This window comes from Achromobacter sp. SD115, from assembly GCF_017355315.1.
Classification (GTDB): Bacteria; Pseudomonadota; Gammaproteobacteria; order Burkholderiales; family Burkholderiaceae_B; genus Achromobacter; species Achromobacter xylosoxidans_B.
Genome location: NZ_JADIJM010000012.1, coordinates 1 through 55,062, shown reverse-complemented (window position 1 = coordinate 55,062; position 55,062 = coordinate 1). Strand labels below are relative to the sequence as shown.

At 66.8% G+C, this 55,062-nt stretch carries 51 protein-coding genes, 1 tRNA gene and 1 pseudogene (1 of these 53 only partly in view); 32 read left to right on the top strand and 21 right to left on the bottom strand.

Translation table 11 applies throughout. From position 1 onward, the window contains the following. The 8 genes from IPU70_RS17850 to IPU70_RS17815 all read left to right on the top strand — a co-directional run. Positions 1 to 275 carry the 3' portion of an ABC transporter permease gene (locus IPU70_RS17850; protein ID WP_207469084.1) on the top strand. Its footprint begins 211 nt before the window's first position, so the window shows 275 of its 486 coding nt (coding positions 212-486); its start codon lies off the left edge, out of view; the stop codon is at positions 273 to 275. Next, a complete protein-coding gene (locus tag IPU70_RS17845; protein ID WP_207469082.1) occupies positions 272 to 1,168 on the top strand; it encodes an ATP-binding cassette domain-containing protein in 897 nt (298 codons plus the stop codon). Before IPU70_RS17850 ends, IPU70_RS17845 begins: the two co-directional genes overlap by 4 nt. 64 nt (positions 1,169 to 1,232) lie before the next feature. Continuing rightward, the gene (locus tag IPU70_RS17840) at positions 1,233 to 1,448 is read left to right on the top strand and encodes a molybdopterin-binding protein (RefSeq protein WP_006227327.1); all 216 of its coding nucleotides are present in this window, start codon (positions 1,233 to 1,235) and stop codon (positions 1,446 to 1,448) included. Between the two features lie 123 nt (positions 1,449 to 1,571). Beyond that, the gene (locus tag IPU70_RS17835; protein ID WP_207469081.1) at positions 1,572 to 2,999 is read left to right on the top strand and encodes a DUF3300 domain-containing protein; all 1,428 of its coding nucleotides are present in this window, start codon (positions 1,572 to 1,574) and stop codon (positions 2,997 to 2,999) included. A gap of 23 nt (positions 3,000 to 3,022) precedes the next feature. Beyond that, positions 3,023 to 3,871 carry a DUF2950 family protein gene (locus IPU70_RS17830; protein ID WP_242702563.1) on the top strand — a complete coding sequence of 283 codons (849 nt, stop codon included), beginning with the start codon at positions 3,023 to 3,025 and terminating at the stop codon, positions 3,869 to 3,871. 173 nt (positions 3,872 to 4,044) lie between these two features. Continuing rightward, complete coding sequence (locus IPU70_RS17825; RefSeq protein ID WP_207469079.1) at positions 4,045 to 5,025, top strand: YncE family protein; 981 nt, start codon at positions 4,045 to 4,047, stop codon at positions 5,023 to 5,025. Between the two features lie 88 nt (positions 5,026 to 5,113). Further along, a complete protein-coding gene (locus IPU70_RS17820; RefSeq protein ID WP_207469222.1) occupies positions 5,114 to 5,872 on the top strand; it encodes a polysaccharide deacetylase family protein in 759 nt (252 codons plus the stop codon). A 2-nt stretch (positions 5,873 to 5,874) separates the two neighbouring features. Then, positions 5,875 to 6,882 (top strand): sterol desaturase family protein, encoded by a 1,008-nt coding sequence (locus IPU70_RS17815; protein WP_207469078.1) that lies wholly within the window; start codon positions 5,875 to 5,877, stop codon positions 6,880 to 6,882. 97 nt (positions 6,883 to 6,979) lie between these two features. On the opposite strand, the gene IPU70_RS17810 is transcribed toward IPU70_RS17815, so the two are convergent. Further along, positions 6,980 to 7,483, bottom strand: a complete 504-nt coding sequence (locus IPU70_RS17810; RefSeq protein WP_207469077.1) for an acyl-CoA thioesterase — start codon at positions 7,481 to 7,483, stop codon at positions 6,980 to 6,982. 50 nt (positions 7,484 to 7,533) lie between these two features. Beyond that, positions 7,534 to 9,006 (bottom strand): DUF1254 domain-containing protein, encoded by a 1,473-nt coding sequence (locus tag IPU70_RS17805; protein WP_207469076.1) that lies wholly within the window; start codon positions 9,004 to 9,006, stop codon positions 7,534 to 7,536. A gap of 307 nt (positions 9,007 to 9,313) precedes the next feature. On the opposite strand from IPU70_RS17805, the gene fdnG reads away from it, so the two are divergent. The 7 genes from fdnG to IPU70_RS17770 all read left to right on the top strand — a co-directional run bounded on the left by fdnG (position 9,314) and on the right by IPU70_RS17770 (position 18,573). After that, entirely contained in the window at positions 9,314 to 12,382 is a 3,069-nt protein-coding gene (fdnG, locus tag IPU70_RS17800) for a formate dehydrogenase-N subunit alpha (RefSeq protein WP_207469074.1), read from the top strand. 10 nt (positions 12,383 to 12,392) lie between these two features. After that, positions 12,393 to 13,292: a formate dehydrogenase subunit beta gene (fdxH, locus tag IPU70_RS17795; RefSeq protein WP_013391078.1), complete on the top strand. Its 900-nt coding sequence runs from the start codon at positions 12,393 to 12,395 to the stop codon at positions 13,290 to 13,292. Next, complete coding sequence (locus IPU70_RS17790) at positions 13,285 to 13,917, top strand: formate dehydrogenase subunit gamma (protein WP_207469073.1); 633 nt, start codon at positions 13,285 to 13,287, stop codon at positions 13,915 to 13,917. Before fdxH ends, IPU70_RS17790 begins: the two co-directional genes overlap by 8 nt. Before the next feature lie 235 nt (positions 13,918 to 14,152). Further along, positions 14,153 to 15,085 (top strand): formate dehydrogenase accessory protein FdhE, encoded by a 933-nt coding sequence (gene fdhE, locus IPU70_RS17785; RefSeq protein ID WP_207469072.1) that lies wholly within the window; start codon positions 14,153 to 14,155, stop codon positions 15,083 to 15,085. A 1-nt stretch (position 15,086) separates the two neighbouring features. Beyond that, on the top strand, positions 15,087 to 16,523 hold the full coding sequence (gene selA / locus IPU70_RS17780) for an L-seryl-tRNA(Sec) selenium transferase (protein ID WP_207469071.1): 1,437 nt from the start codon (positions 15,087 to 15,089) through the stop codon (positions 16,521 to 16,523). Beyond that, positions 16,520 to 18,454 (top strand): selenocysteine-specific translation elongation factor, encoded by a 1,935-nt coding sequence (gene selB / locus IPU70_RS17775; protein WP_207469070.1) that lies wholly within the window; start codon positions 16,520 to 16,522, stop codon positions 18,452 to 18,454. The genes selA and selB overlap by 4 nt, the downstream gene beginning before the upstream one ends. A gap of 23 nt (positions 18,455 to 18,477) precedes the next feature. Further along, positions 18,478 to 18,573 (top strand) — tRNA-Sec (locus IPU70_RS17770). A gap of 22 nt (positions 18,574 to 18,595) precedes the next feature. Here the strand turns inward: IPU70_RS17770 and IPU70_RS17765 are convergent. Together IPU70_RS17765 and IPU70_RS17760 are read right to left on the bottom strand one after the other, a co-directional pair. After that, positions 18,596 to 19,135 (bottom strand): TlpA disulfide reductase family protein, encoded by a 540-nt coding sequence (locus IPU70_RS17765; protein ID WP_207469069.1) that lies wholly within the window; start codon positions 19,133 to 19,135, stop codon positions 18,596 to 18,598. Positions 19,136 to 19,154: 19 nt separating this feature from the next. After that, positions 19,155 to 20,255: a transglutaminase-like domain-containing protein gene (locus tag IPU70_RS17760; RefSeq protein WP_207469068.1), complete on the bottom strand. Its 1,101-nt coding sequence runs from the start codon at positions 20,253 to 20,255 to the stop codon at positions 19,155 to 19,157. Between the two features lie 139 nt (positions 20,256 to 20,394). Here IPU70_RS17760 and selD point away from each other — a divergent pair, with 139 nt between their 5' ends. Further along, positions 20,395 to 21,459, top strand: coding sequence for a selenide, water dikinase SelD (selD, locus tag IPU70_RS17755; protein ID WP_207469067.1), 1,065 nt, complete (start codon positions 20,395 to 20,397; stop codon positions 21,457 to 21,459). An 18-nt stretch (positions 21,460 to 21,477) separates the two neighbouring features. On the opposite strand, the gene IPU70_RS17750 is transcribed toward selD, so the two are convergent. Together IPU70_RS17750 and IPU70_RS17745 are read right to left on the bottom strand one after the other, a co-directional pair. Continuing rightward, entirely contained in the window at positions 21,478 to 23,538 is a 2,061-nt protein-coding gene (locus tag IPU70_RS17750) for an LTA synthase family protein (protein WP_242702562.1), read from the bottom strand. 112 nt (positions 23,539 to 23,650) lie between these two features. Further along, entirely contained in the window at positions 23,651 to 24,568 is a 918-nt protein-coding gene (locus tag IPU70_RS17745) for a LysR substrate-binding domain-containing protein (RefSeq protein WP_207469064.1), read from the bottom strand. Between the two features lie 35 nt (positions 24,569 to 24,603). On the opposite strand from IPU70_RS17745, the gene IPU70_RS32815 reads away from it, so the two are divergent. From IPU70_RS32815 to IPU70_RS17730, 3 genes are read left to right on the top strand one after another with little or no spacing between them, the layout of a single operon-like run. After that, on the top strand, positions 24,604 to 24,951 hold the full coding sequence (locus IPU70_RS32815) for a DUF2917 domain-containing protein (RefSeq protein ID WP_242702561.1): 348 nt from the start codon (positions 24,604 to 24,606) through the stop codon (positions 24,949 to 24,951). A gap of 16 nt (positions 24,952 to 24,967) precedes the next feature. Beyond that, positions 24,968 to 25,621, top strand: coding sequence for a 2-hydroxychromene-2-carboxylate isomerase (locus IPU70_RS17735; RefSeq protein ID WP_207469063.1), 654 nt, complete (start codon positions 24,968 to 24,970; stop codon positions 25,619 to 25,621). A gap of 42 nt (positions 25,622 to 25,663) precedes the next feature. Next, complete coding sequence (locus IPU70_RS17730; RefSeq protein WP_207469062.1) at positions 25,664 to 25,831, top strand: hypothetical protein; 168 nt, start codon at positions 25,664 to 25,666, stop codon at positions 25,829 to 25,831. 34 nt (positions 25,832 to 25,865) lie between these two features. Here IPU70_RS17730 and IPU70_RS17725 read toward each other — a convergent pair whose 3' ends face one another. Both IPU70_RS17725 and adh read right to left on the bottom strand, forming a co-directional pair. Continuing rightward, on the bottom strand, positions 25,866 to 26,243 hold the full coding sequence (locus IPU70_RS17725) for a DUF779 domain-containing protein (RefSeq protein ID WP_042795603.1): 378 nt from the start codon (positions 26,241 to 26,243) through the stop codon (positions 25,866 to 25,868). Between the two features lie 57 nt (positions 26,244 to 26,300). Continuing rightward, a complete protein-coding gene (gene adh / locus IPU70_RS17720) occupies positions 26,301 to 27,830 on the bottom strand; it encodes an aldehyde dehydrogenase (RefSeq protein WP_207469061.1) in 1,530 nt (509 codons plus the stop codon). A gap of 305 nt (positions 27,831 to 28,135) precedes the next feature. Here adh and IPU70_RS17715 point away from each other — a divergent pair, with 305 nt between their 5' ends. Then, positions 28,136 to 30,013 (top strand): sigma-54-dependent Fis family transcriptional regulator, encoded by a 1,878-nt coding sequence (locus IPU70_RS17715; RefSeq protein ID WP_207469060.1) that lies wholly within the window; start codon positions 28,136 to 28,138, stop codon positions 30,011 to 30,013. A 10-nt stretch (positions 30,014 to 30,023) separates the two neighbouring features. On the opposite strand, the gene trpC is transcribed toward IPU70_RS17715, so the two are convergent. The 6 genes from trpC to rpe all read right to left on the bottom strand — a co-directional run bounded on the left by trpC (position 30,024) and on the right by rpe (position 35,711). Further along, a complete protein-coding gene (gene trpC / locus IPU70_RS17710) occupies positions 30,024 to 30,812 on the bottom strand; it encodes an indole-3-glycerol phosphate synthase TrpC (protein WP_207469059.1) in 789 nt (262 codons plus the stop codon). Further along, complete coding sequence (gene trpD, locus IPU70_RS17705; RefSeq protein WP_013391095.1) at positions 30,809 to 31,840, bottom strand: anthranilate phosphoribosyltransferase; 1,032 nt, start codon at positions 31,838 to 31,840, stop codon at positions 30,809 to 30,811. The genes trpC and trpD overlap by 4 nt, the downstream gene beginning before the upstream one ends. Before the next feature lie 12 nt (positions 31,841 to 31,852). Continuing rightward, entirely contained in the window at positions 31,853 to 32,419 is a 567-nt protein-coding gene (locus IPU70_RS17700; RefSeq protein WP_207469057.1) for an aminodeoxychorismate/anthranilate synthase component II, read from the bottom strand. Positions 32,420 to 32,478: 59 nt separating this feature from the next. Next, on the bottom strand, positions 32,479 to 33,999 hold the full coding sequence (trpE, locus tag IPU70_RS17695) for an anthranilate synthase component I (RefSeq protein ID WP_207469056.1): 1,521 nt from the start codon (positions 33,997 to 33,999) through the stop codon (positions 32,479 to 32,481). A gap of 260 nt (positions 34,000 to 34,259) precedes the next feature. Further along, positions 34,260 to 34,967: a phosphoglycolate phosphatase gene (locus IPU70_RS17690; RefSeq protein ID WP_207469055.1), complete on the bottom strand. Its 708-nt coding sequence runs from the start codon at positions 34,965 to 34,967 to the stop codon at positions 34,260 to 34,262. A 15-nt stretch (positions 34,968 to 34,982) separates the two neighbouring features. After that, entirely contained in the window at positions 34,983 to 35,711 is a 729-nt protein-coding gene (rpe, locus tag IPU70_RS17685; protein WP_207469054.1) for a ribulose-phosphate 3-epimerase, read from the bottom strand. 129 nt (positions 35,712 to 35,840) lie between these two features. Between rpe and apaG the strand changes: the two genes are divergently transcribed. The 5 genes from apaG to IPU70_RS17660 all read left to right on the top strand — a co-directional run bounded on the left by apaG (position 35,841) and on the right by IPU70_RS17660 (position 40,680). Continuing rightward, positions 35,841 to 36,215, top strand: a complete 375-nt coding sequence (gene apaG, locus IPU70_RS17680) for a Co2+/Mg2+ efflux protein ApaG (protein WP_207469053.1) — start codon at positions 35,841 to 35,843, stop codon at positions 36,213 to 36,215. Between the two features lie 38 nt (positions 36,216 to 36,253). After that, positions 36,254 to 37,555: a murein transglycosylase A gene (locus IPU70_RS17675; protein WP_207469052.1), complete on the top strand. Its 1,302-nt coding sequence runs from the start codon at positions 36,254 to 36,256 to the stop codon at positions 37,553 to 37,555. Next, the gene (locus tag IPU70_RS17670; RefSeq protein ID WP_207469051.1) at positions 37,552 to 38,721 is read left to right on the top strand and encodes a UbiH/UbiF family hydroxylase; all 1,170 of its coding nucleotides are present in this window, start codon (positions 37,552 to 37,554) and stop codon (positions 38,719 to 38,721) included. The genes IPU70_RS17675 and IPU70_RS17670 overlap by 4 nt, the downstream gene beginning before the upstream one ends. 143 nt (positions 38,722 to 38,864) lie before the next feature. Next, on the top strand, positions 38,865 to 39,662 hold the full coding sequence (locus IPU70_RS17665; RefSeq protein WP_207469050.1) for a DsbC family protein: 798 nt from the start codon (positions 38,865 to 38,867) through the stop codon (positions 39,660 to 39,662). Positions 39,663 to 39,723: 61 nt separating this feature from the next. Continuing rightward, a complete protein-coding gene (locus tag IPU70_RS17660) occupies positions 39,724 to 40,680 on the top strand; it encodes a D-2-hydroxyacid dehydrogenase family protein (RefSeq protein ID WP_207469049.1) in 957 nt (318 codons plus the stop codon). A 63-nt stretch (positions 40,681 to 40,743) separates the two neighbouring features. On the opposite strand, the gene ttcA is transcribed toward IPU70_RS17660, so the two are convergent. Further along, positions 40,744 to 41,712 (bottom strand): tRNA 2-thiocytidine(32) synthetase TtcA, encoded by a 969-nt coding sequence (ttcA, locus tag IPU70_RS17655; protein WP_207469048.1) that lies wholly within the window; start codon positions 41,710 to 41,712, stop codon positions 40,744 to 40,746. Positions 41,713 to 41,714: 2 nt separating this feature from the next. Next, positions 41,715 to 42,074, bottom strand: a complete 360-nt coding sequence (folB, locus tag IPU70_RS17650; RefSeq protein ID WP_013391106.1) for a dihydroneopterin aldolase — start codon at positions 42,072 to 42,074, stop codon at positions 41,715 to 41,717. A gap of 124 nt (positions 42,075 to 42,198) precedes the next feature. On the opposite strand from folB, the gene IPU70_RS17645 reads away from it, so the two are divergent. Then, positions 42,199 to 43,101 carry an NAD(P)/FAD-dependent oxidoreductase gene (locus tag IPU70_RS17645; RefSeq protein WP_207469046.1) on the top strand — a complete coding sequence of 301 codons (903 nt, stop codon included), beginning with the start codon at positions 42,199 to 42,201 and terminating at the stop codon, positions 43,099 to 43,101. A gap of 10 nt (positions 43,102 to 43,111) precedes the next feature. On the opposite strand, the gene pcaD is transcribed toward IPU70_RS17645, so the two are convergent. Beyond that, positions 43,112 to 43,909 (bottom strand): 3-oxoadipate enol-lactonase, encoded by a 798-nt coding sequence (gene pcaD, locus IPU70_RS17640; protein WP_207469045.1) that lies wholly within the window; start codon positions 43,907 to 43,909, stop codon positions 43,112 to 43,114. A gap of 101 nt (positions 43,910 to 44,010) precedes the next feature. Here pcaD and IPU70_RS17635 point away from each other — a divergent pair, with 101 nt between their 5' ends. Next, positions 44,011 to 44,940: a LysR family transcriptional regulator gene (locus tag IPU70_RS17635; protein ID WP_207469044.1), complete on the top strand. Its 930-nt coding sequence runs from the start codon at positions 44,011 to 44,013 to the stop codon at positions 44,938 to 44,940. Positions 44,941 to 44,960: 20 nt separating this feature from the next. Here the strand turns inward: IPU70_RS17635 and IPU70_RS17630 are convergent, their stop codons facing one another. Next, positions 44,961 to 45,902 carry a DMT family transporter gene (locus IPU70_RS17630; RefSeq protein WP_207469043.1) on the bottom strand — a complete coding sequence of 314 codons (942 nt, stop codon included), beginning with the start codon at positions 45,900 to 45,902 and terminating at the stop codon, positions 44,961 to 44,963. A 74-nt stretch (positions 45,903 to 45,976) separates the two neighbouring features. Between IPU70_RS17630 and IPU70_RS17625 the strand changes: the two genes are divergently transcribed. Beyond that, positions 45,977 to 46,699, top strand: coding sequence for a TetR/AcrR family transcriptional regulator (locus IPU70_RS17625; RefSeq protein ID WP_242702560.1), 723 nt, complete (start codon positions 45,977 to 45,979; stop codon positions 46,697 to 46,699). A gap of 98 nt (positions 46,700 to 46,797) precedes the next feature. Here the strand turns inward: IPU70_RS17625 and IPU70_RS17620 are convergent, their stop codons facing one another. Both IPU70_RS17620 and IPU70_RS17615 read right to left on the bottom strand, forming a co-directional pair. After that, positions 46,798 to 47,559 carry an aspartate/glutamate racemase family protein gene (locus IPU70_RS17620; RefSeq protein WP_207469042.1) on the bottom strand — a complete coding sequence of 254 codons (762 nt, stop codon included), beginning with the start codon at positions 47,557 to 47,559 and terminating at the stop codon, positions 46,798 to 46,800. A gap of 84 nt (positions 47,560 to 47,643) precedes the next feature. Beyond that, a complete protein-coding gene (locus IPU70_RS17615; RefSeq protein WP_207469041.1) occupies positions 47,644 to 48,603 on the bottom strand; it encodes a tripartite tricarboxylate transporter substrate binding protein in 960 nt (319 codons plus the stop codon). Positions 48,604 to 48,722: 119 nt separating this feature from the next. On the opposite strand from IPU70_RS17615, the gene IPU70_RS17610 reads away from it, so the two are divergent. Further along, a complete protein-coding gene (locus IPU70_RS17610; RefSeq protein WP_207469040.1) occupies positions 48,723 to 49,604 on the top strand; it encodes a LysR substrate-binding domain-containing protein in 882 nt (293 codons plus the stop codon). 461 nt (positions 49,605 to 50,065) lie between these two features. Here the strand turns inward: IPU70_RS17610 and IPU70_RS17605 are convergent, their stop codons facing one another. After that, on the bottom strand, positions 50,066 to 51,844 hold the full coding sequence (locus tag IPU70_RS17605; RefSeq protein WP_371818979.1) for a M61 family metallopeptidase: 1,779 nt from the start codon (positions 51,842 to 51,844) through the stop codon (positions 50,066 to 50,068). A 31-nt stretch (positions 51,845 to 51,875) separates the two neighbouring features. On the opposite strand from IPU70_RS17605, the gene IPU70_RS17600 reads away from it, so the two are divergent. The 3 genes and pseudogenes from IPU70_RS17600 to IPU70_RS17590 form a co-directional block, all read left to right on the top strand. Beyond that, a complete protein-coding gene (locus IPU70_RS17600; protein WP_207469038.1) occupies positions 51,876 to 52,652 on the top strand; it encodes an enoyl-CoA hydratase in 777 nt (258 codons plus the stop codon). A gap of 256 nt (positions 52,653 to 52,908) precedes the next feature. Then, on the top strand, positions 52,909 to 54,459 hold the full coding sequence (locus IPU70_RS17595; RefSeq protein WP_207469036.1) for a DUF1254 domain-containing protein: 1,551 nt from the start codon (positions 52,909 to 52,911) through the stop codon (positions 54,457 to 54,459). 435 nt (positions 54,460 to 54,894) lie between these two features. Beyond that, positions 54,895 to 55,062: pseudogene (locus IPU70_RS17590) on the top strand (ATP synthase subunit I); the annotation flags it as partial.

The window sequence follows — 55,062 nt, the reverse complement described above, 5'->3', positions numbered from 1 at the left end:
GCTGGTCTCTTTATCGGCATGTGCTGCTGCCGGGCGCGTTGCCGTTCATCCTGACGGGCCTGCGGCAGGGGCTGGGACTTTTATGGCTGACCTTGATAGCGCTGGAACTCTACGCGACGCCGGCGGGCCCGGGCAGGCTGCCGCTGTTGGACAGCGTTCCTCCGGGCGCGGCGACGCTGTTGCTGGGGATCGCGCTGTACGCGGGCCTCAGCCTGGGCTCGGGGGCGCTGGTAAGCGCGCTCGAGCGCTGGCTGCTGCGCTGGAGGCCGCGATGATGTTCATCAATCCCAATGAGTTTGAACTGTTGCAGCACCTGGACGTGCGCGAGCGGACGGAGCCGGACGAAGCGTCCGAGCCTGCACCGCAAGCTGCGCTGCGCGTGACCTTGCGCAAGCTCGCCAAGCGCTATGGCGACCGCATTGCACTGCAGGCGCTGGACCTGGAGATTGCGGCCGGCGAGTTCGTGGCGGTGGTCGGGCGCGCCGGCAGCGGCAAAAGCACCTTGCTGCAGTTGCTGGCCGGCCAGCTTGCGCCCAGCGGCGAGCAGGGCGGAGAGCCGGGCCGCTCGCCGCTGCTGTTCGACAACTTTCCCAACTGGGCGCCCGACAGCCGTGTGCGCCTCCTGCTGCCGGACGCGCGCCTGCTGCCCTGGAAGACCGTGCTGCACAACGTGGCTCTGGGCCTGCCCGGCACCGCGCAGGCGGCAGATGCGTTGCGGCAGGTGGGTCTGGACGGCCACGGCGGCGACTGGCCCGCGCAGCTGTCCGAGGCCCAGCGTCAGCGCGTGGCGCTGGCCCGGGCCTTGGCGCGCCGCCCCGGCCTGCTGTTGCTGGACGAGCCTTTCGAGGGGCTGGACGCGCTGAGCCGCATCGAGGCGCAGCGGCTGCTGGCTGACCTCTGGCGCCAGCAGGGCTTTACCGCCGTGCTGGCGACCCACGACGTGGCCGAGGCCGTGGCGCTGGCGGATCGCATCCTGGTGCTGGACGAAGGCGGCTTGGTGCTGGACGAGCGTGTCGGCCTCGCGCATCCACGCGGGCGCGGTTCGGCCGCGTTCGCCGCGCTGGAGGCCCGCGTGCTGCGCGCCGCGCTGCGCCAGCAAGACACGCCAGACGCCGATCGGCCGCTGGCGCCCGTCATCCAGATCCGGCATCTGCGGCTCGCGGTCTGAGGCCGCACCCCGTGATTCACGCAGGGGCGGCATGGCGCCGCCCCATACACCAGGAGCAACACCCATGAGCATTCAATCCATCAACGCCCGCAACCAGTTCCGCGGCAAGATCAAGGAAATCATTCTGGGCCCGGTGGTGTCCGAGGTGGACGTGGATACGCCGGCCGGCATCGTGACCTCGGTCATCACCACCCGGTCGGTCAAGGAACTGGACTTGCAGGTCGGCACCGAGGTGCTGGCCTTCGTCAAGGCGACCGAGGTTTCCGTCGCCAAACTGTGAACCGGAACAGATCCGCGCCGGCGCTTCCCCTGCGTCGGCGTTAGGCATATATTGTCAGCGCGATATCCGGCAGTTTCCTCCTGGCTTGTGGCAGCATGCTTTGCGATTCACGGAGAACGGAAAATGCGTCGACTGCAACAATGGTTCATCGGCTGGTTATGCCTGGGGCTGGTTGCCTGCTTCCCCGCCACGGCGCAGACCAAGCTGGACAACGCGCAACTGGATCAGCTGATGGCGCCCGTGGCGCTGTATCCGGATTCGCTGCTCTCGCAAATCCTCATGGGGGCGACCTACCCCGACGATGTCGCGGCGGCCGCCAAGTGGTCGGCCGCGCACACCTCGGAATCCGGCGACCAGGCCGTCAAGGCTGTCGAAGGCGAGGCCTGGGATCCCAGCGTCAAATCCCTGGTGGCGTTCCCTTCGGTCATGGACATGATGGGCCGCCAGCCGGACTGGGTGAAGTCCGTGGGCGACGCCTTCCTGGCGCAACCCGACGCTGTCATGGACTCGGTCCAGCGGCTGCGGGTCCAGGCGCAGAAGGCCGGCAACCTGAAGAGCACGCCGCAGCAGAAGGTCACCTCCAACACCACCAACGACAAGACGGTGGTGGTGATCGAGCCGGCCGATCCGCAGGTGGTGTATGTGCCCAGCTACAACCCGACCGTGGTCTACGGCGCCTGGGCCTATCCTTCCTATCCGCCTTACTACTATCCGCCGCCTCCGGGCTCGGTGTTCGCCACCTCGCTGGTGGCCGGCATAGGCTTCGGCCTGGGCGTGGCCGCGGTCAACTCCATGTGGGGCGGGTTCGACTGGGGACATAACGACGTCGATATCGACGTCAACCGCTACAACAACATCAACGTCAATCAGCGCATCGACCGGAACAACATCAACAACAACAGGACCAACTGGCAGCACAATCCCGCCAACCGCGGCAATACCCCGTATGCGGACCAGGCCAGCCGGCAGCGTTTCGACAGCCAGCGCCAGGCCGGCGTGCAGAGCCGGGCGCAGGGCCAGGGCGGCCGTACGCCGGGCGCGGCGCCGGCCGCCAGTTCCCGCGATGCCGCCCGTGACCGCGCGGCGCAGTCGTTCGAGGGTCGCACCGGGCAATCCATTGCCGGCCATTCCGGACCGTCCGCGGGACGTGGCCAAGGCGCCGCCGGCAGGGGCGATGTCGCAGCCGGCCGTGGGCAAGGACAAGGGCAAGGCCAGCGAGCCGCGCAAGGCGGACAGGGCGGGCAGGGCGCCCGCGACCGGACCCAGGGCGGCGGACAAGCGCAGCACAACCGGCCTTCCTCCAGCGTGTCGACGCAGGACCGCCAGGCCGCGTCCCAGCGCCAGCGGGCGGACGAAGCGGCCGCGCGCGACAGGGGCCGTGCTTCCAATAGCGCCAATGCGCTGAGCGGCGCCGGCAACGGCGATCAGATGCGGCAGCAGCACAGCCGCAGCGAGATGAACCGCGGCGGCGGAGGCGGCGCGCGCGGGGGCGGCCACGCCGGCGGCGGACGCGGCGGTGGCGGCGGCGGACATTTCGGCGGCCGGAGATAAGCATCATGGACAAGGGAACTCTCATGACCATTGCTCGTTTGCGCGCGCTGGGCGCCGCGTCGCTGCTGGCGCTGGGCCTCGCGGCCCCCGCCGCCGCGCAAAGCCTGTATCCGAGCCCGCAGGCCGCCGCCGACGCCTTCGTCGACGCCATGGCCACCAGCGACCTGGACGGTCTGGCCAAGGTGCTGGGGCCGAATCACCGGAAGATCGTGCCGGGTGGCGTGGCGCAGGACGACATCTACCGTTTCCTGGCGGCCTGGTCGCGCAAGCACGAAATCGTGGCCGACGGCGGCCGTTCCTGGCTGGCGGTCGGGGATTCGGGCTGGACTCTGCCCGTACCCATCGTGCGTGCCGGGCAGGGCTGGCGTTTCGACCCGGCGGCCGGCACGGCGGAAATCCGCCGCCGCGCCATCGGTCGCAACGAACTGACCGCCATCGCGACGCTGCGGGAGTTGCAGGCGGCCCAGGGCCGTTACAAGGACAGCGTGGGCCAAGGGCGCTATGCGAGCCGCCTGGTCAGCCGTCCGGGACAACGCGACGGCCTGTACTGGCCCGAAGTACCCGGCGCACCGCAGCAGGCCTACGGCTTGGACGCGCTCAGCATGGGGCCGGAAGTGCCGCTGGACGACGCCTATTACGGCTACCGGTACAAGGTGATGCCGGGCGCCGACGGCGGTTCGTACCGCATCGTCGCCTGGCCGGCCCGCTACGGGCAGACCGGCATAGACACCTTTGTCATCGGTCCCGACGGGCGCGTGCTCGAGTCCGACCTGGGACCCTCGTCCGCGGCGCGCGCCGCCGCCTTGCGGGAACGCGATATCAGTGCCGGAACCTGGACCGACGCCGACGCGCAACCCGTTGGCACCAAATGATTTTTCCGGCTTTCGGGGAGTAATCCGCGCACGCCTGTTGCTGGGTCGCAACAGGCGTGTCCGTTTGTCCGCATCGCGTGGCGCGACGCCCTTTTGTCAGCGCGCTGTGCCTAAAATGGCGAGCACCGGGACCCTGCCCGATACCCCTTTGCCGGACCTAGAAATTGAATCCCATGCATTTTGTCCGCTACGCCCTGTTCGGCGTAGGGATGGCGCTGAGCGCCGCGGCGGCCTCGGCCCCGATTTTCGTCCTGAACTCCCTGGACGCCAACGTCAGCATCGTTGATCCGGTCACCTACAAGGAATTGCGGCGCGTGCCCACGGGCAAGGAGCCGCATCACCTGTACCTGACCCCCGACGAAAAGTCGCTCATGGTGGCCAACGCCACCAGCGATTCGATCACGCTGATGGATCCCAAGACCGGCGAAGTGCAGCGCACGCTGACCGGCATCGTCGATCCCTACCAGCTGCAGTTTTCGCCGGACATGAAGTGGTTCGTGACCGCCGCCAACCGCCTGGACCACATCGACATCTATTCCTGGCATCCGCTGGAAAAGGGCTTCGACCTCAAGCTGGTCAAGCGCATCCAGGCTGGCAAGACGCCCAGCCACATCATGATCGACAAGAACAGCACCACGGCCTACGTGACGCTGCAGGACAGCGATCAGCTCATCGCCATTGACCTGGCCACGCAGACGCCGAAGTGGACGGTGTCGGTGGGCAAGACGCCGGCCGACGTGTTCCTGACGCCTGATCAGAAGACCCTGCTGGTGGCGCTGACCGGCGACTCCTACGTCGAGGCCTACGACGTCAGCAACGGCCCGGCCAAGCTGGTGACGCGCATCAAGACCGCCGCGGGCGCCCACGCTTTCCGCGCGCAGGGCGACCACCGCCACCTGTTCGTCAGCAACCGCACAGCCAATTCCATCAGCCGCATCGACCTGCAGACGCTGGCCGTCACCGATACCTTCCCGGTGCCGGGCGGCCCGGACTGCATGGACGTGCTGGCCGACGGCAAGACCCTGCTGGTCACCTCGCGCTGGGCCCGCAAGCTCACCGTGGTGGACCTTGAGCAGAAGAAGGTGGTCAATCAGGTGCCAGTGGGCAAGTCCCCCCACGGCGTCTGGACCTTGAACCATGCTCCGACGAGGTAAGAGCCCCCACGCCGCGCCCGCTTGCGCGGGCTTGCTGCCCCCCAAGGGGCAGCGCTTGCCGGCAAAACGACATGTGGCCGTGGCCGTGATGCTCGCGCTGGCCTTTCCCGCCCTGGGAACGGCCGCGCCCGCCACCTGCGACAAGCCGGTCTACCTGACTTTCGATACCGGCCACATGGGCGTGGCTCCGCTGATCGCCGACGTGCTGGCCCGCCACAACGTCAAGGTCACCTTCTTCCTGGCCAACGAGCGCACCCTGACCGACGGCTCCAGCCTGGATGACGTGTGGGCGCCGTGGTGGAAGGCGCGCGCGGCCGAAGGCCATGTCTTCGGCTCGCACACCTACGATCACGTCTATTGGCAGGCCGACCTGCCCGGCGGCAAGTTCCGCGTCAAGCCCAGCGCCGGTCCGGACGCGGGCAAGCGTGCCGAATGGACACCCGAGCAGTATTGCGCCGAGATCAAGCGCTCCGTCACCCGTTTCCACCAGATGACGGGCAAGAATATGCTGCCGATCTACCGCGCGCCCGGCGGCAAGACCTCGCCCGCGCTGTTGAAGGCGGCCAAGGCCTGCGGCTTCGAGCACGTGGGCTGGGCGCCCGCCGGCTTCCTGGGCGATGAACTGCCCAGCGATAAGTACCCCAACGCCCGTCTGCTGGATCAGGCGCTGCGCACCATCAAGCCCGGCGACATCCTGCTGGCCCATCTGGGCATCTGGTCGCGCCAGGACCCCTGGGCGCCGGCCGTGCTGGAGCCGCTGATTGTCGGTTTGCAGCGCAAGGGCTATTGTTTTGCTACTTTGGACACGCACCCGTCCTACCGCGACTGGATCGCTACTCATCATTGATCATGGAAACGCTTAGTCAATTCTTCGGAGAGTGCCAGCAATGGCTCTTCGAAACGGCGATTCAGCCCGCGCTGTTCCACTTGGGCATGAGCAACTTCATCGAAGACGGCTACGACGCCACCATGTGGCTGCTGGTCGGCCTGCTGCAGATCGCGGTGCTGGTGCTGATTTTCGGCCCCTTGCAGCGCCTGCGCCCCGTGGAGGCCGTGACCGACCGCCGCCAGATCGGCATCGACGTGCTGTACACGCTGATCCACCGCCTGGGCGCCTTCCGCCTGTTGCTGTTCTTCACCGTGGACCCGCTGTGGGACAGCGTGTTCGGCCAGTTGCACGTCTGGGGTTTCGCGGCCTTCCAGCTGGACCAGTACTGGCCCGGCGTCACGGACAAGGCCTGGGTCAGCCTGATCATCTACCTGCTGCTGTTCGACGCGGTGGATTACTTCTACCATCGCGCCCAGCATCGTTTCGGCTGGCTCTGGGCGCTGCATGCGGTGCATCACAGCCAGCGGCAGATGACGATCTGGAGCGACGACCGCAACCATCTGCTGGACGACATGCTGCGCGACGTGCTGGTGGTGTTCGTGTCGCAGCTGGTGGGCGTGCCGCCCGCGCAGTTCGTCATGGTGGTGGCCATCACCCAGCTGGCGCAGAGCTTCTCGCACGCCAACCTGCGCATGCATTTCGGCGCCATCGGCGAGCGCCTGCTGGTCAGCCCGCGCTTTCACCGCCATCACCACTCCATCGCCTATGACGCCTCCTCGCCGGGGCCGGTGGGCGGCTACAACTTCGGCGCGCTGTTCCCCATCTGGGACGTGCTGTTCCGCACCGCCCGCTTCGGCGTGGGCTACGGTCCCACGGGCATCCACGACCAGCAGGCGGAACTGGGCGGGCGCGATTACGGCCGCAGCTTCTGGTCGCAGCAGTGGCTGGGCTTGAAGCGCATGGTCGGCCGCGACCGCGAGCCTGCCGCCGCGCCACCGGCGCCGCCGGCTTCCGCGGAACGCGCCTGAGAACTGCCCCACGCGCTTTCCCGGTTGGAAACGCGCAAATAAAAACGAGCCCGGTAGGGCTCGTTTTTATTTTGGAGAATCGGTCTGGAAGCCCGTTTCAGGGCTGACCGTCGTGCGTGGTTTCCCGTTTGATCTCGCCGTGCCGGCGTTCCATTTCCTGGCGCAGTTCACGGCGCAGGCGGGCGGCTTCCATGCGTTGCTTTTCTTCCAGGTTGCGCGGTTCCAGGGCCGGCACCGCGGTCGGCGCGCCCTGCTCATCCACCGCCACCATCGTGAAGTAACAGCTGTTGGTGTGGCGCACCAGTTTCTTGCGGATGTCCTCGGTGACGACCTTGATGCCGATTTCCATCGAGGTGCGGCCGGTGTAGTTCACGGCTGCCAGGAAGGTCACCAGTTCGCCGACGTGGATGGGTTCGCGGAACACCACCTGGTCCACGGACAGGGTCACCACATATTGGCCGGCGTACCGGCTGGCACAGGCGTAGGCCACCTGGTCCAGGTACTTGAGGATGGTTCCGCCGTGCACATTTCCCGAGAAATTCGCCATGTCCGGCGTCATCAGGATGGTCATCGACAGTTGGTGGCTAAAGGCTTCGTCCATGGCGGTCGTTCAATCTTGAATAAAACACCTATGGTAGCGGCAGGCGACTGTCATGGCTGGGTCTTTTCAGTGTTTTCCGCAGGCGCTTCCACCGTTTCTTCGGGCGGCACGTCACGCAGCAGGGCGGGCGGCGTCCACAATCCATCCAGCAGCGCCGGCTCGGGCGCATAAACGCGCAGCAGCAGGCTTGCCGGCCCGGCGGCGGGCAGGGGCAGCCAATTGGACTGCTCCTCGGACGCGGGGGGCGCGTGGCTGATGCGCAGGTCCAGCGAACCGTCGGCGTTGTAGCGCAGGGGATCGCGGTCGCCCAGCGCGTAGCGGCTCAGCGGATTGGCAAACGGCATGCCTTGCGCGTCGTAGGCCGCCAGCGACCAGAGCGCCGCGGCGGGCGGCAACTGGCCGCTCTCGAAATGCAGCGTGTAGCCGTGCGCGCCATCCAGCGGCGCGCCCTGGCTGTCGGCGGCCAGCAGCAGCACGCTCAGGTCTTCGGGCAGGCCCGCGCCCGGCTGCGCTTGCGCCGTCAGGGCGCGCCGCAGATAGGAATTGCCGTAGACGCCGAGGCTGGCGGTTTCCTGGTGCCAGCCGTTCACGCTGCGCACCGTGCCGCCGGCAGCGGCCGTCATCCGCTCGCGCGCCGTTCGCAGGCCGCGGCGCATGCCCTGTTTGGCGGGGTGGCCGAGTTGAGCGAAGTCGAACGGCCGGCCGGCGCTGAGACCCGCGCCGCGCAGCTTGGCCAGCACTGGCTGGTCGGTGGGATGCGGCGGATTCTTGCGCAGCAGCTCGGCCGCGTACTCGAAGTAGGCGTCGGTCGGCATGGATTCAACCTGCTCGCGCACGGGGATCCGCAAATTCAGGGAAGGATCGGATTTCACCCGCTGCGCCTGTGCGGGCAAATTCCATTGCGCCAGCGGCGTCAGCACGAAGCCGTCCTGCAAGCCGTGGACCGCGGGGTAGTCCGCTGGTCCGCCCGTCTGGATCAGGTTCTTGGCCCAGACATAGGCGGTAGGCGCGTCGATGCGCGCCATGCCAGAGGGCAGCACGCCGTTCCAGCCCGGCGGCACGATCACGGTATTGCCTTTGGCCGTGCCGGTGCTGCGCTTGCCCAGCGTGGCGAACACGTCGGTCCACATGTCCAGCAGCGTCAGCGTGTAGAGCCGGCCCTGGGTATCCGGCACTGATAGCACCACCGGCCCGGCCGTCAGGTCCAGCCAGGCGGCGCTGCGCAGCATGTCGGGATTGGCCCAGGGCGTGGCGGCGCCGGGCTGCGGCAGCGCGCGCCCGTGCAGGAAGGTATTGGCCGGGGCGCCTTCGGCGCCGCGCGTCGGATGGGTGAACTGGCGGCGGGTCAGGTCCATCGTGACCAGCGGATAGAAGTAGAGATAGCCTTCCATCGCCGCCTGGTGGGCCGCTTCGGTGGCGGCGGCGGCCGGGGTCGGGGCGGAGGGCGCCGCCAGGACGGGCGCGGCCGGCGCCAGCGCGGCGACGGCGGCGAAAGACAGGGCCAGGGCAACAAGGCGGCGCATCGGCGCTCCTACGGACATGCGGGGGAAAAGAGGGAGAGCGGGCCGGCGCGGCGTCCCCGCAGCGGGAAGCTTGCCGGCCAGTCCAGGCAGCCGGGAATGGTAGCAGCCGCGGGATCATCCAAAATCTGCGAAAAAACCCGATTTGGCGTCCAAATCTCAGACATAAGGACGGGCCAGTCTTAGGACTGATCTCATGGCGCGGCCGTCGCGCAAAGCCTATACTCGGGAAAATGTCCTTGGAAGTCGTAGGGCCTTTTCGTTTCGGCGGCCTTAAGGCTTTCTTCATTCACCAGGAGAGGAGTGTTTCATGGTCAACATGAATCGCCGCCAGTTCTTCAAGGTGACCGGTGCGACGCTGGCAGGCTCCAGCCTGGCTTTGCTGGGGGCTGCCCCCGGCACGGCCATGGCAGAAGTCCGCCAGTACAAGCTTGCGCGCATGACTGAAACGCGCAACACCTGTCCCTACTGTTCGGTCGCCTGTGGACTGCTGATGTACGGCTTGGGCGACGGCTCCAAGAACGCCCGTGCCAGCATCATGCACATCGAAGGCGACCCGGACCACCCCGTCAACCGCGGCACGCTCTGTCCGAAGGGCGCTGCCCTGATCGACTTCATCCACAGCCCCAACCGCCTGAAGTACCCGGAATACCGGGCGCCAGGCTCGGACAAGTGGGTACGGATGTCGTGGGACGACGCCCTGACCCGCATCACCAAGCTCATGAAGGCCGACCGCGACGCGAACTTCGTCGAGAAGACCGCGGACGGCAAAACCGTCAACCGGTGGCTGACCACCGGCATGCTGGCGGCCTCGGCAAGCAGCAACGAGGTTGGCTACATCACGCACAAGACTGTGCGCAGCATGGGGATACTGGCGTTCGATAACCAAGCCCGTGTCTGACATGGCCCGACGGTGGCAGGTCTTGCCCCGACGTTTGGCCGTGGAGCGATGACGAACCATTGGGTCGACATCAAGAACGCGGACGTAGTACTGATCATGGGCGGCAATGCCGCCGAGGCCCACCCTTGCGGGTTCAAATGGGTCACGGAAGCCAAAGCCCATAACAAGGCGAAGCTGATCGTCGTGGATCCGCGCTTCACGCGCTCGGCATCCGTGGCGGACTTCTACGCGCCCATACGCACCGGCACCGACATCATTTTCCTGGGTGGCGTCATCAAGTATCTGCTGGATAAGGACAAGATCCAGCACGAGTACGTGCGCAACTACACGGACTTTTCCTTCATCGTGCGCGAAGACTTCGCGTTCGACGCAGGCCTGTATTCCGGCTACGACGCCGAGAAGCGCACCTACAACAAGGCCAGCTGGGACTACGAGCGCGGCGACGACGGCTACGTCAAGACCGATCCGACGCTGGCGCACCCGCGCAGCGTCTACCAGCTGCTGAAGAAGCACTACTCGCGCTACACCGAGGAAATGGTCGAGCGCGTCTGCGGCACGCCCAAGGACAAGTTCCTGAAGGTGTGCGAGATGCTGGCTTCCACCGCCACCACCAACCGCGCCGCGACCATCCTCTACGCGCTGGGCTGGACGCAGCATTCCATCGGTTCGCAGATCATCCGCACCGGCGCGATGGTGCAGCTGCTGCTGGGCAACATCGGCATCGCCGGCGGCGGCATGAACGCGCTGCGCGGACACTCGAACATCCAGGGCCTGACCGACCTGGGCCTGATGTCGAACCTGCTGCCCGGCTACATGACCCTGCCCAACGAGCCCGAACAGGACTACGGCAAGTACATCGAGTCGCGCACGCAGAAGCCCTTGCGGCCCAACCAGCTGAGCTATTGGCAGAACTACAGCAAGTTCCACGTCAGCCTGATGAAGGCCTGGTGGGGCAAGTCCGCCACGGCCGAAAACAACTGGGCCTTCGATTACCTGCCCAAGCTGGACAAGCTCTACGACATGCTGCAGGTCTACGAGCTCATGTTCCAGGGCAAGATGAACGGCTACCTCGCCCAGGGCTTCAACCCCCTGGCCGCCGCGCCCAACAAGGCCAAGCTGAACGCCGGCTTCGCCAAGCTGAAGTTCCTGGTCATCATGGACCCGCTGGTCACCGAGACCTCCGAGTTCTGGCGCAACGCGGGCGAAGCCAACGATGTGGACCCGTCCAAGATCCAGACCGAGGTCTTCCGCCTGCCGACCACCTGTTTCGCCGAGGAAGACGGCACGCTGGTGAACTCCGGCCGCTGGCTGCAATGGCACTGGAAGGGCGCCGAGCCCCCGGGCGAGGCCAAGAGCGACATCGAGATCATGGCGCTGCTGTTCACGCGCCTGCGCAAGATGTACCAGGACGAAGGCGGCAAGTACCCCGACCCCATCGTCAACCTGTCCTGGCCGTACTCCAATCCGCAGAATCCCACTGCGGAAGAGCTGGCCAAGGAATACACGGGCAAGGCGCTGGTGGAGCTGACGGATCCCAAGGACCCGTCCAAGGTGACGCGCAAGGCTGGCGAGCAACTGGCCGGCTTCGCGGAACTGCGCGACGATGGCTCAACCATCAGCGGCTGTTGGATCTTCGCCGGCGCCTGGGGCCCCGGCGGCAACCTGATGGCGCGGCGCGACAACAGCGATCCGACCGGCATAGGCCAGACCCTGAACTGGGCCTGGGCCTGGCCGGCCAATCGCCGCGTCCTGTACAACCGCGCGTCCTGTGACCTGACGGGCAAGCCGTTCGATCCGCGACGCAGCCTGGTTTCATGGAACGGCAAGTTCTGGACCGGCGCCGACATCCCCGACTTCAAGGGCGACGAGAATCCCGACGGCGGCATGGGCCCGTTCATCATGAACCCCGAGGGCGTGGCGCGCTTCTTCGCGCGGGCGGGCATGGCCGAAGGGCCGTTCCCCGAGCACTACGAACCCTTCGAGACGCCGCTGGGCTACAACCCGCTGTATCCGAAGGCCAAGGGGGTCACCAGCAATCCCGCCGCGCGGGTCTTCAAGGACGACCTGGCCGCGATGGGCACGGTGGACAAGTTTCCCTACGTGGCCACGACCTACCGCCTGACGGAGCACTTCCACTACTGGACCAAGCACGTCCGCATCAACGCGATCCTCCAGCCGGAGCAGTTCGTGGAGATCGGCGAGGCGCTGGCCAAGGAATTGGGCATCGCCAACGGTTCGCGCGTGAAGGTGTCGTCCAACCGCGGCTACATCAAGGCGGTGGCACTGGTCACCAAGCGCCTGCGCGCGCTGACCGTCGAGGGCAAGACGGTGCATCACGTGGGCATCCCCATCCACTGGGGCTTCGTGGGCCTGGCCAAACCCGGCTTCCTCACCAACACCCTGACGCCGTTCGTGGGCGACGGGAATTCCCAGACACCGGAATTCAAGTCGTTCCTGGTGCAGGTCGAGAAGGCCTAAGGAGACCGACATGTCCATGCAATCCCTAGACATCAAGCGGCGCTCCGCCACCACCACGCCGCCGCCCGGCATCCGCGAACCCATCACGGGCTCGGTGGCCAAGCTGATCGACGTCTCCAAGTGCATCGGCTGCAAAGCCTGCCAAAGCGCCTGTATGGAATGGAACGATCTGCGCGACGAGATCGGCACCAACGTCGGCGTCTATGACAATCCGGCCGATCTGACCGAACATTCCTGGACGGTCATGCGCTTCTCCGAATACGAGAATCCGCAAGGCGACCTGGAATGGCTGATCCGCAAGGACGGCTGCATGCACTGCGAGGACCCGGGCTGCCTGAAGGCCTGTCCCTCGCCGGGCGCCATCATCCAGTACACCAACGGCATCGTGGATTTCCACGAAGAGAACTGCATCGGCTGCGGCTACTGCATCACCGGCTGTCCTTTCAACGTGCCGCGCATCTCCAAGAAGGACCACAAGGCGTACAAGTGCACCCTGTGTTCCGACCGGGTGGCCGTCGGCCAGGAACCGGCGTGCGTCAAGGCCTGTCCCACCGGCGCCATCGTCTTCGGCACCAAGGAAGACATGACGCAGCACGCCGAGGAACGGATCGTCGACCTCAAGTCGCGCGGCTTCGACAAGGCTGGCCTGTACGACCCTCAGGGCGTGGGCGGCACCCACGTCATGTATGTGCTGCATCACGCCGACCAGCCGGGGCTGTATCACGGGCTGCCCAAGGACCCGCAGATCAGCCCCATGGTTTCGCTATGGAAGGGGCTGTCCAAACCCGTGGGCGTGGCCGTGATGGCCCTGACCGCGCTGGCGGGCTTCTTCCACTACGCCCGCGTTGGCCGCAACGAGGTGTCCGAGGAAGACGAACGCCGTGCCGAAGAGGAGGTGCGCCATGAGTGAAGACCGCCACTACCGCCGGATCAAGCGCTATACGCCGGGCGAACGCACCAACCACTGGATCATCGCCTTCACGTTCATCCTGTTGGCGCTGTCCGGGCTTGCGCTGTTCCACCCGTCCATGTACTGGCTGACCAACCTGTTCGGAGGTGGCCCCTGGACGCGCATCCTGCATCCCTTCATCGGGGTGGTGATGTTTGCCTGCTTCGTCGTGTTCGCCGGCCACATGTGGCGGCACAACCTCATGACGAAGGCGGATCGTCAGTGGATGCGGCAACTGAACGACGTGGTCGAGAACCGCGAGGAAAAGCTGCCCGAAGTCGGCAAGTACAACGCCGGCCAGAAGCTGCTGTTCTATGTGCTGATCCTGTGCATGCTGGGCCTGTTCGTCAGCGGCATCGTGATCTGGCGCGAGTACTTCGCGTTTTATTTCCCGATCTGGGTCATCCGCGCCGCCTCGGTGCTGCATGCCGTCAGCGCGCTGGTGCTGATTTGCGCCATCATCGTGCACATCTACGCGGCCATCTGGGTCAAGGGCTCCTTGACCGCGATGCTGCGCGGGTATGTGACGGCGGGTTGGGCCTGGAAGCATCACCGCGCCTGGTTCCGGGAGCAAATCCGAAAATAAAAGGGAAGAAGGGCCCCCACGGCGCGCGCACTGCGTGCGCTTCCTGCCCCCCGAGGGGGCGCTTTTCCCTTGGCGCGGCCCGGCGGGAAAAGGGGCCCCCACGGTGCGCGCACAGCGTGCGTGCCGCTTGCTCTGCGGCAAATGGGGCCTTCTCCCGGCCCTCACGTACCCGCCCGACGGCTGCTATCCTTCTCCTTGAAGGCTGGCAGCCGTGTTTTTTTATCTGGAGACGCAAGTGCAGCGAATTCTTCCGCGCGGCGAGATCGAAGCGCTAGACCACAACCGCATCCCCCGTGTCAGCCTGCCGGAACGCGGGTCGGTGTTCGCTACACGCGCAGCCCGGCTGCGGCAGTTGGCGGCGGACAGCCCGGTGGCCGACTACCTGCTGCTGATGGCGCATCTGGTCGACGCCCAGCACCGCGCCTTGCAGGATTGCGCGGTGCCCGAAGCGTCCGAAGAACGCATTTCGCTGGCGCAGGCGCATGGCATGCCGCCTCTGCAGGCGGTGGGCTGGCCGCGCGATCCCCTGTGGCGCGGCATACTGGGCCAACTGATAGACCACGTGGCGGGCGTCAAGGACGTGCCGGCCGAGGCCGTCGAGGTCTGCGCCACCTTGCGCCGCGCACTGGCCGAGAACCCGGAGTCGCTGGAGGATCTGGCCGAGGCTGTGCTGTCCGAACAGGATCAGGGCGTCGATGGCGCCGCGGCGCCCTTCGTGATGGCGGCCCTGCAAGTCTATTGGACCGACCTGGCCAGCCGTTTCGACGAAAAGCAGCTGCCGGTCGCCAGTCCCTTCGGCGTTTGCCCGGTGTGCGCCAGCCTGCCGGTGGCCAGCGTGGTGCGCGTGGGCGGGCAGTTCGAAGGCTACCGCTACCTGTGCTGCAGCCTGTGCGCGACCCAATGGCACATGGTGCGGGTGAAGTGCTCGCACTGCGAAGACGTGGAGTCGGTGGCCTACCAGGCCATCGAAGGCCGCACGCCCGCCATCAAGGCCGAAACCTGCGACCACTGCCATACCTACCGCAAGATCTTCTACCAGGACAAGGACCTGCAGGTGGAGCCCGTGGCCGACGACCTGGCCAGTCTGATGCTGGACGTGCTGGTCGGCGAGGCCGGCTATTCGCGGGCCAGCGGCAATCCGCTGCTGTGGCACGGATCGGAGGAATAGCATGGCTGCGCATACGCCCGATGGCGGCGCGGCCGCAGTCTCCGACATTCCCTCCCTGGACCGGTTGCTGAACGCGCCGGCCATGCGCGCCGCGCTGGATGAGCATGGCAGGACCCAGGTGGTGGCGGCCCTGCGCCGCGACCTGGACGCGATGCGCGAACGCGCGCTGGCCGGCGGGCTGCCGCGCCAGGAACTCGATGCCGATGCCGTGGCGTCGCGCGTGGCCGCAGCCCTGGCCCGCGCCGCCGAGCCTAGGCTGCGGGCGGTGTACAACCTGACCGGCACGGTGCTCCACACCAATCTGGGCCGGGCGCTGCTGCCCGACGAGGCGGTGGCCTCGGTGTTGCGCGCACTCACCAGCCCCGCCAATCTGGAATTCGATCTGGACAGCGGCGGACGCGGCGACCGCGACGACCTGATCGACGAGCTGCTGTGCGAACTGACGGGAGCCGAGGCCGCCACCGTCGTCAACAACAACGCCGCGGCCGTGCTGCTGATGTTGAACGCGCTGGCCGACCGGCGCGAAGTGGTGGTGTCGCGCGGCGAACTGGTCGAGATCGGCGGCGCGTTCCGCATCCCCGACATCATGAAGCGCGCCGGCGCCAAGCTGGTCGAAGTCGGCACCACCAACCGCACGCACGCAGCCGACTACGAAAACGCCATCGGCCCGCGCACGGCGATGCTGATGAAGGTGCATTGCAGCAACTACGCGGTCACCGGTTTCACTAAAAGCGTGAGCGTGGCCGAAGTGGCGGCGCTGGCGCATGCGCGCGGCCTGCCGGCCACCGTGGACCTGGGCAGCGGCACGCTGGTTGACCTGACGCAATTCGGCCTGCCGAAGGAAGATACCGTGCGCGAGACCATCGCGGCCGGCGCCGACCTGGTCACCTTCAGCGGCGACAAGCTGCTGGGTGGTCCGCAGGCAGGCTTGCTGGTGGGCAGCAAGGATTTGATCCGCAAGATCAAGAAAAACCCGCTGAAACGCGCCTTGCGCGTCAGCAAGCTGACGCTGGCGGCGCTGGAGCCGGTGCTGGGCCTGTATCGCGCGCCGGAATTCCTGGCCCAGCGGCTGACCACGCTGCGCCTGCTGACCCGCCCGCAGCGCGACATCCAGCCGCAGGCCGAACGTCTGCGCGGTCCTCTGTCGCACGCGGCGGGCGAGCCGTACGCGGTCGAAGCCGTACCCATGTTCAGCCAGATCGGCAGCGGCGCCTTGCCGGTGGACCAGCTGCCCAGCTACGGCCTGGCCGTGCGCTACACCGGCATCGGCCGCGCGGGACGCCATCTGGACAAGCTGGAGACGCGGCTGCGCCGCCTGCCCGTGCCCGTGATCGGCCGCATCGCCGACGATGCCTTGTGGCTGGACCTGCGCTGCCTGGAAGCGCGCGACGAAGCGGACTTTGCCGCGCAGCTGGCGCATCTGGCGGAGCAGGCATGATCATCGGCACCGCCGGCCATATCGACCATGGCAAGACCACGCTGGTGCGGGCGCTGACCGGCGTCGACACCGACAGGCTCAAGGAAGAGAAGGCGCGCGGGATTTCGATCGAGCTGGGCTACGCCTACACGCCCTTGCCCAACGGCGACGTGCTGGGCTTCATCGACGTGCCTGGCCATGAGAAGCTGGTGCACACCATGGCGGCTGGCGCCAGCGGCATCGATTTCGGCCTGCTGGTGGTGGCGGCGGACGACGGCGTCATGCCACAGACGCGCGAGCACCTGGCCATCCTGGCCTTGCTAGGCGTGGCGCGCGGCGCGATGGCGCTGACCAAGATCGACCGCGCCGACGCCGCGCGGCTGCAGGCGGTGCGCGCCGAAATCGCGGAGCTTGCCGCTGGCACCTTTCTGCAGAATGCGCCGCTGTATGCCGTGTGCGCATCGCAGCCCGGCGATGCGGGCGTGGCGGAACTGAAAGCGCACCTGGACGCCCAGGCGCAGGCCATGCACCGCCGTGATGGCGCCGGCCTGTTCCGGCTGGCCGTCGACCGGGTTTTCACGCTGGCCGGCCACGGCACGGTGGTGACGGGCACGGCCCATGCCGGGCTGGCCCGCGCCGGCGACGAAACGGCCGACCTGCGGTTGATGCCTGCCGGCGCGCGCGTGCGGGTGCGCAGCATCCACGCCCAGAACCAACCCAGCGAGACCGGCGCGGCCGGCCAGCGCTGCGCCTTGAATCTCGCGGGCATGGACAAGAACGCCATCGCCCGCGGCGACTGGATCGCGGACGCGCGCTGCTTCCTGCCGTCGCGCCATGTCGATGTGGCGCTGACGCTGCTGGACTCCGCGGATGCGCCGGTGCGCGCCTGGGCGCCGCTGCATGTGCACATCGGCGCGGCGCGCCACGTCGCGCATGTGGTGCCGCTGAGCGCGGAGTCGTTGGCGCCGGGGCAGTCCGGCTGGGTGCAGCTGGTGTTCGACGAACCGGTCTGCGTCATGCCGGGCGACCGCTATATCGTGCGCAACGCGCAGGCCACGCGCACGGTCGGCGGCGGCCGGGTGCTGGACCCGAACGCGCCGGACCGCAAGCGCCGTTCCGCCGCGCGCAGGCAGTGGCTGCAGGCGTTGTCGTCCATGCTGGACGGCGCCGGCCTGCATCCGGTGCTGGAGCATGCCGCGCTGGGCCTGGACGAAGACGCCTTGCAGCGACTGACCGGCCGGCCCGTGGCTGAAATCCCCGCGCCGCATGGCGCGCTGTGGCTGGAGGCGCGCACGCCGCAGGCGCCGCGTACCCTGATGCTTGCGGCCCATTGGGACGCGTTGCGGGTCCGCGTGGAGCAGGCGCTGGCGGCGTTCCACCAAGGCGCGCCCGACGAGCCGGGGCCCGACGGGCCGCGCTTGCGCCGCATGGCCATGCCCGTCGGCCCGGACGCGCTATGGCTCGCAGTGCTGGACGATCTGCAACGCGACGGCCGCATCGTGCGCAACGGCCCCTGGCTGCATCTGCCCGGCCATACCGCGACCCTGGCGCCCGATGAGTCGGCGCTGGCTGAGCGCCTGCTGCCTCTGCTGGCAGCCGGCGCCTTCGACCCGCCCTGGGTGCGCGACCTGGCCCGCACGCTGGGCGAGCCCGAGGACCGCGTGCGGCAGCTGCTGCGCAAGCTCTTGCGGCGCGGCGAAGTGGCCCAGGTGGTGAAGGACCTGTTTTATCACCGCGATCAGGTGGCCGGGCTGGCGGCGCTGGCGCAAGGCCTGACGGCGCAGCCGGCAGGCTTGAACGCCGCAGCGTTCCGCGACGCTACCGGCCTGGGCAGGAAACGCGCGATCCAGATCCTGGAGTTCTTCGATCGCGTGGGCTACACCCGGCGGGTGCGCGATGCGCACGTGCTGCGCCAGGAAAGCGCCTACGGCAGCACGCGCCTGACGCAGTAACCGGTATCATGAGCGGCCACCATGGAAGGCATTCGTGCCCGGTGGCACGGCTGGGCTTCAAACCCAGTTGGGGACGTCAGACGTTCCCAGGTAGGTTCGACTCCTGCTGCCTTCCGCCATCCTTCGCGCAGCGCCCGCGCGCTAGGCCCGCAGCAGTCCCGTCACCACGCCGCCCACGCGGTCCGATTTCCAGTCCAGTTGCCCCAGGTGCCAATAGCGGACCGATCCGCCGCGATCCACCAGATAGTTCGCGGGCAGCCCGACCGCGTCCCATTGTTTCGACACCGTGCTGTTCCTGTCATGCAGCACGGTACCCGCGACCGGCCACTTCGCCAGGAAAGTGCTGATCTTGGCCGCCGAATCGCCGACGTTCACCGCGACCAGGCGCAAGCCTTCCTCGCGATGGCGCTTGGCCATGGCGGACATGATGGGGATTTCGTCGCGGCAGGGCTCGCAAGAGGTGGCCCAGAAACTGACGATGAGCACATTGCCGCGCCAGGAGGAGAGCTTTTTCTCGCGGCCGGATAGGTCGGGCAAGGCCAGGGGCGGGGTGGCTGAGGTCCAGGGAGCCCAGTCCGGACCGGTGGCTTTCTTGAGCGCATCGTCGCTGGCAGCCTGTACGAACCAGGGCAGGGCCGCCAGCGACAGGCCGGACTGCAGGAGTAGGCGGCGGCTGATCATGGCGGTCCCCTGGCTGGACTCAGATGGCAAGCGGCTTGGCGCTGAGCTTGTAGCTGAAGCTGTCGGGATCCAGGCTGTCCAACCGGCCGGCCGAGGTTTCGCCGTTGGGATACATCAGGAAAGGCACGGGGCCATGGGCCGCGCCGGGCAGGACCACGTCATGGCCATGGTTGTAGGCCACCCAGTTCATCTCCCAGGCGCCGAACAGCATGACGCGCGCGGCGCGCACCTTGGCGTCGGTCAGCGGCAGCTCGCCGGGAGGCTCTTCCAGCATGACCTTGCGCACGTCGGCCGGGTCCACGGGTACCCAGCCGTAGCCGGCGGCATAGAACTCGGCGCGGCAATGCTGCGCCTTGGTGACATCGCCCGCCTTGCCCAGGCTTTTGTAGCCGAACTCGGAGTCCGCCACGCGCAGGCCGTAGGCGTCGCGGGCGGGTATGCCGGCGGCGCGGGCCAGCGCGACGAACAGGGAGTTGATGTCGGCGCATTTGCCGTTCAGATCGTTGGCCGTGAGCATGTATCGCACGTCGCCCACGCCGCAGCCCCGGGTGGACGCGGTCCTGCAGGTCTTCTCGACCACCCATTCGTAGATGGCGCGGGCCTGCGCCAGATCGCCGCGATGGCCGCGGGTGATGCTGTCGGCAGTGCTTTTGACGATGCCGTCGGTGGGCAGCAGCGCGGTGGGCTGCAGGAATTCGCGCAGCGCCGCCGCGCTTTCCTGCGGGATGCCGGCAGCGGGCGGCTGGCTCAGGTCCACGCGCCGGTTGCGGGTCTGAAAGCGGCTGGTGACGGTGACTCTGCGTGGCGCTTGCGCATCCGGCCATTGCACGGCCAGCATCTGCACGCCGTAGCCGGGTGCCTGCGTCAGTTGCGCGCTGCCGCCGCCGCTGACCTGCCAGCTGCTTTGCGCGCCGCGCTGGTAGGCGGTGTCCGTGGCATAGGGAACCGGAATCCAGATGCGCGCATGCGCGCCCGGGTCCTGCACGGTAATGTCGGTGGTCAGTTCGAAGGCGCGCCAGTCGGCGCTGATGGGGGCGAGATCCGCGCGCGCCGCCCTGGGCAGTGCCGCGCTGGCGGCGCACAGGGCGCCCGAGAAACGGAGAAAATGTCGGCGATCCATGTAGCCCTCACTCACGGTGAAGATTGGCCGTCGGTGCGCCCGGGGCCGGGCGGCCGTCCGTTGCTGCGTGCTGCCGGATCATCATAGGGCCAATCCCCGGGGCGGTGCTATCCTTTTCCACTGACCAACGGAGATTCAGATGACCACCCAGGATGTTGCCAGCACGGCGGTGCCGCGATTGACTTCGCTTTCGCACGGGGGCGGCTGCGGCTGCAAGATCGCGCCCGGCGTGCTGTCCGAGCTGCTCAAGCGCTTCGGCCCGGCTGTCAGCTATCCGGATCTGCTGGTGGGCACCGAGACCGCCGACGACGCGGCGGTCTACCGGCTGAACGACGAGCAGGCGCTGATCGCCACCACCGATTTCTTCATGCCCATCGTCGACGATCCCTACGATTTCGGCCGCATCGCCGCGACCAACGCGCTGTCGGACGTCTATGCGATGGGCGGCACGCCCATCATGGCGCTGGCCATCGTGGGCATGCCGATCAACGTGCTGCCGCACAGCGTCATCGCCGACATCCTGCGCGGTGGCGAAGCGGTCTGCAAGGACGCCGGCATACCGGTGGCCGGCGGCCATAGCATCGACTCCGTCGAACCCATCTACGGGCTGGCGGCGATGGGCCTGGTGCATCCCGGCCGCATCAAGCGCAATGCCGATGCGCGCGCCGGCGACGTGCTGATCCTGGGCAAGGCGCTGGGCGTGGGCATCCTGTCCGCCGCGTTGAAGAAGAACCGCCTGGACGACGCCGGCTACCGTGCCATGATCACCGAGACCACGCGCTTGAACCGGCCAGGCCCGGCGCTGGCCGCCATGGAAGGCGTGCACGCCATCACCGACGTGACCGGCTTCGGCCTGCTGGGACACACGCTGGAGATGGCGCGCGGCGCGCAACTGACGGCGTATGTGCGGCGCGATGCGCTGCCCTGGCTGCCCGGCGTGCAGGCGTTCGCCGCGGACGGCGTCATCACCGGCGCGTCCGGCCGCAACTGGGCCTCCTATGGCGCGTCCGTGCGTCTGGGCGACGGCGTTAGCGACACCGAGCGCGCCTTGCTGACCGACCCGCAAACCGCGGGCGGCCTGCTGGTGGCGTGTACGCCGGATGCCGCGCAGGCGGTGCTGGACCTGTTCCGCCAGCACGGTTTCGAACAGGCGGCCGTCATCGGCGAAATGCGCGCGGGCGAACCGGAAGTGCGCGTCGACTGAAGCCCGGCTTCTCCAGGGCTAGCGTTCCTGGCCTGCGCGGCCCAGTTCCTGCACCTGGTAGTTGATCTGCCAGTGCAGCAGCCGCGGATAGGCGTTCAACCGCACCTGCTCCGCCCATTGCTCGGCCGTGGCGTCCTGTTCTGCCTCCAGCGCCAGTCCCGACGGACCTGCCCAGGGCAGGATGCGGCCGGGCTTGTCCGGCCGGAACACCCCTTCATCCGTCAGCATCACGTGCCCGTTGTTGAAGCCGAAACACCAGGCCGGGTCGGGCCGCGCGGCCAGCAGGTTGCAGCCGCTGCGGAAGTAGGGTGTCTGCGGCAGGCTCAGGTGATACAGCGTGGGCAGGATGTCCTTGTGGCTGCCCACGCGCGCCGGGTCGTAGTGCGCCTGCGATCGATAGGCCGGCGGCACGTACAGATAGAACGGCACGGCGCGCGCCAGCGCCGCGTCCTTCGGATCCTGATAGTCGATGCCCAGGATGTTGTGGTCGCCGGTCACGGCGACGATGGTGCGCGACGCGTTGGCCGAGCCTTTAAGGCGCGTCAGGAAGCCGCCCAACTGGTCGTTGGCGTAGCGCAGCGTGTCGAATGCGGCGGCCAGCGTATCCCAGTTTTTGAAATACGGCAGGCTGGCCACGTCATCCAGGGGCAGACTACCCCGCTGGCCGCCTTCCGGCACGATGAACGGGGGGTGGTGGGTGGTGGACAAGGCCACAATGAATAGCGGCAGGCCATCTTCGGTGCCTTGCGCCAGCCGCTCCTCGATGTAGCGGAACATGTACTCGTCGGGCACGCCCCAGGTTCCGGTCCGTGCTTGGGGATAGCGCGCCCTGAGGGTTTGCTGGTCCACGAACTCGTGGGCGCCCAGCTTGGTGGCGAAGGTGCCGAGATTGCGCCAGGTGGCGGCGCCGGACGTGACGAAGACGACCCGGTAGCCGCGTTGCAGAAAAGGCGTGAAGGCATTGCTGGCGAAGGGCGTATCCGCCGCCGACGATTGGCCGACGGCGGCAATGGGGCTGCGCACCAGCAGCAGGCTCAACGATTCGATGGTGCCGTTGCCTTCGGCCACGAAGCGCTCGAATACCCAGTCCTGGCGCCAGTGCGGCCGCAGCGCGCCAAGCAGGTCGCGGCCGGGACGGTCATAAGCGTTCAGATGCGCGCCCATGCTTTCCATGACCTGCAGCACCACGTGGGGCGGCTGCGCCGCGGCCGCCGCATTGGGGCCGGTTGCGGCCATGAAGGGCCGCAGGCCGTCGCCCGGCCAACCCAGGAAACGCTCGTAGAGCAGGCGTCCTTCGCGCGCTGAGACGGGTTCGAAGCGCTTGTCGTTGCCGCGATCCGACAGAGCCCAGGAGAAGGCCGATATGCCATTGGGCGCAATGTCGTTGAGCAGGCGCAGCGACGAAATACTGGTGTCGTCCTTGTTGAGCGGAAACCTGCCCAGCGAGCCTCTACAGGCCAGCACGGTGACGGCGATGATCAGCGCGAACCGGAGCAGGCTGGGTATGAATGCGCGACGCTTGAACCGCATGCGCTGCACCCGGCCGCGCCAGCGGCGGCCGAGCCACCAGGTGCCGGCCAGCACGGTCGCCAACAGCAGGCCGGCCTGCGTCAGCGGATAGCCGTGCCACAGGGTCATCAGGATGGCGTGGGTGTCGTCGTCGACCAGGCCGAACACGAAGATGTCGATCGAGCGCGAGAACGTCGCGAAGTAGAAGACGCTGACGATCGTGATGGCCGTGAACAGCATCGCCATGACCGCGCCCAGCCCCGGCAGACAGCGTTGCCAGCGCTGTTGCAAACCGGGTTTGGCGGCCGCCGCCATGGACAGCAGCAGCAGCGCCGAGCAGGCAATGCTGGCGACCTTGATGTCGAACAGCAGCCCGGTCGTCAGGCTGCGCCGCACGTCCTGCGGCAGCGCGTCATACGTCCCCGGCGCCGCATGGCGCAGCAGCAGGTAGCCGCGCCCGGCGCTTTGCGCGAGCACGCTGATCAGCCAGGGGGCCAGCAGGACCAGGCAGGAACGCTGAAAGTTGGCGAGCCAGTATTGCCACCTCGACGCCGGACGGAAAAGCCTCATCAACATCTTGGGAGCAGGGTTACGGACACGCGCCGCAATCTACTGGAACAGCAGTCCCAAGTTATGAAGATCTGTATGGATTTTGTAGCGCGGCGTCCGAAGGGCGGGGCGCCTACGCGGTCAGGTCGCGCGCGGTGGCTTGCGCTTGTTCCATCAGCCAGCGCGTGACGACGTCGGCGTCCGGCGTGGCGCGGCGCGTATTGCGCACCAGCCAGTAGGCGTGCTCGGTGGCGCTGGCGGCCTGGCCACCGACGGCCTCCAGGCGCTGGTCCGCCAGCATCGGCGCGATCAGCGCCAGCCGTCCCAGCGCGATGCCGTGGCCCGCCAGCGCGGCATGCACGATCTGATCATATTGGTTGAAGCGCAGCATGCCCCGGGCGGGCACGCGGCCCAGCCCGCGCGCGTTCAGCCATTCCGACCATTGCAGCCAGGGACGCGTCGGGTCGTCGAATTCCAGCAGCACGTGGCGCTGCAGTTCCTCGGCATCCAGCAGGCGGGCCTTGAGCGAGGGGTGGGCTACCGGCACCACCGCCTCGCCGAACAGCCAGGCCGCGCTGTCCGGCACGCCATCGCGCAGGCTGTAGCGGATGGCGATGTCCACGCTTTCGCGGTCGATGTCGATCAGCCGGTTGTCGGCCGCCACGCGCACGTCGATATGCGGATGGGCCGCCTGGAAGTCCCCCAGCCGCGGCAGCAGCCACAGCGAGGCCACTCCTATGGTGGTGGTGACGGTGACGGGCGTGCGGCGTTCGGGCGCGCGCAGTTGTTCGGTCAGGTCGCCCAATTGGCTGAGCCAGACGTCGGCCATGCGGAACAGTTGCGCGCCTTCGGAGGTGAACGACACGCTGCGGAATCCTCGCACCAGCAGCGGCACGCCCAGATGGGCTTCCAGCGCCCGGATCTGGCGGCTCACGGCCGATTGCGTCACATGCAGGTCCTGCGCGGCCAGCGTGATGCTCATGCGGCGGCCCACGGCCACGAAGCCTCGGACCAGATCAAGCGGCGGGAGTTTAGCCAGTGGGTATGGCATTCGTAAAACTCATGCGTATCGGACGGAAATGTCGCTTGAGCAATAGTACCTCCAGGGCGTCCAATAAGACTCAGACGACGGATAAGGAGCGCAGAGCCCCGCAATCCGCCGCGATCGCCGCCGCCGCGGCCCAGGGGTACGCCATGATCCAGGTATGTTGCACTGCGGGAATGTCATTCCATCTGGCCGGCGGCTCGACTATGCTGCTCAAACACGCTTTGGGCGTCCGCATCGTGTGTCACGCCGGCACCTTGTGGCTGTCCGAATACCAGCGCTTCGATGACAGCGTGCTTCAAGCCGGTGATTCCATCACCGTCGGTAGCGATCGCGATGTCGTTCTCAGCGGCCTGCCGGATGCGCAGGTCGCGCTAATTTCTCAGTAGTCCCGGAGCCCTAGTCATGACCGCGCCCCTGCCCGACACGCCCCGCATCGAGATGTGGTTCGATTTCGCCAGCCCGTACAGCTATCTGGCGATAGAGCGCATCGACGCCCTGGCGCAAGAGGCCGCGGTCCGGGTCGACCTGCGGCCCTTCCTGCTGGGTCCGATCTTCCAGGCACAGGGCTGGAACGACACGCCGTTCCGGCTGTTCCCGGGCAAGGGCGCCTACATGATGCGCGACATCGCCCGCCTGGCCGAAAAGTACGGCCTGGTCTACAACCGTCCGCGCCTGTTTCCGCGCATGAGCGTGCTGCCCGCGCGCATTGCGCTGCTGGGCCAGGACGAGCCCTGGGGCCGCGATTTCTGCGTGGCGGTGTTCCGCGCCAACTTCCAGCGCGACCTGGACATCCAGTCCGAGGACGTGGTGCACGGACTGCTGACGGACCTGGGCCTGGACGCCGATGTCCTGATCGCCCGCGGCAAGTCCGAAGCCGCCAAGGAAGCGCTGCGCGGCCAGGTCGACCAGGCGCGCAACCTGGGCCTGTTCGGCGCGCCGACCTTTTTTGTGGACGGCGAAATGTTCTGGGGCAACGACCGCCTCGAAGATGCGCTGGAATGGACCCGCCGCGCGGCGCCCGCCAGCGCCTGGACCTCGTCCGTCGCGCGCCCCTGAGCCGCCGCCCGCGCAAGTTTTTTCCTCACACCACTTTCAGCAATGAAAAACGCCAGCAGTGCCTATCGCGGCGCGCCCATGCCGGGCGGCCGTTCGTTCACGCAATTCCGCGCCGCGCGCATCCGGCGCGTGTCGTTCCAGTGGAAACAGGTTGTCGATGCCGGCACGCCGGACAAGGGCAGTCCGCATAGAGGCTCGCGGAGCCGCTAGGGCCCCGCGCGCAATCTGCTCAGGGGGGCGCAGGCTAGCCTCTGCTGACGGGCGCCACCCGCGCCCATTCTTCGTCCGAGTACAGCCGCGAACGCAGCAGGAAGCGCTTGCCTTCCGCGCTGTCCAGCGAGAAGGCGCCGCCCCGGCCGGGTACCGCGTCGATGATGAGCTGGGTGTGCTCCCAATAGGCGAACTGGTCCTCGCCCATATAGAACGGGCAGCCCTCCAATTCGCCCAGCAGCACGTCCGAACCGCCCACCATGAATTCGCCCTGGGCGTAGCACATGGGCGAGCTGCCGTCGCAGCAGCCGCCGGATTGGTGGAACATCAGCGGGCCATGCTTGGCGCGCAGGGTTTCGATCAGGCTGCGCGCCTCGTCGGTGGCGACCACGCGCGGCGTTTGCTCTGCCATGTCAGGCTCCTTTGAGGCGCGCCGGGCCTCGCGGCCCGGCGCCGGAACACAACCGGGTCAGAAGAAACCCAGCTTCTTCGGCGAGTAGCTCACCAGCAGGTTCTTGGTCTGCTGATAGTGGTTGAGCATCATCTTGTGGTTCTCGCGCCCGATGCCGGATTGCTTGTAGCCGCCGAATGCCGCATGCGCCGGATAGGCGTGATAGCAGTTGGTCCATACGCGGCCCGCCTTGATCGCGCGTCCCATGCGGTAGCAGGTGTTGGCGTCGCGCGACCACACGCCCGCGCCCAGGCCGTAGAGCGTGTCGTTGGCCAGGGCCAGCGCGTCGTCGGCGTCCTTGAAGGTCGTCACGGCCACCACCGGCCCGAAGATTTCCTCCTGGAACACGCGCATCTTGTTGTGGCCCTTGAACACCGTGGGCTGCACGTAATAGCCGCCTTCCAGCGCGCCCTGCATCTGTGCGCGCGAGCCGCCGGCCAGCACGTCGGCGCCTTCCTGCTTGCCGATGTCCAGGTACGACAGGATCTTCTCCAGCTGTTCGGTGGAAGCCTGCGCGCCCAGCATGGTGTCGGCGTCCAGCGGATTGCCTTGCTTGATCTCGGCGACGCGCTTCAGGGCGCGCTCCATGAACTTGTCGTACAGGGATTCCTGGATCAGCGCGCGGCTGGGGCAGGTGCAGACCTCGCCCTGGTTCAGCGCGAACATGACGAAGCCTTCGACCGCCTTGTCGAGGAAATCATCGTCCTGCGCGGCGACGTCGGCAAAGAAGATGTTGGGCGACTTGCCGCCCAGCTCCAGCGTCACCGGAATGATGTTCTGCGAGGCGTACTGCATGATGAGGCGGCCGGTGGTGGTCTCGCCGGTGAAGGCGATCTTGGCGATGCGCTTGTTCGAGGCCAGCGGCTTGCCGGCTTCCAGGCCGAAGCCCGTGACCACGTTGACCACGCCCGGGGGCAGGATGTCGCCGATCAGTTCCATCAGCAGCAGGATGCCCAGCGGCGTCTGCTCGGCGGGCTTGAGCACCACGCAATTGCCCGCGGCCAAGGCTGGCGCCAGCTTCCACGCCGCCATCAGGATGGGGAAGTTCCAGGGAATGATCTGGCCGACCACGCCCAGCGGTTCATTGAAGTGGTAGGCCACCGTGTCGCTGTCGATCTCGGACAGGCCGCCTTCCTGGCTGCGGATGCAAGAGGCGAAATAGCGGAAGTGGTCGATCGCCAGCGGAATGTCGGCGGCGCGCGCTTCGCGGATGGGTTTGCCGTTGTCCCAGGTTTCGGCCGTGGCCAGGCGCTCCAGGTTCGCCTCCATCACATCGGCGATCTGCATCAGCATGCGGGCGCGCTGCGCCGCCGGGGTTGCACCCCATTTGGGTGCGGCGCGGTGCGCGGCGTCCAGCGCCAGTTCGATGTCGCGCTCCTTCGAACGCGCGTTGCGCGTCAGCACCTGGCCCGTGACCGGCGTGACATTGTCGAAGTATTCGCCGTCGGCGGGCTTCTGCCATTTGCCGTCGATGAAGTTGTCGTACTGGGTCTTCAGGTCCAGGCGCGTGCCGTAGGAGTCGGGGGTGATGCGGGTCGCGATGTCCATGCTTGTCTCCGGTATTGTGGGATAGCGGCAGTCGGCTGCCTGTCCTGTATCAAGCAAGGAGCGTGCCAGCCGGGGCATCCCTGCTGGACAGCCCGCGGCTTGCATGCGAAAGTAGGTTTCCGAACGGGCAATAGGCAGCAGAGCCCCTCGAGGGCCGGCCCGCCGCCGGGCCGTCCCAAGGCGGGCCAGCCCCCTTGGGGGGCAGCAAGCCCGCGCTGCGGGTGCGGCGTGGGGGCCTTCCCTGTCGCTTTTTGCGACATCGTCGCGGAACAGGTGTCGCAGAACGCCTGTCCCAGGAGACATGCATGGCCACTCATTCCCGTCAGCACGCGTTGACGCAAGCGCGCCTGCTGTTCAACCAGCAAGGCGCGGTGCCCGGCGGCATGGTCGCCGAGCCCATCCTGCGATCGTGGCGGCGCTGCGCCGACCTGGGTTTCGACATGCGCGGCGTGCGCCGCGCCGAGCTCATGACCCAGGGCGAGCTGCGCGAGGCCCAGCAGCGCAACGAGGCGCTGCGCCGGCTGTCCGAACCCGCCATGTCCATGCTGCGCCGCGAGGCCGGCGGCAGCGGCGGCCTGGTGATCCTGTCCGACGCGCAAGGCCTGGTGCTGGACTCCGACGGCGACACCGGCTTCGCCCAGCGCGCGTCGCGCGTGGCGCTGATGCCCGGCGCGCCGTGGGACGAAGCGGCCGCAGGCACCAACGCCATCGGCACCGCGCTGGTGGAAGGCCGGCCCATCGCCGTGCATGGCGCGGAACACTATTTCGAACCCAACCGCATCCTGACCTGCGCCGCCGTCCCCATTACCGACAGCGAAGGCCGCACGCTGGGCGTGCTGGACCTGTCGAGTCCGGCGCGCGACCTGCGGCCCGACGTGCTGGAGCTGGTGCGCGCCGCCGTGGACCTGATCGAGCACCGTTTGTTTGAACAAGCCTACGAGCAGCATGCCGTGCTGCGGCTGCACGTGGACCATTCCGGACTGGGCGCGCCGGGCGAAGGCCTGCTCGCCTTTCAGGGCGACCTGCTGATCGGCGCCAACCGCCGCGCCTTGCAGGCGCTGGGCCTGGCGCCCACCGCCCTGGGCGTGTACCGCTATACCGACGTGTTCGATGGCGACATGGAGCGCTGCCCCGACGCGGCCGGCAGGGTACAGGCGCGCTCCGGCGCCGTGTACCACGCGCGCCTGCGCTGGCCGCGCTCGCGCGCGCCGCAGGCGCCGGCACAGCCGCTGCTGCCGCCCGCCACGGGCCCGCGCACCGCGGCGCCGAATTTCGATGCCGCGACCCTGGGCGCGCTGGCGCGCGCCGTGCACCTGTCGGACGCGGACGTATCCATCCTGCTGCAGGGCGAAACCGGCGTGGGCAAGGAAGTGTTCGCGCGCCAGCTGCATGCGCGCAGCAAGCGGGCGTCCGGGCCGTTCGTGGCGGTGAACTGCGCGGCGCTGCCTGAAAGCCTGATCGAATCCGAACTATTCGGCTACGAAGACGGCGCCTTCACCGGCGCACGCCGCCAGGGCAGCAAGGGGCTGCTGCGCCAGGCGCATGGCGGCGTGCTGTTCCTGGACGAGATCGGCGACATGCCGCTGATGCTGCAATCGCGCCTCTTGCGCGTGTTGCAGACGCGTGAAGTCTCGCCGCTGGGCGCGGCGCGGCCGGTGTCGGTGGATTTCGCGCTGGTGTGCGCGACCCACCGGCCGCTGGCCCACGAAGGGCCCGATGCGCCGGTGCGCCCGGACCTGTACTTCCGCATCGCCGAATACACCGTCACGCTGGAGCCGCTGCGCGCGCGCGCCGACCGCCTGGAATTGCTGCGCGGCCTGTGGGCGGCGCAGGGCGCGGGGCCAGTCCTGCCGCCCGATATCGAAGCCATCCTGGGCGCCTATGCCTGGCCTGGCAACTACCGGCAACTGGTAGCCGTGCTGCGCACGCTGCATGTGCTGGCGGGGCCTGCCGGCGTGGTTGACGTCGACATGTTGCCTGCCGACATCCGCAGCGCGGCGCTGGTTCAGCCAACCGCCTGCGGCGATGATCCTGCCAGCCTGCAAGCCATGACCGACGCCGCAATCCGCGATGCTTTGGCCGCGCATGGCGGCAACGTCAGCCGCGCGGCCCGCGCACTGGGCATGCACCGCAGCACGCTGTATCGGCGCGCTGCGGCGCTGGCCACGCCGCGCGCAAGATAGCTTTTTTGGCCTAGCCCACCAGGCGCGCAAGTTCCGCGCCCGGATCCTTGGCGCGCATGAAGGCTTCGCCTACCAGGAAGGCATCGACCTTGTGCTGGCGCATCAGCTGCACGTCTTCCGGCTTGAGGATGCCGCTTTCGGTCACGACGCGCTTGCCCGCGGGGATCCGGGGCAGCAGGTCCAGGGTGTTCGACAGGCTGGTCTCGAAGGTGCGCAGGTTGCGGTTGTTGATGCCGAGCAGCGGCGTTTTCAGGGTCAGCGCGACGTCCAGTTCCTTGGCGTCGTGCACTTCCACCAGCACGTCCATGCCCAGTTCCATCGCCAGTGTTTCATAGTCGCGCAATTGCGCGGGGCTGAGCGCGGCCACGATCAACAGCACGCAGTCCGCGCCCATGGCGCGCGCGGCGATGATCTGGTACGGGTCGACCACGAAGTCCTTGCGCAGAACCGGCAACGAGCAAGCCGCGCGCGCCTGGCGCAGGTGGTCGTGGGAACCCTGGAAGAACTGCACGTCGGTCAGCACCGACAGGCAGGCCGCGCCGTGCACCGCATAGGTGGAGGCGATTTCCGGGGGATTGAAGGGGTCGCGCAACACGCCCTTGGAGGGCGAGGCTTTCTTGATTTCAGCGATGACGCCGGCCTTGCCTTGCGAGATCTTGTCTTCGATGGCTTGGGCAAAGCCACGCACGTCCTGCCGCGCCTGCGCTTCGCGCAGGACTTCGGCTTCGCTGCGCATCTGGCGAGCGGCGGCGACTTCCTCGGCCTTGACGGCGAGGATCTTCGCGAGAATATCGTTCATTTCAGGAATTTCCGGGTATATGCGCAGAATTCTTCCAGCTTGGCTCGCGCCGCGCCGGTGGAGATCAATTCGAATGCTAGTGCTAAGGCTTCGGGAATGGAATCGGCTTTATTGCCAGCATAGATGGCGAGTCCCGCATTGAGCGCGACGATGTCGCGGGCGGTGCCCTCGACATTTTCGAGCGCCTCTATGACAAGCTCGCGCGATTGTTCGCGATTGGACACCTTGATGCTCCGGTTGGACATCATGGATAGCCCGTAGTCCTCGGGATGGATCTCATATTCGAGGATTTTTCCGTCCTTGAGTTCCCCGACCAGGGTGGCGCCGCCCAGCGAGGCCTCGTCCATGCCGTCCTTGCCGTGCACCACCAGCACGTGGCGCGAACCCAGGCGTTCCAGCACGCGCACCTGGATGCCGACCAGATCGGGATGGAACACCCCCATCAGCTGGTTGGCGGCGCCGGCCGGATTGGTCAGCGGGCCGAGAATGTTGAAGATCGTCCGCACGCCCAGCTCCTTGCGCACGGCGGCCACGTTCTTCATGGCGCCATGGTGGGCCGGCGCGAACATGAAGCCGATGCCGGTCGCCTGGATGCATTCGGCTACCTGTTCGGGGGTCAGCACCAGGTTGGCGCCCAGCGCTTCCAGCACGTCGGCGCTGCCGCTGGAGGACGAGGCGCTGCGGTTGCCGTGCTTGGCTATCGGCACGCCGGCGGCGGCCGCCACGAACATTGCGGTGGTGGAAATGTTGAAGGTATGGCTGCCGTCGCCGCCGGTGCCGCACATGTCCAGCAGGTCGGCGGGGTTGGGCGTGACCACGGGCGTGGCGAACTCGCGCATGACCTGCGCGGCCGCGGTGATCTCGCCTATGGTCTCTTTCTTCACGCGCAGGCCCATCAGCAGGGCGCTTGCGATCTGCGGCGACATTTCGCCGCGCATCAGCATGCGCATGAGATGCAGCATTTCGTCGTGGAAAATTTCGCGGTGTTCAATGCAGCGCGTCAGCGCTTCGGCGGGGGAAATCGTCACGATGCGTCCTTCTTAAGCGAGGTTCAGGAAATTGCGGAGCAGGGCATGGCCGTGCTCGCTGAGCACCGACTCGGGATGGAACTGTACCCCGTATAGCGGCAAGGTCTTGTGGCGCACGCCCATGATGTCGCCGTCCGGCGCGGTCGCGGTCACGGCCAGGCAGTCGGGCAGGGTGGCGGGATCGATAGTCAGCGAGTTGTAACGGATCACCGTGTAAGGCGTGGGCAGGCCGGTGAAGATGTCGGTGCCGGTGTGCGAGATCTGCACCGTCTTGCCATGCATGATTTGCTGCGCGCGCACGATGTCGCCGCCGTAGGCCGCGCCGATGGCCTGGTGGCCCAGGCACACGCCCAGGATGGGCTTCTTGCCGGCGAAGGCCTGGATCACGGGCACCGAGATGCCCGCCTCGGCGGGGGAGCAGGGGCCGGGCGATACGCAGATGCGGTCCGGATTCATGGCGGTGATCTCTTCCAGCGTGATCTGGTCGTTGCGCGCCACGCGCACGTCCTCGCCCAGTTCACCGAAGTACTGAACCAGGTTGTAGGTGAAAGAGTCGTAGTTATCGATCATCAACAGCATTTAATTCTCCTGTAGGGCCGTCCGGCGGCCCGGATGTATCCGGTGGGGCTCGCGGGGCCTCAGATGGGCTCGTCCAGGCCGTGCTGCACCTGCTCCGCCGCGCGCAGCACGGCGCGGGCCTTGGCTTCGGTTTCGGCCCATTCGGCTTCGGGGTTGGAGTCGGCCACGATGCCGGCGGCGGCCTGCACATACAGCGTGCCATCCTTGATGACGCCGGTGCGGATGGCGATGGCCACGTCCATTTCGCCGCCGTAGCTCAGGTAGCCGGCCGCGCCGCCGTAGATGCCGCGGCGCACGGGCTCGAGTTCGTCGATGATCTTCATGGCCTCGACCTTGGGCGCGCCGGTCAGGGTGCCGGCGGGGAAGGAGGCGCGCAGCACGTCCATGCTGCTCATGCCGGGGTTCAGGGTGCCGGTGACGTTGGATACCAGATGCATTACGTGCGAATAGCGTTCGATCACCATGGTGTCGCTGACCTTGACCGAGCCCACCTGGGCCACGCGGCCCACGTCGTTGCGTGCCAGGTCGATCAGCATCACGTGTTCGGCCACTTCCTTGGGGTCGGCCTTCAGTTCGGCGGCCAGGGCGGCGTCTTCCTCGGGTGTGCCGCCGCGCTTGCGGGTGCCAGCCAGGGGACGGATGGTGATCTGCGACTTGGGTTCGCCGTCTTCCACCACGCGCTCCTGGCGCACCAGGATCTCCGGCGACGCGCCGACCACCTGGAAGTCGCCGAAGTTCCAGAAGTACATGTAGGGGGAGGGATTGAGCGACCGCAGGGCGCGGTAGAGGGAGAGGGGGGAGTCGCGGAAGGGCTTGGCGATGACCTGGCCGATCTGCACTTGCATCAGGTCGCCGGCGGCGATGTGTTCCTTGGCGCGGTGCACGGCCGCCAGATAGTCTTCCTTCTTGAAGTCGCGCCGCTCTTCGGTCTGCATGCTGGCGTGGCTGTAGGGAATTTCCACGGGGCGTCGCAGGCGGGTGCGCAGGTCGTGCAGGCGCTGCTGGGCGCGGCTGTAGGATTCGGGTTGGGAAGGATCCGCGTAGACCATCAGGTAGATGCGGCCGGCCAGGTTGTCGACGATGACCAGTTCGTCCACGTGCATCAGCATCAGGTCGGGCGTGCCGCCTTCCATGCCGGCGGGAAACGGCTTGACCGCGGGGCCCAGGCAGGGTTCGATGTGGCGCACCGTGTCGTAGCCGAAATAGCCGGCCAGACCGCCGCAGAAGCGCGGCATGCCCGGGCGCAGGGCGACCTTGAAGCGGCTCTGGTACTGCTCGATGAAGGCCAGCGGATCGCCGTCGTGGGTCTCGGCGACCTTGCCGTCATGCAGCACTTCGGTGCGGGTGCCGCTGGCGCGGATCACCGTGCGGGCCGGCAGGCCGATGAAGGAATAGCGGCCGAAGCGCTCGCCGCCCACCACCGATTCCATCAGGCAGGTCATGCGCCCGCCCTGGGGGCCGGCATGTGCCAGCTTCAGGTAGATGCCCAGCGGGGTGTCCAGGTCGGCATAGGTTTCGGCGACCAGCGGGATGCGGTTGTAGCCTTGTGCGGCGAGGGCCTTGAATTCGATTTCGGTCATGTCGGGTCTCGTGAGCGATTTATCTGCTATCGGACCAGGCGCACAACAAAAAAGCCCGGTCCAGGTTACTGGTTCCGGGCTTGGCTCTGTGTTTTACACAGCTACGGCACTAGGCGGCATACGCGTCCAGGGCCGGGAGGGATCATCGCCACCCGGAAGACAAACGCCACCAGCGCCACGAGGCGCCGAGCATTTGGTTCTGGATGGAAACGTTCATTGAGCTTTGTTCAGTATTGAATTCGCGGTGAGCCGCCGGGTATTCAGGAGCCTGTTTTTGCCGCGTTCCGGTTTTGATTCCAGAGCGCGACCCATTGGGCGGCGGCGACTAGCGTGTCAACTATACCATCGACATCCAGGTCGCGCACGTCGCGGCCTTCGTTGTAGCCATAAGGCACCACCAGCACCTGGGTGCCCGCGCTGCGGCCCGCCTGGGCGTCATTGACGGAATCGCCGATGGTCACGGCTTCCCCTGCGGTGACGCCGAGCAAGTCGCAGGCATGCAACACCTGGTCGGGATCCGGCTTGCGGCGCTCGCAGGTGTCGCCGCAGACCACGGCGTCGAAAAAGCCCGCCAAGCCCGTGCGCTGCAGCAGCGGCAGGGTGAATTCAGTGGGCTTGTTGGTCACCACCGCCAGTTTCAGGCCCTGCTCGCGCATGAGCTTCAGGCCTTCGATGACGCCGGGGTAGATCTGCGCTTTCTCACCGTTGGACAGGTGGTAGTGGCGATAGAAGGCGGCGCGGGCGACATCGAACTCGGCGGCAGTGGGGTCGGCGGCGTCCAGGCTGCCGGCCAGGCTGCGGCGCACCAGGTTGTCCACGCCCTTGCCCACGAAGGTGGCCACCACGTCTTCGCGCAGCGGCGACATGCCGAGTTCCACGCGCATGGCGTTGGCCGCGAAGGCCAGGTCGGGAATCGAATCCAGCAGGGTGCCGTCCAGGTCCAGCAGCGCGGCGCGAAAAGCGGTCATGTCGGTTCCCGAGGCTTAGATGGCGGTGGTTTCGCCGATGGCGATCTGTTCGCGCATGGACTTGATGATGCCGGCGTAGTCCGGCTTGCCGAAGATGGCGGAGCCGGCCACGAAGGTGTCGGCGCCGGCGCGGCGGATTTCGGCGATGTTGTCGATCTTCACGCCGCCGTCCACCTGCAGCACGATTTCCTGGCCGCCGGCCTGCATCCAGGCGTCGATCCGGGCGCGCGCCTCGCGCAGCTTGGTCAGCGCGCCGGGGATGAAGCTCTGGCCGCCAAAGCCCGGGTTCACCGACATGATCAGGATCAGGTCGATCTTGTCCATCACGTAGTCCAGGTAGGACAGCGGGGTGGCGGGGTTGAACACCAGGCCGGCCTTACAGCCGTTTTCGCGGATCAGCGATAGCGTGCGGTCCACGTGGCGGCTGGCGTCCGGATGGAAGCTGATGTAGTCGGCGCCGGCCTTGGCGAACATCGGCACCAGGTCGTCCACCGGTTCCACCATCAGATGCACGTCGATCGGCACCTGGACATGGGGGCGGATCGCCGCGCACACCATCGGGCCGATGGTCAGATTGGGGACATAGTGGTTGTCCATCACGTCCACGTGGATCCAGTCGGCGCCGGCGGCGACGACGTTGCGGACTTCCTCGCCCAGGCGGGCGAAGTCGGCCGACAGGATGCTGGGGGTGATGCGGGTGGAAGCCTGTTGGGTAGACATGATGTTCGGGATCGGGGAGGGCATAATGTGCCATTATTGCAGTTTGAGGCGCGGTACCGGGAATGGCCCGGCCCGGCGGGTCCGGGAACCGCGCTTTTTCCAGCGTCCGGCGCCGTACCACGGTGGCCTGCCAGCATCACACAGGGAAGGACTGTGAAACCTTACGACCTGAGCGTCTCTGTCTCTCCGCGCTTCGTGCCCGAACAGTCCGACCCTGCCGAACAGCAGTTCGTGTTCGCCTATACCGTCCGCATCACCAATACCGGCGAGCATCCCGCCCAGGTGATCAGCCGCCACTGGATCATCACCGACGGCAACCAGCGCGTGCAGGAAGTGCGCGGCCTGGGCATCGTCGGGCAGCAGCCCTTGCTGGCGCCCGGCGAAACCTTCGAATACACCAGCGGCTGTCCCCTGCCTACCCCGGTGGGTACGATGCGGGGCACCTATCACTGCGTCGGCGAGAACGGCATTCCGTTCGAAGTGCCGATCGCCGAATTCGTCCTGGCCATGCCGCGTACCCTGCATTGAATGGCCCGGCCACCCGTCGCACGTTTTTTCATTTGCTCATGAAGCGCATTCTCAGTCTGTCCGTGCTGTCCGTATTGCTGGCGGCATGTTCCACCCCCTCCGATATCCCGCCCGACTCGGGCTCGTCCAGCCTCCCCGGCCCGTCCGCGCCTGCGGCCGACGGCCCTCTGGTGGTGCCGTCGCTGGCATCCTTGCCGGACACTCCGCCGCGCGCGCTGGCCGGCAAGTTCAAGGCGGCCAACTGGTCCGAGATGCCCGGCTGGAGCAACGATGATCTGTCGCGCTTCTGGCCCCTGTTTCTGCGCAATTGCCGCGGCCTGATGCGGCCGACCAGCGGCAACCTGGCCGCGCCCGCGCGCGCCACGCCGCGGGCCTGGCAGCCAGTCTGCGCCGCCGCGGTGGATCCGGCCCGCGCGCCGGCTGCCGGTGACGGCGAGGGCGTGCGCCGCTTCCTCCAGGCCTACCTGCAGCCCTGGCGGCTGAACGCGGCTGACGGCAAGCCGGCCACCAATACCGTGACGGGCTACTACGAGCCTCTGGTGCGCGGCTCGCGCCGCCAGGGCGGCAGCCACCAATGGCCGTTGTACACCGTGCCCGCGGACCTGCTGACCATCGACCTGGGCTCGATCTATCCGGAACTGGCGGGCAAGCGCGTGCGCGGCAAGCTGGATGGCAAGCGCGTGGTGCCCTATGACTCGCGCGCCGCCATCGAATCTTCCGGCCGCCGCCCGCCCGTGCTGGTGTGGGTGGACGACCCCGTCGACAACTTCTTCTTGCAGGTGCAGGGCTCGGGCCGGGTGCAGCTGACCGACGGTCCCGATTCCGGCAAGACCATCCGCGTGGCCTATGCCGACCACAACGGCCAGCCCTACGCGTCCATCGGCCGCTGGCTGATCGACCGCGGCGAGCTGTCCGCCGATCAGGCTTCCATGCAGAACATCCGCGCCTGGGCCCAGCGCAATCCCAAGCGCGTGCCGGAAATGCTCAACGCCAACCCGGCGGTGGTGTTCTTCCGCGAAGAAGTGGTGGTCGATCCGGAACAAGGTCCCAAGGGCGCCTACGCCGTGCCGCTGGCCCCCATGCGTTCGATCGCGGTTGACGCGGGCTTCGTGCCGCTGGGTACGCCCGTGTTCCTGGCCACGACCTATCCGGCCTCCGACCGGCCGCTGCAGCGCCTGGTGTTGGCGCAGGACACGGGTACGGCCATCCGCGGCGGCGCGCGCGCCGACTTCTATTGGGGCTACGGCGACGAAGCCGGCCAGCAGGCCGGCCGCATGAAGCAGCGCGGCCAGATGTGGGTGCTGTGGCCGAAACAGGCCGGGGAGCCAAGCGCAAGATGAGCCATCAGATCGTCGTTTGCGGGGCCGGCATCGTCGGCCTGTCCACCGCCCTGGCGCTGGCCCGCCGCGGCCAGCGCGTGGCCGTGCTGGCGCCGCGCGCCAGCGTGCCGCCGGCCGATCCCGACCGCTATCACCCGCGCGTCTACGCCATTTCGCCCGCCAGCCAGCGCTTTCTGGCCGAACTGGGCGTGTGGGACGCCATGCCCGCGTCCCGGCTGACGCCGGTCAACGCCATGGAAATCCACGGCGACGCCGACGGCCAGGTGAACCTGAGCGCCTGGCAGGCGGCGCTGCCGCAACTGGCGTGGATCGTCGAGTCCGGTGAAATCGAGCGCGTGCTGATCCAGGCGGTCCGCATGTTCGGCATTCCCTGGCTGGAGGACCGCTGCACGGGCTACCGGGACGGCGCCATCGACACCGAAAGCGGCGCGCGCATCGAGGCCGAGCTGTTCGTGGGGGCCGACGGCGCCGCGTCGCCGCTGCGCGAGGCCGCCGGGCTGAAGCACGAGTCCCAGTCCTACGACGACACGGGCTTGGTGGTGCACCTGGACGCCGAGCGCCCGCACCAGGGCGCCGCTTTCCAATGGTTCCGCGACGACGGCGTGCTGGCCCTGCTGCCGCTGCCCGACACCTCGGCCGGTCCGCAGGTTTCCATGGTCTGGTCCATGCGCACCGGGCTGGCCCAGGCGCTGCTGGCATTGCCGCCCGAGGAGCAGGCCACCCGGCTCGAGGCCCTGCTGGCCGAGGCCGCCGAGGGTCGTTTGGGCGCGCTGAAGGTCCGCAGCAAGCTGCACGGCTTCCCTTTGACGCTGGAACGCGCCCAGATGGTCGCGCCCGGCATCGCGCTGGCGGGCGACGCGGCGCACCGCCTGCACCCGCTGGCGGGCCAGGGGCTGAACCTGGGCCTGGGCGACGTCGAAGCCCTGGCCCGCGTCGTCTCCGGCCGCGAAGCCTACCGCGCGGCGGGCGACCTGCGCGTGCTGCACCGCTACCAGCGCGCGCGCGCCGAGCCGGTGCTGGCCATGCGCCTGGCCACCGACGGCCTGCACAAGCTGTTCGCCTCGCGGGCGACGCCGCTGGTCTGGCTGCGCAACGCCGGCATGCACTGGGTGGAACGGGCGCCGCTGATCAAGCGCCGCCTGATTACCGGCGCCTCGGCCAACTAGGGCGGGTCCGTCCCGCGGAACCTAGCCTGTGGGCGAACTGTCTGACCCATAGGGGGCGGCTGCCCGTGCAGGCCGGCTTGGCTGCTGTGCGGATCGGTTAACCTTTCCGCACAAGAACACGATAGACAAGTACAGGAGTACCGATGAATTTCCGCATATCCGCCACCCTGGCGGCTTGTTTCCTGGCCGCGGGCCTGGGCTTGTCCGCCGGCGCGGCGGCCCAGGGCGACAAGTCTGTCTCGACCCAGTCGGTGGGGCAGCCGGGCAAGGGCGACAAGAGCTATTCCACCACCCAGGTGGCGCCGGCCGATCCCGTGGCGGACGCGGTCAAGGACCGTTTTCGCCAGCGTTTCGACGGCATGGACGTGACGGCCGTGCGCCGCACGCCTTATGGCCTGTTCGAAGTGCAGTTGGGCATGGACCTGATCTACACGGATGAAAAGGTGACCTGGGTCATGGAAGGTCCGTTGATCGACGCCATGACGCGCCGCGACGTCACCCGCGAAACGCAGGAGCGCCTGAGCGCCGTGTCGTTCGACCAGTTGCCGCTGGACCTGGCCATCAAGCAGGTCAAGGGCGACGGCTCGCGCAAGGTCGCGATCTTCGAGGATCCCAATTGCGGCTATTGCAAGCAATTGCGCAAGACGCTGGAAGACGTCGACAACATCACCGTCTACACCTTCCTCTATCCCATCCTGTCGCCGGATTCCAAGGACAAGGTGCGCGACGTGTGGTGCTCCAAGGACCCGGGCGCCACCTGGGACGACTGGATGCTGCGCGGCAAGAAGCCCGCCACCGCGAATTGCGACGTGCCCGAGGACAAGCTGCTGGCCCTGGGCCAGAAGCTGATGGTGCGCGGCACGCCGACCACCTTCTTTGCAGACGGCTCGCGCGTCAGTGGCGCCTTGCCCCTGGAGCAATTCAAAGCCCGCTTGAACTGACCGGCGCGGTGCGCCGGCCGGGAGGCTGGCGCCACAGGCGCCAAGCCCCCGGAGACAGCTCTTGAAAATCGCAATACTCGACGATTACCACGACGTAGCGAAGCGCTATGCGGATTGGACCTCGCTGGGCGGTGACGCCGAGGTGCGGATCTTCAACAATTTCATCCCGGAAGGGCAGGTCGAGCCATCGCTCGAGTCCTTCGACGTGATCGTCGCCATGCGCGAGCGCACGCCGTTCCCTGCCGAACGAATCCGCGCCCTCCCAAATCTGCGCCTGCTGGTCACCACCGGCATGCGCAACAACGCCATTGACATGCAGGCCTGCGCCGAGCAGGGCATCATCGTCTGCGGCGCGCCCGGCAGCGCCGACGCCAACACCGCCACGGCCGAACTCGCCTGGGCGCATATCCTGGGCCTGTTCAAACACCTGCCCGCCGAAGATGCGGCCATGCGCCGCGGCATGTGGCAGACGGCCATGCCCGAACCGCTGGCGGGTAAGCGCCTGGGCGTGCTGGGGCTGGGCAAGCTGGGCGCGGCGGTCGCCAAGGTAGGTCTGGCCTTCGGTATGGATGTGGTGGCCTGGAGCCCCAACCTGACCGACGAGCGCGCCGAGGCCGCAGGCGTGAAGCGGGTGGACAAGCACGAACTCTTCGCCACGTCCGACGTCGTCAGCTTGCACCTGATCCTGTCCGAGCGCAGCCGCCACGTGGTCGACGCCGCCGCGCTGGCCGCGATGAAACCGACCGCCTACCTGGTCAACACCTCGCGCGCCGGCCTGGTGGACCACGACGCCCTGATGGACGCGCTGGTGAAGTTCCGCATCGCGGGCGCGGGCCTGGACGTCTATCCCGAGGAACCGCTGTCGCCCACCGACACCGTGCGCGACCTGGACAACGTGATCCTGACGCCGCATCTGGGCTACGTCAGCCGCGAGAACTTCGAGGCGTTTTATCAGAACGCGCTGGAAGCGGTGAAGGCGTGGAAGGCCGGCAAGCCCATCCGCGTGCTGAACGCGTAGGCGTTGCGACTGCAAAAAGTAAAAAGGCTGCCTTGGGCAGCCTTTTTGATTTCCGCGCAGTTTTCAACTGCGCGTGAATGTCACCTTCTTTTCGACGATGGCGCCCGGCTCCTGCGCGGGCGGTGCGTCGCCACAGGCTTCGCCGGCATCTTCCTGCGGATCCTCGGCGTCGAACGCCGTGTCGCCGTTGGCGTCCGGCACGCCGGTGGGCTTCAGGCCCACGAAGTCGAACAAGTCACGGTCCATCAGGTGCGAGGGCACCACGCGCGACAGCGCGTTGAACACATTCCACGAGCGGCCCGGATGCTGCTTGTCCCATTCCTTGATCATGCGGCCCACTTCCTTGCGCTTCAGGTTCTCTTGCGAGCCGCAGAGATTGCAGGGAATGATGGGGAACTGCTTGAGCTCCGCATAGGCGATCAGGTCGGTCTCCGGCACATAGGCCAGGGGGCGGATCACCGTGTGGCGGCCGTCGTCCGACACCAGCTTGGGCGGCATGCCCTTGGCCTTGCCGCCGTAGAACAGGTTCAGGAAGAACGTGCCCAGGATGTCGTCGCGGTGATGGCCCAGCGCGATCTTGGTGGCGCCCAGTTCGGAGGCGACGCGGTACAGGATGCCGCGGCGCAAGCGCGAACAGAGCGAGCACATGGTCTTGCCTTCTTCCAGCACGCGCGTGACGATGGAATAGGTGTCTTGCGTCTCGATGTGGAAGGGCACGCCCAGCGTCTTCAGATACTCGGGCAGGATATGGTCGGGAAAGCCCGGCTGCTTCTGGTCCAGGTTGACCGCGATCAGCTCGAACTTGAAAGGGGCGCGCTTCTGCAGCTGCAGCAGGATGTCCAGCATCGCATAGGAATCCTTGCCGCCTGACAGACAGACCATCACGCGGTCGCCTTCCCCGATCATGTTGTAGTCGGACAGGGCGCGGGTGGTTTCGCGCGCCAGGCGCTTGGTCAGCTTGTTGCCTTCGTGGCGGGCCTTTTCTTCGGCCTCGGTGCGAAAGCGCACCTCGGGGGTAGCGATATCGTTCATGGTCAACGCGTGATCTGGATTTCCACGCCTACCGCCGCGCAGTCGGAAAAGGCCATGGGTTTGCTGATGCGCAGGCGCAGCGCGCGGATTTCCTGGAAGTCGGCCAGCAGACGCGCCGCGACCTGTTCCGACAGGGTTTCGATCAGGTTCACGTGCGCCTGCGTGCATTCTTCCACGATGGCTTCGCGCAGCCGGCGGTAGTCCAGCACGCTGTGGATATCGTGGTCGTCGACCGAGCGCTGGATGTCCACGTCGAATTCGGCGTCGACATGCAGGGGCTGGGTGGCGCGGCGTTCGTGCTCGAGGATGCCGATGCGGGCATCGAGCGCGAGCCCGGAAAGAATGATACGGCGTGTAGGCATGATGAAAACCTGGGTGGGGTAGCCCGGAATTGTAAGGCGACAGCGGAACGAGGGCGGCGCGCTGGCTACAATCCGGCCATGTCCGGGCGTCCGCGAGGCGCCGGCGCAGTCAATAAGGGGTGAAATGCAACAGATGCACGATTCGGTCATTGTAGGCGGCGGCCCGGCCGGCGCCTCCTGCGCCCTGTGGTTGGCGCGGCTGGGCCTGTCCCCGCTATTGGTCGAGGCCGGCGCCCGGCTGGGCGGGCTGGGCAATGACAATCCCTTCGCCGACGACTGGATCGCCGTGCTGCCGGGCGTCACCGGGCAGCAGGTGGCCGCCAATATCGACGCCAGCGTGCGCGCGGCCGGCGTGCCGCTGCGGCTGGAAACGCGCGTAGCCGGGGTGCGCCCCTGCAAGGGCGGCATCGAGGCCACGCTGGCCGGCCCTGATGGCGCCGAATCCCTGGTGCGCGGGCGCACCCTGGTGATCGCCTCCGGCGTGCGCGCCAAGGGCCTGCCGGACCATCCGCCGGGCGCATCCTGGCCGGGCGTGCTGATCGGTCCTGGCTCGCCCATCGTGGCGCAGGACTACTCGGGCCTGTCGGTGGCGGTGCTGGGCGGGGGCGACAACGCTTTCGAAAACTACGTCTACGTGCGCAACCGCGGCGCCCGCAGCGTGCATCTCTATGCCCGCAGCGTCCGCGCCCAGCAGCAATGGGTGACGCGCGCCGGCCGCGAAGGCGTGCACATCGGCCCGTACAAGGTGGACCCCGCCAGCCGCAGCGTGGACGGCAGGCAATATGACCTGATCCTGGTCTTCTACGGCTGGGAGCCCCAGGCCGGCTTTGCCGACAGCCTGCGTCTGGCCCGCGACGAGCGCGGCTACATCCGCACGGACTTCGCCACCGCCGAAACCAGCGTGCCGGACATCTACGCCGTGGGCGAGGTGGCGCACAGGATGCATCCCTGCGTGGTGACCTCCATGGCCGACGGCGTGGTTGCGGCCAAGGCCATCCAGCGCCGCTGGGAGCGTGGCGCGGAGTAAGGCGGCTGGCTCAGGCCGCGAGCAGGAATTCCACCACTGCGGCCTCGAACGCCTCAGGCAATTCGATATTGGCCAAGTGCACGGCCGGCAGCGTCAGCAGCTTGGCGCCGGGAATGGTCGCGGCGATCTGTTCGCCATGGCTGGCCGCGGTGACCGTGTCGTGCTGGCCGGCGATGACCAGTGTCGGATTGGGGATCAGGGCGATGGTCCGGCGCAGGTCGAAGTCCCGCACAGCCGCGAATGCGCCCGCCAGGCCGTGCTTGTCGGTACCCAGCAGCATGGCGCGGAACGGTTCGACGGCGGGGTTGCCATCTCGCAACCAGGACGCAGGAAACCAGTTCTTCAGGAAGGTCTCGGCCGTTTCCGACATGTCTTCGGCCTGCAGCGTGGCCGCGATGCGCTCGTCCCATTGCGGGGACGGTCCCAGATAGGCCGAGGTATTGCTCAGGACCAGGCGGTCGATGCGCTGCGGCGCATGCACTCCCAGCCACTGGCCGACGATGCCACCCAGAGACAGCCCCAGGAAATGCGCTTGCTCGATGCCCTGCGCGTCGAGCAACTCCAGCACGTCGCCGCCCAGGCGGTCCAGCGAGTATGGGCCTTGCGGCACGCTGGACGAGCCATGGCCGCGGTAGTCATAGCGCAGCACGCGGAAGTGGCGGGTCAGCGCGGGGATCTGCGCGTCCCACATGTGCAGCGTGGTGCCGATGGAGTTCGCCAGCACCAGCGTGGGCGAATCCGCGCGGCCGTCGTAGCGGTAGGCGATGCGGGCGCCGTCGCCGGCGGTGAAGTAGGAAACGTCTTGCATGATGGTTGGCCTCGCGGTGGTTGGGTGTGAGGCAAATCGTAGTTGCGCGCCATTCAAGAAAAAATTACAAAGTTCGCACAATCATTGTCGGAAAATCAGACATGAGCGAATTCACCCTGCATGACCTCCAATGCTTCGACGCGGTGGCGCGCACCGGCGGCTTCCAGGCGGCCGCGACAACGCTGCACCGTTCGCACCCGGCGGTATTCGCCGCCGTGGCCAAGCTGGAACGGCAGCTGGGCCTGGTTCTGCTGGACCGCAGCGGCTATCGCGTGAGCCTGACAGCCGCCGGGCAGTCTTTCCACGCGCGCGCGCAATCGCTGCTGCGCGAGTTGACCGCCTTGCGTGCGCACGCCGAACAACTGGCGATGGGTGAGGAAACCGAAGTGCGGATCGTGATCGGCGATTTCTGCCCACGCCCCTACGTGCTGGGCCTCTTGAGCCGCTTTTTCACCGACTGTCCGGCCACGCGCCTGCACCTGCACTTCGAGGCTGTGTCCGGGCCGCTGGAGCGCCTGTACGACGGCGAGGCCGACCTCATCCTGCATCGCGTGGACAAGAACGACGCCAGCCTCGAATGGGTAGATCTGGCAAAGGTGCCCTTCGTGCCCGTGGTGGCGCCGGGCTTTCTGCGTGAGCCCATGCCGCACGTGATCAAGCCCGCGCTGCTGCGCGACTACACGCAGTGCGTCATGCGCGATACCGCCAGGCACATGCCGCCGCAGGAATACTTCACCGTGGTAGGCGCGCGTCAGTGCACGGTGGCGGACCAGTTGATGAAGAAGGAAATCATCCTGCAAGGCATGGGCTGGGGCCACATGCCGCGCTTTCTGATCGAAGACGAACTGCGCGGCGGCAGCCTGATTTCGATAGCCAACCGCTATCTTCCGGGCAGCGTCGAAGAACTGGTGGCGGCGCGGCGCACGGACCGTGCGCAAGGCCCGGTCTCGAACCGCCTGTGGCGCTACCTGCAGGGTGCCGCGCCTGCCCTGCGCCGAGCCTTGGCCGCTTCAAAGAGCAGGAGCGGCTGACGGGCGCCTTGCCTGCACGCCTATCGCGGCTTATCCGGCGTCCATTGGAGGATGATGATCCCGCTCAAGAGGATCAATGCGCCCAGCACGCTGTACCCGGTCATTGGTTCGTGCAAGACAACGACGGCCAGCAGGGTTGCCACCAGCGGTTCCATCAAGCTCGCGATTGCGCCGCCTATCGCTCCGGTGCCTTTTATCCCTTGCAGGAACAGCGTTTGCGCGAGCGCCGTGGGTACGGCCGAGACGTACAGCAGCATCAGCCAGCCGTTCACCGAGTAGGACAGGTGCAATCCCTCCGCGGACCAGAATGGGATCAATGCCAATGCTCCTATCGCAAAGCCAATTCCACCGGCATGCATCGGGCTGCACACTTGCCCGGCAGCGCGCGCGGCAAGCACGTAAAACGCCTGGAAAAGGGCGCAGGCGACTGCAACCGCGACGCCGGTCCAGAACCGGTAGATATCGGGATTCAGGTCCGACGGCAGGCCAACCAGCAGCGTCGTGCCGACCAGAGCGGTCACCAGAGCCGCCAGCGTTCTGAGATGAAATGGCTCTCGGAGCCACAGCACCGAGATCAACGCCACGAATACAGGCGCTCCGCAAATGCTGATGAGCACCGAGATAGCCACTCCTACCCGTTCAATCGCGAGCACATACGTCAACTGATAGAAGGCCATACTGATGCCCAGCGCCACAAGGGTGCAGAGCCCCTTGGGGGTAAGCGATGGCAGCCAGGCTCCGCCATGCACGCGCGCCATCAGCAGCAGGAATGGAACGGAAAGGGCGAGCCGCAAGAAACCGATGGACACCGCGTCGGCTCCGCCGCCCGTGCCCAACGCCTGAAAGACCAGGCCAGTCGTCCCCCACAGAGAGGCGGCGGCGAGCACTGCCGCCCAGCCCGCCCTGGAAGAAGCCCTGGCGCCGTCCTGCGCCCGGCGCTCGATCAAGCTCGGTGCTTCCATTGTCGTCACCCCTAGAAGGGACAAGCTCTTGGTAATGGGCCCGATCATCGTCAAGCGCGGCAAAGGCGGACGGCATGCGCCGTCAATGGCGTGACAAGACGGAACTGCTGGCTCTAGCTCCGCTTATAATTGATTCAGGTGTCAATGTTGACATATTAGTCATCGTTGACGTCAATGTCAATGATGCTATCGGAGGCTTTGGTTATATGGTCATGGTCAGGCAGTTCGATGAAGACGTCGTGCTCGAAAAGGTGCTGGAGGTCTTTTGGGCCAAGGGTTGGCAGGGCGCGTCCATGGCAGATCTCGCTGGCGCCGCGAATGTCCAGCGTGGTTCGCTCTACCACGCCTACGGCGACAAGGAGCAATTGTTTCTTCTGGCGTTTGACCGGCATGTGGAGCGCGTCCTGGCCGAGTCCCGCGCGGCCTTGGATGCGCCGTCTGCAAAAAAGGCGCTGCAGCGCTTCTTCGACGTCTCCATTGCGAGCATGACGGCAGACGATCCGCCCAAGGGCTGCTTCACCACGAAGACCGCAATCGAGGTCGGGTTGCTTGGAGCAGAGGTGCGCGAGAAAGTAAGGTCGCTGCTGGAGCAGCTTCAGGCCGCGGTCGCCGCTGCGCTGTCACGCCCGGGGATCCGCGAATCGTTGACCACTCACCCCGACAAGGCGGCGCAAATCGTCATCGCATTTACCAGAGGGCTCGCGGTGATGGAGCGGGTCTATCACGATCCCAAGCAGTTGCGCGCATTGAGCCGCAATTTGGCGGACATTGTTGTCCGCCGGGATCAAGCGTCGTAAGTGACGGAGTCTCGATCGAGAAACATGGAGAACCGCCGCAATCTGGCTCACCCGGTGCAATGTCAGCGGGTGAGCCCATAGGCTAGCGGTCGCCGCGATTAGTACTTGCCGGTAAGCAGTTCGCCCGCGTTGGGCACGCGCGCTTCCAGGTCCAGCACCTTCAGCATCCGGTAGACCGTCGCCGCGGCGGCCGTCACCACCGGCAGGCCCAGGCGGTCCTGCACCGGCTGGATCGACGCCAAGGACGGCATCTGCACGCAGGCGGACAGCACCACCGCATCCACGCCGCGCGTGTTCAGGCGCTCCACATGGCTGGCCGGCGCCATCGGATCCTGCGAGCCGACCTTCAGATTGTCGGGAATCTCCAGCGACAGGCTGTCCTGCACCTCGATGCCCTCGTTTTCGATGTAGTCCACCACCAGCTTGGTCAGCGGTTTCATGTAGGGCGTCAGGATGGCGACCTTGCGCGCGCCGATGGCGTGCAGGCCTTCCACCAGCGCGCCAGCGCTGGAAATCACCGGCGCCGGCGCGCCGTTGTCCACGGTGGCCTGGTGCAGGCGTTCCTGCGAGACGCGGTGATAGCCCAGCCCCTGGCTCATGATCGCCACCAGGCAGGCATAGCCCAGCACGTCCACCCGCGCGTCGGACAGTTCCTGCGCGCAACGGTCCGATTCGCGGTCCATCGAAGCCAGTTCCGCCGCCGTCACCTGCTTCATGCGCATGCGGCTGGAATGGAAGGTGAAGCGCTCCGGCGCGATGGTCTCGCGCAGACGCAGCATGGCCGGGATCTCGGTTTCCATGGTGGTGTTGGAACTGGGCACGATCTGGCCGATGCGCAGGGCGCGGGGGGAAGTGGTCATGGCAATGCTCCTGGAATAAAGACGTAAGAACGCCGGCCCGCGCTGCGATGCGCGGGAAATCGGCAATGCGTAAGGTGATGAAAGTCAGTCGGCAGTGATGCCTGCGGCAGCGACGGTGCGTTGCCAGTAAGCCAGTTCCGTGGTGACGCGCTGGTTCAGCGCCTCGGGTCCTTCAAAACGTGCCTCGATGCCCGCTGCCTGCGCGCGCTGCATGGTGGCGGGCTGCTTGAGCGCGGCTTCGACGCTGGCGGCCAGTTTGTCGACGACCGGCTGCGGCGTGCCTGCCGGCGCGAACAACGCAACCCAGGATTCCAACTGGTATTCGGGCAGGCCCACTTCGGCGGTAGTGGGTACGTCAGGCAGCATGGGGTGACGTGTGGCGCTGGTGACAGCCAGAGCTTTCAGCTTGCCCGTCTGCACGTGGCCCATCACCGAAGGCGGCGTGGTGATGAACACCTGCACGTTGCCGGCCAGCACGTCCTGGATGGCGGCGCCCGAGCCGCGGTAAGGCACGTGGAACATCTCGACACCGGTTTGTTGCTTGAAGACCTCGGTGCCCAGGTGGGACAGCGACCCCACGCCTTGCGACGCGTAGTTGAAGCGGCCGGGCGCGTTCTTGACCTCGGCCACGAACTCAGCGATGTTGCCGGCCTTGATGGACGGGTGTATGGCGATCACGTTGCTGGATACCGTGACCAGTCCGACAGGCACGAAGTCCTTGGGGGCCCAGGGCAGCTTGGCAGTGAGGTTCGGATTGCCGACGTGATAGGCCGAGTACGACACCAGCAAGGTGTAGCCGTCCGGCTTGGCCCGCGCGACGTATTGGTACGCGATGTTGCCGCTGCCGCCGTCCTTGTTTTCCACCACCACGGGCTTGCCCAGCGCAGCGGCCAGCGGCTCGGCCACGATACGGGCGGACGTGTCCACCAGCCCGCCTGGCGGGTTGGGAACGACCAGGGAAAGCGTGCGATTGGGAAAGTCGTCCGCAGCATAGGCGCCGAATGCAGCCCCGGACAGCAAGGCGGTGGCCAGTAGTCTTTGCATGGAAGGTCTCCGGATATTGTCGCGTGCGCTAGGGTCTGCACCTATTCTGCTCGCGGCGATTGATATTTTCCAATATAGTTTTTATCTGGTTTGATATCTTTTCCAAATAACTGACCGCCATGGAAATCCGCCAACTCCGCTATTTCGCCGTGCTGGCCGAAGAACTCAACTTCACCCGCGCCGCCGCACGCCTGCACATCTCGCAACCGCCGCTCAGCCTGCAGATCGCACAGCTGGAGCGCGAACTCGAGGTCAAGCTGTTCGACCGCAACAACCGCCGCGTGACCCTGACCGAAGCCGGTGAAGCTTTCCTCAACGATGTGCGCGCGCTTCTCGCCAGCCTGAAGGACGCCACCGTGCGGGTCCGCGCCGTGGACCAGGGCCTGGCGGGCCGCATCGAGGTGGGCCTGTCCGGATCGCACTTCATGGGCCCCGTCCCCGCCCTGATCGCGCGCTACAAGGCGTCCCATCCGCAGGTCTCCGTGTTGCTCAATGAAATGAACCCCGCCGCGCAACTGGACGCGCTGCGCGGACACCGCATCGACGTCAGCATCTCGCGCACCGCCGTCGACGACGACGAACTACAGTCCATGCCCCTATGGCCCGATCCCGTTGTGGCCGTACTCCCCAAGGGCCACCCCCTCTCCGGCCGCAAGCGGCTGGAGCTGAAGGACCTGGCCGGCCAAGCCTTCGTGATGCTGCGTCAGGACACTTCGGCCTTCGCCCGCACCCTCGCCGAAACCTGCGCCCGCGCCGGCCTGCCCCTGTCCGCCGCCCAAACCGTCGCCGAAGTCCCGGCCCAACTGGCCCTGGTAGCCGCAGGGCTGGGCGTCGCCCTGGTGCCCCGGTCCACCTGCCGCCATGCTGCCGACCGCGTCGCCATTTGCAGTCTGCCCGCCGACATCGCCCGCGCCATGGTCTACGCCGTCACCCGCCGGCTGGGCAGGAGACGCGCGCTGGATACGTTCTTGCAGACGGCGGCGCAGATGAAAGGGGAGTAAGGATGAAGGTCGGCAGATGTCGTGGCCGCCCTGATGTGCGGTGCTATCGCGCGCAGCGTCACCATCCGACGCAAGACCCCGCGTAAGCCCCAGAAGGCCGCCTGCGCGGCCGCCCTGGGGCGGGCCCCGCAAGATCTTCGCCAGACCCCAGACCGAGGCCAGAACCCCAAGCACCCAGCTCGTCCCAGCGCCCGTGAAGATTCAAACAACGGAGCCTGGCGCGGCGGCCCAGCCGGTGGCGCGGGGCGTCGATAAGCCCAAGGGAATCCGTAGGGAGCCGAAGGCGTACGAGGATGACGCAGGGGCAGTCCGGAGCGTAGGCTCCGGACCGCAATCGTTGCCCCGCGCCACCGGCTGGGCCGCTGCGCCGGGCGGCCTTAAGAACCCAAAACCGGCCGCCCAAAAAATAAGGACCGTCCCACAACAGACGGCCCCAAAAAAACCGAGCGAAGTAAAAAAACTCAACCCGTCAATACACAATCCAAAGCCTCAGGCGGACTCAATCTAACCCGGAACTCCCTCAACTCATCCCGCCGGAACACATGCACAGTGACCCGGTCCCCCGCCCGATACTGCGCCAGCAACAGCTCCAGCCCCGCCGGCGCATCCACCCGCAAGCCATCCACCGCCACCAGCACATCGCCGGCCGACAAGCCGCCCTTATGCCCCGCGCCGCCCTCCAGCACCGTCGCCAGCACCAGTGACTCGCCCTGCTTGCGCGTACGCACATCCAGCGAAGGAATATTGGCCGCCGTCTTCCATTGCAGCTTGATGCCTTGCGGCTCCAGCAATTCGGCCAGCGGCACATCCGCCGTCCCATAGGCATGTCGTGCAATGAAGCGCCGCGTATCCACGCCCGTGGCCTCGCGGATCAACGCCGGCAGCCCGTCCTCGGCCAGACCCTGCGGCTTGCCTTGATAAAAGTCGCGCCCATACCGGCTCCACAGCAAACGCATCACATCATCCAGCGAGCGCGCCCCGTCCGTTTCCCGGCGGATCAGCAGGTCCAGCCCCAACGCCACCAGCGCGCCCTTGGTGTAATAGCTGACCAGCGCATTCGGCGAATTCTCGTCCTGCTTGTAATAGCGCGTCCAGGCATCGAATGAACTCTCCGCCACCGACTGCTTCGTCCGCCCCGGCGTGCGCGCCACGCTGGTGATGGTCTTGGCCAGCAGGCGCAGATAGTCGGGCTGCGTGATCGCGCCCGAACGCAGCAGCAGCAGATCGTCGTAATAGGAAGTGAAACCCTCGAACACCCACAGCAGGCGCGTCAGGTCAGGTTGCGCAAGATCGTAGGGTACAAAGGCTTCCGGCTTGATCCGCTTGACGTTCCAGGTATGGAAATACTCATGGCTCACCAGACCCAGGAATCCGCGATAGCCTTCGCCCTGGCCCTGCTGGCCCATCACCGGCAAGTCCTTGCGCGCCGTCATCAGTGCCGTGCTGGCGCGATGCTCCAGCCCGCCATAGCCGTCGCCCGTCACCATCGTCATGAACACGTAGCGGTCCGAACTGTCCAGGAAAGGCGCGCGCTTGCTGCGCGGCTCGAAGAACGCGATCTGCGTCTCGCAGATCTTGCGTACGTCTTCCGTGATCCGCGCCAGATCCAGATTGGGCACAACCCCGGTGAACACCAGCTCGTGTTCCGCGCCATGTGCCACGAAACTCGACACCTGCGGCGTGCCCATCTCCACCGGATGATCGATCAGCGCGTCATAGTCCGGCGCCAGGTACAGCCCGAAACCATGGCGGCGCGCGGCGCCCTTGTGGCCGCGCGCTTCCGGCAGGCTGGTGTAGACCTTCCAGCCCTGGATCGAGCGCGGTGGCGTCAGGTCCACCAGGCAGGGCAGATGGTCCTGGCCATGCACCCGCAGGAACACGCTGGTGCCGTTGAAGAAGCCGTGGGTCTCGTCCAGGTGCGCGCCGCGCACCGACAGGTCCCAGGCATAGACTTCGTACTCGACCCGCAGCGGACCCTCGCAGGGCGCGGCCTGCCAGGTGTGGTTGTCGATCTTCTCGACCGGCACGCGCCGCGAGCCAGAATAGGCGGCCAGCGATTCGATCTGGCGCGAGAAATCGCGGATCAGGTAGCTGCCCGGAATCCAGGCCGGCAGCGACAGGCGCTGGCCGCCGGGGGAGGGCGCTGCGATGCTTAGGGTTATCCGGTAGCGGTGTCCGGCCGGGTCGTGGGGCGCGAGGCGGTAAAGTAGCGGCAGAGCGTTGTCTTTTTCCATGGACATATCTTACTTTCATACTTATTCGGAGACATCAATGAGCGAGTCGTTTGTACTGGTCGAAACCCGGGGCCGCGTCGGCCTGCTGACGCTGAACCGTCCCAAGGCCCTGAACGCCTTGAACGATCAACTGATGGATGAGCTCGGCGCTGCGCTGCTGGCGTTCGAAGCGGATGCCGGTATCGGCGCCGTGGTCATCACCGGCAGCGAAAAAGCCTTCGCCGCCGGCGCCGACATCGGCGCCATGAAAGACTGGTCGTACATGGACGTGTATGGCAGCGAATACATCACGCGCAACTGGGAAACGCTCAAGCGCATCAAGAAGCCCGTGATCGCCGCCGTGGCTGGCTACGCCCTGGGTGGCGGCTGCGAACTGGCCATGATGTGCGACATCATCATCGCCGCCGATACCGCCAAGTTCGGCCAGCCCGAAATCAAGCTGGGCGTGATCCCGGGCGCGGGCGGCACCCAACGCCTGCCGCGCGCGGTGGGCAAGGCCAAGGCCATGGACCTGGCGCTGACTGCCCGCATGATGGGCGCCGAGGAAGCGGAACGCGCCGGCCTGGTGTCGCGCGTGGTCGCGGCCGACAAGCTCATGGAAGAAGCCATGGACGCGGCTATCGTTATCGCCTCCATGTCCCTGCCATCGGTCATGATGGCCAAGGAATGCGTCAACCGCGCCTTCGAAGGTTCGCTCAACGAAGGCCTGCTGTTCGAGCGCCGCGTGTTCCATTCGCTGTTCGCGACCGAAGACCAGAAGGAAGGGATGGCGGCTTTCACTGAAAAGCGCAAACCGGACTTCAAACACCGTTAATCCTTGTTACGCCCGGATCGTCGGTCCGGGCGCACCCGGATTCGCCCCTCGCGCCCACTCAGGGCGCGATTTTTTTGCATGCATGCTCTAGTGCGCGCCGTGTTGCGCCTTGAAACGCTTGGGCAGCACCTTGTTGCAGAGTTCGGTCCTATCCTGAAAAAGCGTCACCACGAGGTGCCGCGCCAGAGAGGCTTGCCCGAACTGGCAAGCCCGGCGCGGCGGCTCGCTTGCAGACAAAACCAAGAAGGAGCCTTGCATGCGTACATCTATCGCTACCCGCCGGTGGTCCGCCGCGGTCCTCGCCGGCGCGCTGAGCGCCTGCTTCGTTACCGCCGCGCAGGCGCAATCGCCGCGTCCCTCCTTGCGCCTGGTGTCCGAGACGCCGTATCCGGCCGCTTCCGCGCCCGCCGCGCAGATGAGCGAGCAAGAGCTGCGCGACATCGCCATCGACGCCTATGTCTACGCCTATCCGATGGTGCTGATGGAGCTGGCGCGCCGCAAGGCCACCGCCGTGCAGACGCCGCTGGACGGCAAGGCGCCGGTGAATCAATTCGGTCATAAGGCCGCCTTCCCGGATCCGCGCGCGGGCGACGTGCCGTGGCCCAGCGCCGATGCGCTCTATTCCAGCTTGTGGTTCGACGTGTCGCGCGCGCCGCTGATCGTGAACCTGCCTGCCACCGGCGACCGCTATATGGTGTTGTCGGCGCTGGACATGTGGAGCGACGTGTTCGCCTCGCGCGGCACGCGCACCAACGGCAACGGCGCCCAATCCTTCGCCATCGTCGGCCCGGGCTGGCAGGGCAGCGTGCCGCCCGGCATGGACGTGATCCACAGCCCCACCGCCACCGGCTGGCTGATCGGCTGGACCCAGGCGGGCGGCCCGCAAGACTACGCGGCCGTCAATCAGATCCAGGCCGGCATGACCGCCAGTCCAATGATCGCGCCGGCCACCGCGCGCCCCGCCATCAACCGCGGTTCGCGCAGCGCCTATCCGCAGACCGGTCCCGGCGTGGGTTCGGCGCCGATCGGTAGCGACCTGCCGCCGCCCATGCCCGTGACGGTGCCCGACGGCACGCCGGCCGAGCAGGCCGCGGGCATGGATGCCGCCTCGTTCTTCACGCTGTTTTTCGACGTGATGCGCAACAATCCGCCGCACGCCAACGACACGCCCATCCTGGACCGCATGCGCCGCATCGGCCTGGACAGCCGCCAACCGTTCTCGTATGGACGCCTGAATCCGGCCGTGCAGCAGGCGCTGGCACAGGCCCAGCCGCTGGCCGGCCGGCGCATCGCCGATGGCGTGTCGCGCCTGGGCACGCCCATGAACGGCTGGAGCACCGTGCTGTCCGGCATCGGCACCTACGGCACCGACTACACGCGACGCGCCGCCATCGCCTATGCCGGCCTGGGCGCGCCCACGCCCGAGGACGTGCTGTACCCGGTGACGGTGTCCGATTCCAAGGGCCGCGCGCTGAACTCCAACGAGGACTATGTGCTGCACTTCGACAAGGGCCAGTTGCCGCCGGCGAATGCCTTCTGGTCGCTGCACGTCTACGACGCGAACCACGGCTTTGCCGACAATCCGGCCAACCGCTACGTGCTGCGCAGCACAGACGGCCTGAAGTACAACGCCGACGGTTCGCTGGACATCTACATCCAGCGCCGCGACCCCGGCGAACGCAAGCGCTCGAACTGGATCGCCTCGCCGGCCGCCGATGCGCCGTTCCTGCTCAGCATGCGCCTGTATTCGCCTCAGGATACGGCGCTGGACGGTCTGTGGGCGCCACCGCCGGTCAAGGAAGACTGACCTTGTTTTGATGGTATAAAGCGCGGCCTCCATTGCGGAGGCCGCGCTGCATTGCGCAGGGTTGGCGCAACGTGCGTTGTGGGCCGATTCGCGTCCCTAATTTCGTCCGATCCAAGCGTTGTTTGCACCTTACAAACGGCCGAAAGTTCATTTGCTAGGGTAAAAAGAATCACGCTATACTCTGCGGGTTTGACGCTTGCGGGATAAGAACACGTAGCGGCTGACAAGTAGCAGGCACGGCGTTGATGAGCCTTTTGAAATCAACGACTTGGCGCCGGCTATGGGAGGCAGCTACGGGCAGCGGGACGCGCCGGTTCTGATAGGGGCAAAGAAGCAAAGCGAGGAAGTTTGATGCAACAGAACTCCATGCAGCAGGAAGTGCGGCAGGGTCCGGTTGAAGGTCAGGGTCAGCAGCAAGCAATGTTTGACCACGACATGACGGATAAAGTTCTGGTTCTCAGTGACGCGGATCGCGCGGCGCTGAATGCTCAAGCAAGCCGCGGGCTCCTGTTGGCATTGGCAGCGCAAGGTGCCATGGGGCTCGCAGCAGCAGTGATAGCGGGGGTTGTCGGAGGGGCGGCGGCAGGTTGGTCGGCGTTGTCG

What these genes read in the sequence shown, in the direction of transcription:
- IPU70_RS17845 (WP_207469082.1), top strand. Translation starts at nt 272, where the DNA reads ATGATGTTCATCAATCCCAATGAGTTTGAACTGTTGCAGCACCTGGAC.
- IPU70_RS17840 (WP_006227327.1), top strand. Translation starts at nt 1,233, where the DNA reads ATGAGCATTCAATCCATCAACGCCCGCAACCAGTTCCGCGGCAAGATC.
- IPU70_RS17835 (WP_207469081.1), top strand. Translation starts at nt 1,572, where the DNA reads ATGCGTCGACTGCAACAATGGTTCATCGGCTGGTTATGCCTGGGGCTG.
- IPU70_RS17830 (WP_242702563.1), top strand. Translation starts at nt 3,023, where the DNA reads ATGACCATTGCTCGTTTGCGCGCGCTGGGCGCCGCGTCGCTGCTGGCG.
- IPU70_RS17825 (WP_207469079.1), top strand. Translation starts at nt 4,045, where the DNA reads ATGCATTTTGTCCGCTACGCCCTGTTCGGCGTAGGGATGGCGCTGAGC.
- IPU70_RS17820 (WP_207469222.1), top strand. Translation starts at nt 5,114, where the DNA reads ATGCTCGCGCTGGCCTTTCCCGCCCTGGGAACGGCCGCGCCCGCCACC.
- IPU70_RS17815 (WP_207469078.1), top strand. Translation starts at nt 5,875, where the DNA reads ATGGAAACGCTTAGTCAATTCTTCGGAGAGTGCCAGCAATGGCTCTTC.
- IPU70_RS17810 (WP_207469077.1), bottom strand. Translation starts at nt 7,483, where the DNA reads ATGGACGAAGCCTTTAGCCACCAACTGTCGATGACCATCCTGATGACG.
- IPU70_RS17805 (WP_207469076.1), bottom strand. Translation starts at nt 9,006, where the DNA reads ATGCGCCGCCTTGTTGCCCTGGCCCTGTCTTTCGCCGCCGTCGCCGCG.
- fdxH (WP_013391078.1), top strand. Translation starts at nt 12,393, where the DNA reads ATGTCCATGCAATCCCTAGACATCAAGCGGCGCTCCGCCACCACCACG.
- IPU70_RS17790 (WP_207469073.1), top strand. Translation starts at nt 13,285, where the DNA reads ATGAGTGAAGACCGCCACTACCGCCGGATCAAGCGCTATACGCCGGGC.
- selA (WP_207469071.1), top strand. Translation starts at nt 15,087, where the DNA reads ATGGCTGCGCATACGCCCGATGGCGGCGCGGCCGCAGTCTCCGACATT.
- selB (WP_207469070.1), top strand. Translation starts at nt 16,520, where the DNA reads ATGATCATCGGCACCGCCGGCCATATCGACCATGGCAAGACCACGCTG.
- IPU70_RS17765 (WP_207469069.1), bottom strand. Translation starts at nt 19,135, where the DNA reads ATGATCAGCCGCCGCCTACTCCTGCAGTCCGGCCTGTCGCTGGCGGCC.
- IPU70_RS17760 (WP_207469068.1), bottom strand. Translation starts at nt 20,255, where the DNA reads ATGGATCGCCGACATTTTCTCCGTTTCTCGGGCGCCCTGTGCGCCGCC.
- selD (WP_207469067.1), top strand. Translation starts at nt 20,395, where the DNA reads ATGACCACCCAGGATGTTGCCAGCACGGCGGTGCCGCGATTGACTTCG.
- IPU70_RS17750 (WP_242702562.1), bottom strand. Translation starts at nt 23,538, where the DNA reads ATGAGGCTTTTCCGTCCGGCGTCGAGGTGGCAATACTGGCTCGCCAAC.
- IPU70_RS17745 (WP_207469064.1), bottom strand. Translation starts at nt 24,568, where the DNA reads ATGCCATACCCACTGGCTAAACTCCCGCCGCTTGATCTGGTCCGAGGC.
- IPU70_RS17735 (WP_207469063.1), top strand. Translation starts at nt 24,968, where the DNA reads ATGACCGCGCCCCTGCCCGACACGCCCCGCATCGAGATGTGGTTCGAT.
- IPU70_RS17730 (WP_207469062.1), top strand. Translation starts at nt 25,664, where the DNA reads ATGAAAAACGCCAGCAGTGCCTATCGCGGCGCGCCCATGCCGGGCGGC.
- IPU70_RS17725 (WP_042795603.1), bottom strand. Translation starts at nt 26,243, where the DNA reads ATGGCAGAGCAAACGCCGCGCGTGGTCGCCACCGACGAGGCGCGCAGC.
- adh (WP_207469061.1), bottom strand. Translation starts at nt 27,830, where the DNA reads ATGGACATCGCGACCCGCATCACCCCCGACTCCTACGGCACGCGCCTG.
- IPU70_RS17715 (WP_207469060.1), top strand. Translation starts at nt 28,136, where the DNA reads ATGGCCACTCATTCCCGTCAGCACGCGTTGACGCAAGCGCGCCTGCTG.
- trpC (WP_207469059.1), bottom strand. Translation starts at nt 30,812, where the DNA reads ATGAACGATATTCTCGCGAAGATCCTCGCCGTCAAGGCCGAGGAAGTC.
- IPU70_RS17700 (WP_207469057.1), bottom strand. Translation starts at nt 32,419, where the DNA reads ATGCTGTTGATGATCGATAACTACGACTCTTTCACCTACAACCTGGTT.
- trpE (WP_207469056.1), bottom strand. Translation starts at nt 33,999, where the DNA reads ATGACCGAAATCGAATTCAAGGCCCTCGCCGCACAAGGCTACAACCGC.
- IPU70_RS17690 (WP_207469055.1), bottom strand. Translation starts at nt 34,967, where the DNA reads ATGACCGCTTTTCGCGCCGCGCTGCTGGACCTGGACGGCACCCTGCTG.
- rpe (WP_207469054.1), bottom strand. Translation starts at nt 35,711, where the DNA reads ATGCCCTCCCCGATCCCGAACATCATGTCTACCCAACAGGCTTCCACC.
- IPU70_RS17675 (WP_207469052.1), top strand. Translation starts at nt 36,254, where the DNA reads ATGAAGCGCATTCTCAGTCTGTCCGTGCTGTCCGTATTGCTGGCGGCA.
- IPU70_RS17670 (WP_207469051.1), top strand. Translation starts at nt 37,552, where the DNA reads ATGAGCCATCAGATCGTCGTTTGCGGGGCCGGCATCGTCGGCCTGTCC.
- IPU70_RS17665 (WP_207469050.1), top strand. Translation starts at nt 38,865, where the DNA reads ATGAATTTCCGCATATCCGCCACCCTGGCGGCTTGTTTCCTGGCCGCG.
- ttcA (WP_207469048.1), bottom strand. Translation starts at nt 41,712, where the DNA reads ATGAACGATATCGCTACCCCCGAGGTGCGCTTTCGCACCGAGGCCGAA.
- folB (WP_013391106.1), bottom strand. Translation starts at nt 42,074, where the DNA reads ATGCCTACACGCCGTATCATTCTTTCCGGGCTCGCGCTCGATGCCCGC.
- IPU70_RS17645 (WP_207469046.1), top strand. Translation starts at nt 42,199, where the DNA reads ATGCAACAGATGCACGATTCGGTCATTGTAGGCGGCGGCCCGGCCGGC.
- pcaD (WP_207469045.1), bottom strand. Translation starts at nt 43,909, where the DNA reads ATGCAAGACGTTTCCTACTTCACCGCCGGCGACGGCGCCCGCATCGCC.
- IPU70_RS17635 (WP_207469044.1), top strand. Translation starts at nt 44,011, where the DNA reads ATGAGCGAATTCACCCTGCATGACCTCCAATGCTTCGACGCGGTGGCG.
- IPU70_RS17630 (WP_207469043.1), bottom strand. Translation starts at nt 45,902, where the DNA reads ATGGAAGCACCGAGCTTGATCGAGCGCCGGGCGCAGGACGGCGCCAGG.
- IPU70_RS17625 (WP_242702560.1), top strand. Translation starts at nt 45,977, where the DNA reads ATGCGCCGTCAATGGCGTGACAAGACGGAACTGCTGGCTCTAGCTCCG.
- IPU70_RS17620 (WP_207469042.1), bottom strand. Translation starts at nt 47,559, where the DNA reads ATGACCACTTCCCCCCGCGCCCTGCGCATCGGCCAGATCGTGCCCAGT.
- IPU70_RS17615 (WP_207469041.1), bottom strand. Translation starts at nt 48,603, where the DNA reads ATGCAAAGACTACTGGCCACCGCCTTGCTGTCCGGGGCTGCATTCGGC.
- IPU70_RS17610 (WP_207469040.1), top strand. Translation starts at nt 48,723, where the DNA reads ATGGAAATCCGCCAACTCCGCTATTTCGCCGTGCTGGCCGAAGAACTC.
- IPU70_RS17605 (WP_371818979.1), bottom strand. Translation starts at nt 51,844, where the DNA reads ATGTCCATGGAAAAAGACAACGCTCTGCCGCTACTTTACCGCCTCGCG.
- IPU70_RS17600 (WP_207469038.1), top strand. Translation starts at nt 51,876, where the DNA reads ATGAGCGAGTCGTTTGTACTGGTCGAAACCCGGGGCCGCGTCGGCCTG.
- IPU70_RS17595 (WP_207469036.1), top strand. Translation starts at nt 52,909, where the DNA reads ATGCGTACATCTATCGCTACCCGCCGGTGGTCCGCCGCGGTCCTCGCC.